46 protein-coding genes and 4 pseudogenes (1 of these 50 running past the window's edge) are annotated in these 57,671 nt (G+C 71.7%); 17 read left to right on the forward strand and 33 right to left on the reverse strand.

Annotation, left to right across the window (positions count from 1 at the left end; all coding sequences use genetic code 11):
- A partial coding sequence (locus KME80_RS22490; protein ID WP_219508057.1) for an AfsR/SARP family transcriptional regulator occupies nt 1-835 on the reverse strand: 835 nt, incomplete at its 3' end.
- Between the two features lie 64 nt (nt 836-899).
- Between KME80_RS22490 and KME80_RS22495 the strand changes: the two genes are divergently transcribed.
- Nucleotides 900-1,766: an NAD(P)-dependent oxidoreductase gene (locus tag KME80_RS22495; RefSeq protein WP_219508059.1), complete on the forward strand. Its 867-nt coding sequence runs from the start codon at nt 900-902 to the stop codon at nt 1,764-1,766.
- 26 nt (nt 1,767-1,792) lie between these two features.
- On the opposite strand, the gene KME80_RS22500 is transcribed toward KME80_RS22495, so the two are convergent.
- The 5 genes from KME80_RS22500 to KME80_RS22520 form a co-directional block, all read right to left on the reverse strand.
- Nucleotides 1,793-2,557: a glucose 1-dehydrogenase gene (locus KME80_RS22500; protein WP_219508060.1), complete on the reverse strand. Its 765-nt coding sequence runs from the start codon at nt 2,555-2,557 to the stop codon at nt 1,793-1,795.
- 83 nt (nt 2,558-2,640) lie between these two features.
- Nucleotides 2,641-3,495, reverse strand: a complete 855-nt coding sequence (locus KME80_RS22505) for a helix-turn-helix transcriptional regulator (protein WP_219508061.1) — start codon at nt 3,493-3,495, stop codon at nt 2,641-2,643.
- Between the two features lie 114 nt (nt 3,496-3,609).
- The gene (locus KME80_RS22510) at nt 3,610-5,187 is read right to left on the reverse strand and encodes a hydantoinase B/oxoprolinase family protein (protein ID WP_219508062.1); all 1,578 of its coding nucleotides are present in this window, start codon (nt 5,185-5,187) and stop codon (nt 3,610-3,612) included.
- Nucleotides 5,184-7,217 carry a hydantoinase/oxoprolinase family protein gene (locus KME80_RS22515; RefSeq protein ID WP_219508063.1) on the reverse strand — a complete coding sequence of 678 codons (2,034 nt, stop codon included), beginning with the start codon at nt 7,215-7,217 and terminating at the stop codon, nt 5,184-5,186. The genes KME80_RS22510 and KME80_RS22515 overlap by 4 nt, the downstream gene beginning before the upstream one ends.
- Nucleotides 7,218-7,287: 70 nt before the next feature.
- On the reverse strand, nt 7,288-8,400 hold the full coding sequence (locus tag KME80_RS22520; protein ID WP_219508064.1) for an epoxide hydrolase family protein: 1,113 nt from the start codon (nt 8,398-8,400) through the stop codon (nt 7,288-7,290).
- Between the two features lie 80 nt (nt 8,401-8,480).
- On the opposite strand from KME80_RS22520, the gene KME80_RS22525 reads away from it, so the two are divergent.
- Nucleotides 8,481-9,122 carry an IMPACT family protein gene (locus KME80_RS22525; protein ID WP_308125886.1) on the forward strand — a complete coding sequence of 214 codons (642 nt, stop codon included), beginning with the start codon at nt 8,481-8,483 and terminating at the stop codon, nt 9,120-9,122.
- Between the two features lie 173 nt (nt 9,123-9,295).
- Here KME80_RS22525 and KME80_RS53250 read toward each other — a convergent pair whose 3' ends face one another.
- From KME80_RS53250 to KME80_RS53260, 3 genes and pseudogenes are all read right to left on the reverse strand, one after another.
- Entirely contained in the window at nt 9,296-9,442 is a 147-nt protein-coding gene (locus tag KME80_RS53250) for a helix-turn-helix domain-containing protein (protein ID WP_372455380.1), read from the reverse strand.
- Between the two features lie 77 nt (nt 9,443-9,519).
- Nucleotides 9,520-9,888: pseudogene (locus KME80_RS53255) on the reverse strand (recombinase family protein); the annotation flags it as partial.
- A 258-nt stretch (nt 9,889-10,146) separates the two neighbouring features.
- Nucleotides 10,147-10,335, reverse strand: coding sequence for an aldo/keto reductase (locus KME80_RS53260; RefSeq protein ID WP_219508149.1), 189 nt, complete (start codon nt 10,333-10,335; stop codon nt 10,147-10,149).
- A 447-nt stretch (nt 10,336-10,782) separates the two neighbouring features.
- Between KME80_RS53260 and KME80_RS22540 the strand changes: the two genes are divergently transcribed.
- Entirely contained in the window at nt 10,783-15,315 is a 4,533-nt protein-coding gene (locus KME80_RS22540; protein WP_219508065.1) for an Ig-like domain-containing protein, read from the forward strand.
- Nucleotides 15,316-15,417: 102 nt separating this feature from the next.
- Nucleotides 15,418-16,026, forward strand: coding sequence for a hypothetical protein (locus tag KME80_RS22545; RefSeq protein WP_219508067.1), 609 nt, complete (start codon nt 15,418-15,420; stop codon nt 16,024-16,026).
- Between the two features lie 15 nt (nt 16,027-16,041).
- On the opposite strand, the gene KME80_RS22550 is transcribed toward KME80_RS22545, so the two are convergent.
- The 3 genes and pseudogenes from KME80_RS22550 to KME80_RS22570 form a co-directional block, all read right to left on the reverse strand.
- The gene (locus KME80_RS22550) at nt 16,042-16,617 is read right to left on the reverse strand and encodes a hypothetical protein (protein WP_219508069.1); all 576 of its coding nucleotides are present in this window, start codon (nt 16,615-16,617) and stop codon (nt 16,042-16,044) included.
- Between the two features lie 481 nt (nt 16,618-17,098).
- Nucleotides 17,099-18,883 (reverse strand): annotated as a pseudogene (locus KME80_RS53580) (DUF4158 domain-containing protein); the annotation flags it as partial.
- A gap of 136 nt (nt 18,884-19,019) precedes the next feature.
- Complete coding sequence (locus KME80_RS22570; RefSeq protein WP_219508074.1) at nt 19,020-20,252, reverse strand: isochorismate synthase; 1,233 nt, start codon at nt 20,250-20,252, stop codon at nt 19,020-19,022.
- A 194-nt stretch (nt 20,253-20,446) separates the two neighbouring features.
- Here KME80_RS22570 and KME80_RS22575 point away from each other — a divergent pair, with 194 nt between their 5' ends.
- Nucleotides 20,447-21,298 (forward strand): GDSL-type esterase/lipase family protein, encoded by an 852-nt coding sequence (locus KME80_RS22575; RefSeq protein WP_219508076.1) that lies wholly within the window; start codon nt 20,447-20,449, stop codon nt 21,296-21,298.
- Here the strand turns inward: KME80_RS22575 and KME80_RS22580 are convergent.
- Nucleotides 21,281-21,997, reverse strand: coding sequence for an HNH endonuclease family protein (locus KME80_RS22580; RefSeq protein WP_219508078.1), 717 nt, complete (start codon nt 21,995-21,997; stop codon nt 21,281-21,283). The genes KME80_RS22575 and KME80_RS22580 overlap by 18 nt on opposite strands.
- Nucleotides 21,998-22,080: 83 nt before the next feature.
- On the opposite strand from KME80_RS22580, the gene KME80_RS22585 reads away from it, so the two are divergent.
- Nucleotides 22,081-22,524, forward strand: coding sequence for a FluC/FEX family fluoride channel (locus KME80_RS22585; RefSeq protein ID WP_219508079.1), 444 nt, complete (start codon nt 22,081-22,083; stop codon nt 22,522-22,524).
- Complete coding sequence (crcB, locus tag KME80_RS22590) at nt 22,521-22,880, forward strand: fluoride efflux transporter CrcB (RefSeq protein ID WP_219508080.1); 360 nt, start codon at nt 22,521-22,523, stop codon at nt 22,878-22,880. Before KME80_RS22585 ends, crcB begins: the two co-directional genes overlap by 4 nt.
- 407 nt (nt 22,881-23,287) lie before the next feature.
- Here the strand turns inward: crcB and KME80_RS22595 are convergent, their stop codons facing one another.
- The 4 genes from KME80_RS22595 to KME80_RS22605 form a co-directional block, all read right to left on the reverse strand.
- Nucleotides 23,288-24,523 (reverse strand): glycosyltransferase family 4 protein, encoded by a 1,236-nt coding sequence (locus KME80_RS22595; protein WP_246645465.1) that lies wholly within the window; start codon nt 24,521-24,523, stop codon nt 23,288-23,290.
- 186 nt (nt 24,524-24,709) lie between these two features.
- Nucleotides 24,710-27,826, reverse strand: coding sequence for a S41 family peptidase (locus KME80_RS22600; RefSeq protein ID WP_219508082.1), 3,117 nt, complete (start codon nt 27,824-27,826; stop codon nt 24,710-24,712).
- Between the two features lie 62 nt (nt 27,827-27,888).
- Entirely contained in the window at nt 27,889-28,011 is a 123-nt protein-coding gene (locus KME80_RS51965) for a hypothetical protein (RefSeq protein ID WP_281427120.1), read from the reverse strand.
- Between the two features lie 128 nt (nt 28,012-28,139).
- The gene (locus KME80_RS22605; RefSeq protein ID WP_246645466.1) at nt 28,140-28,628 is read right to left on the reverse strand and encodes a MarR family winged helix-turn-helix transcriptional regulator; all 489 of its coding nucleotides are present in this window, start codon (nt 28,626-28,628) and stop codon (nt 28,140-28,142) included.
- A gap of 40 nt (nt 28,629-28,668) precedes the next feature.
- Between KME80_RS22605 and KME80_RS22610 the strand changes: the two genes are divergently transcribed.
- On the forward strand, nt 28,669-29,283 hold the full coding sequence (locus tag KME80_RS22610) for a mycothiol-dependent nitroreductase Rv2466c family protein (protein WP_219508084.1): 615 nt from the start codon (nt 28,669-28,671) through the stop codon (nt 29,281-29,283).
- Entirely contained in the window at nt 29,264-30,538 is a 1,275-nt protein-coding gene (locus KME80_RS22615) for an MFS transporter (RefSeq protein ID WP_219508085.1), read from the forward strand. The genes KME80_RS22610 and KME80_RS22615 overlap by 20 nt, the downstream gene beginning before the upstream one ends.
- Before the next feature lie 7 nt (nt 30,539-30,545).
- On the opposite strand, the gene KME80_RS22620 is transcribed toward KME80_RS22615, so the two are convergent.
- On the reverse strand, nt 30,546-31,028 hold the full coding sequence (locus KME80_RS22620; RefSeq protein ID WP_308125888.1) for an NUDIX hydrolase: 483 nt from the start codon (nt 31,026-31,028) through the stop codon (nt 30,546-30,548).
- A 38-nt stretch (nt 31,029-31,066) separates the two neighbouring features.
- Complete coding sequence (locus tag KME80_RS22625; protein ID WP_219508086.1) at nt 31,067-32,110, reverse strand: Rv2578c family radical SAM protein; 1,044 nt, start codon at nt 32,108-32,110, stop codon at nt 31,067-31,069.
- Between the two features lie 134 nt (nt 32,111-32,244).
- Here KME80_RS22625 and KME80_RS22630 point away from each other — a divergent pair, with 134 nt between their 5' ends.
- Nucleotides 32,245-32,604 (forward strand): DUF3040 domain-containing protein, encoded by a 360-nt coding sequence (locus KME80_RS22630; RefSeq protein ID WP_219508087.1) that lies wholly within the window; start codon nt 32,245-32,247, stop codon nt 32,602-32,604.
- Nucleotides 32,605-32,649: 45 nt separating this feature from the next.
- Here the strand turns inward: KME80_RS22630 and KME80_RS22635 are convergent, their stop codons facing one another.
- From KME80_RS22635 to KME80_RS22655, 5 genes are all read right to left on the reverse strand, one after another.
- Complete coding sequence (locus KME80_RS22635) at nt 32,650-33,117, reverse strand: OsmC family protein (RefSeq protein WP_219508088.1); 468 nt, start codon at nt 33,115-33,117, stop codon at nt 32,650-32,652.
- A 14-nt stretch (nt 33,118-33,131) separates the two neighbouring features.
- Nucleotides 33,132-33,776 (reverse strand): GntR family transcriptional regulator, encoded by a 645-nt coding sequence (locus KME80_RS22640; RefSeq protein WP_219508089.1) that lies wholly within the window; start codon nt 33,774-33,776, stop codon nt 33,132-33,134.
- Between the two features lie 16 nt (nt 33,777-33,792).
- The gene (locus KME80_RS22645; protein WP_219508090.1) at nt 33,793-34,581 is read right to left on the reverse strand and encodes a PP2C family protein-serine/threonine phosphatase; all 789 of its coding nucleotides are present in this window, start codon (nt 34,579-34,581) and stop codon (nt 33,793-33,795) included.
- Between the two features lie 120 nt (nt 34,582-34,701).
- On the reverse strand, nt 34,702-36,285 hold the full coding sequence (locus KME80_RS22650; RefSeq protein ID WP_308125889.1) for a penicillin-binding transpeptidase domain-containing protein: 1,584 nt from the start codon (nt 36,283-36,285) through the stop codon (nt 34,702-34,704).
- Nucleotides 36,286-36,315: 30 nt separating this feature from the next.
- Nucleotides 36,316-37,014 carry a lysophospholipid acyltransferase family protein gene (locus KME80_RS22655; RefSeq protein ID WP_308125890.1) on the reverse strand — a complete coding sequence of 233 codons (699 nt, stop codon included), beginning with the start codon at nt 37,012-37,014 and terminating at the stop codon, nt 36,316-36,318.
- A gap of 751 nt (nt 37,015-37,765) precedes the next feature.
- On the opposite strand from KME80_RS22655, the pseudogene KME80_RS22660 reads away from it, so the two are divergent.
- Nucleotides 37,766-38,537, forward strand: a pseudogene (locus KME80_RS22660) (transposase family protein).
- A gap of 396 nt (nt 38,538-38,933) precedes the next feature.
- On the opposite strand, the gene KME80_RS22665 reads toward KME80_RS22660, so the two are convergent.
- From KME80_RS22665 to KME80_RS22685, 5 genes are all read right to left on the reverse strand, one after another.
- Nucleotides 38,934-43,646 (reverse strand): LamG-like jellyroll fold domain-containing protein, encoded by a 4,713-nt coding sequence (locus KME80_RS22665; protein ID WP_219508092.1) that lies wholly within the window; start codon nt 43,644-43,646, stop codon nt 38,934-38,936.
- Between the two features lie 498 nt (nt 43,647-44,144).
- The gene (locus KME80_RS22670) at nt 44,145-44,450 is read right to left on the reverse strand and encodes a hypothetical protein (RefSeq protein WP_219508094.1); all 306 of its coding nucleotides are present in this window, start codon (nt 44,448-44,450) and stop codon (nt 44,145-44,147) included.
- Nucleotides 44,451-44,469: 19 nt separating this feature from the next.
- Nucleotides 44,470-45,066, reverse strand: coding sequence for an NUDIX hydrolase (locus KME80_RS22675; RefSeq protein WP_219508096.1), 597 nt, complete (start codon nt 45,064-45,066; stop codon nt 44,470-44,472).
- Between the two features lie 12 nt (nt 45,067-45,078).
- Nucleotides 45,079-45,300 carry a hypothetical protein gene (locus tag KME80_RS22680; RefSeq protein WP_219508098.1) on the reverse strand — a complete coding sequence of 74 codons (222 nt, stop codon included), beginning with the start codon at nt 45,298-45,300 and terminating at the stop codon, nt 45,079-45,081.
- Between the two features lie 29 nt (nt 45,301-45,329).
- Complete coding sequence (locus tag KME80_RS22685; RefSeq protein ID WP_219508100.1) at nt 45,330-47,309, reverse strand: HelD family protein; 1,980 nt, start codon at nt 47,307-47,309, stop codon at nt 45,330-45,332.
- A 64-nt stretch (nt 47,310-47,373) separates the two neighbouring features.
- On the opposite strand from KME80_RS22685, the gene KME80_RS22690 reads away from it, so the two are divergent.
- A complete protein-coding gene (locus KME80_RS22690) occupies nt 47,374-47,982 on the forward strand; it encodes a TetR/AcrR family transcriptional regulator (protein WP_219508102.1) in 609 nt (202 codons plus the stop codon).
- A 4-nt stretch (nt 47,983-47,986) separates the two neighbouring features.
- On the opposite strand, the gene KME80_RS50575 is transcribed toward KME80_RS22690, so the two are convergent.
- On the reverse strand, nt 47,987-49,135 hold the full coding sequence (locus KME80_RS50575; protein ID WP_246645467.1) for an NmrA family NAD(P)-binding protein: 1,149 nt from the start codon (nt 49,133-49,135) through the stop codon (nt 47,987-47,989).
- Between the two features lie 71 nt (nt 49,136-49,206).
- Between KME80_RS50575 and KME80_RS22705 the strand changes: the two genes are divergently transcribed.
- Nucleotides 49,207-50,181, forward strand: coding sequence for an AraC family transcriptional regulator (locus KME80_RS22705; RefSeq protein WP_219508104.1), 975 nt, complete (start codon nt 49,207-49,209; stop codon nt 50,179-50,181).
- On the opposite strand, the gene KME80_RS22710 is transcribed toward KME80_RS22705, so the two are convergent.
- Nucleotides 50,124-51,308 (reverse strand): cysteine desulfurase-like protein, encoded by a 1,185-nt coding sequence (locus tag KME80_RS22710; RefSeq protein WP_219508105.1) that lies wholly within the window; start codon nt 51,306-51,308, stop codon nt 50,124-50,126. The genes KME80_RS22705 and KME80_RS22710 overlap by 58 nt on opposite strands.
- Nucleotides 51,309-51,317: 9 nt before the next feature.
- Here KME80_RS22710 and KME80_RS22715 point away from each other — a divergent pair, with 9 nt between their 5' ends.
- The 4 genes from KME80_RS22715 to KME80_RS22730 are packed head-to-tail and all read left to right on the forward strand — an operon-like array spanning nt 51,318 to nt 55,968.
- On the forward strand, nt 51,318-52,373 hold the full coding sequence (locus tag KME80_RS22715; RefSeq protein WP_219508106.1) for a winged helix DNA-binding domain-containing protein: 1,056 nt from the start codon (nt 51,318-51,320) through the stop codon (nt 52,371-52,373).
- A gap of 1 nt (nt 52,374) precedes the next feature.
- Nucleotides 52,375-53,805: a WS/DGAT/MGAT family O-acyltransferase gene (locus KME80_RS22720; RefSeq protein ID WP_219508107.1), complete on the forward strand. Its 1,431-nt coding sequence runs from the start codon at nt 52,375-52,377 to the stop codon at nt 53,803-53,805.
- Between the two features lie 17 nt (nt 53,806-53,822).
- Complete coding sequence (locus KME80_RS22725) at nt 53,823-54,926, forward strand: winged helix DNA-binding domain-containing protein (RefSeq protein ID WP_219508109.1); 1,104 nt, start codon at nt 53,823-53,825, stop codon at nt 54,924-54,926.
- Between the two features lie 52 nt (nt 54,927-54,978).
- Nucleotides 54,979-55,968: a zinc-binding dehydrogenase gene (locus KME80_RS22730; RefSeq protein WP_219508111.1), complete on the forward strand. Its 990-nt coding sequence runs from the start codon at nt 54,979-54,981 to the stop codon at nt 55,966-55,968.
- Nucleotides 55,969-55,972: 4 nt separating this feature from the next.
- Here the strand turns inward: KME80_RS22730 and KME80_RS22735 are convergent.
- Nucleotides 55,973-56,965 (reverse strand): annotated as a pseudogene (locus KME80_RS22735) (RNA polymerase sigma factor); the annotation flags it as partial.
- A gap of 112 nt (nt 56,966-57,077) precedes the next feature.
- Nucleotides 57,078-57,671, reverse strand: partial view of a protein phosphatase 2C domain-containing protein gene (locus tag KME80_RS22740; RefSeq protein ID WP_219508114.1) — the 3' portion only. It continues 171 nt past the right edge of the window; only the last 594 of its 765 coding nucleotides appear in the window; its start codon lies beyond the right edge, outside the window; its stop codon occupies nt 57,078-57,080.

The raw sequence follows: 57,671 nt of genomic DNA on the forward strand, positions 1-57,671 counted from the left end.
GGTCCCCCCGGGCCCGCGCCCCCGTCCCGTCGGCGAAGCCGGCAGCGTCGGGAGCGTCGGGGTCGGGGGCGGGGGCGGGGGTGAGGGCGGGGTCCTGGCGGAGGATCGCCTCGTGGAGGCGGGCCAGGTCGGGGCCGGGGTCGAGGCCGAGGTCGTCGCGCAGGCGTTCGCGCAGCTCGGCGAGGCCGGCCAGGGCCTCGTCCTGGCGGCCCGCGAGGTACAGGGCGCGGACGTGCGCGTGCCGGAGCCGCTCGCGCAGCGGGTGGGCGGCGACGAGCCCGCCCAGCTCGGCCGCGACCGCGGCGTGCTCGCCGAGGTCGAGCCGGGCGACGGCGAGCTCCTCCATCGCGGCCAGCCGCTGCTCCTCCAGCCGCCGGGCCTCGGCGCGGGCGAACTCCTCGTCGGCGTGCTCGGCGAACGCGGCCGTGCCCCGCCACAGGCCGACGGCCTCACCCAGCAGCCGCGCCTTCGCGCGCGGGTCGCCGGTGATCCCGTACGCGCGGCGCAGCAGCGTCTCGAAGCGCCCGGCGTCGACGGCGTCGCCGTCGGCCCGCAGCAGGTACGCCGACGGCCGGGACTCGATCAGGTCGTGCCCGCCGGGCTCGGCGTCCTCCAGGACGCGCCGCAGCAGCGACACCTTGGACCGCAGCGTGCGCACGGCGCCGGCAGGGGGCGCGTCGCCCCACAGGACGTCGGCGAGCCGGTCCACGGAGACGGCGTGGCCCCGGTGGACCAGGAGCGCGGCCAGCAGGGTGCGGATCCTCGCCTCGGGGACGTGGACGGGCTCCCCGCCCGACGTCCGCACCTCCAGGGGGCCCAGCACTCCGAAACGCACGCCGCAACGTTACCCACAACCTTTCCGGAGACCGTCCGGAACCCCCCTCCCGCACAGTGGAGCCATGACGAACACACCTGATGAATCCGTTACTGTCATCGGCCTCGGCCTCATGGGCCAGGCCCTGGCCGCCGCCTTCCTCGCGGCGGGCCACCCGACCACCGTGTGGAACCGCACGCCCGGCAAGGCCGCCGGCCTGGTCGAGCGCGGGGCCGTGCTCGCGCCCTCCGTGGCGGACGCCGTGCGGGCGAGCTCCCTGGTGGTCGTCTGCCTCACCGACGCGGACGCGGTGCGCGACACGCTCGGCGCGCACCGGGCCGAGCTGGCCGGCCGGACGCTGGTCAACCTGACGTCCGGCACGTCCGGCGAGGCCCGCGAGCTGGCGGCGCTGACGGCCTCCTACGTGGACGGCGCGATCATGGCGGTCCCCGAGGTGATCGGCAGCCCGGAGGCGTTCCTGCTGTTCAGCGGCTCGCAGGAGGCGTTCGACAGGCATCGTGACAGCCTGGGGCGGCTCGGCACCGCGACGTTCTTCGGCACCGACCCGGGGCTGGCGTCGCTGTACGACGTGGCGCTGCTCGGCGTCATGTGGGGCACGCTGAACGCGTTCCTGCACGGCGCCGCGCTGCTGGGTGAGGCCAAGGTCGAGGCGTCGGCGTTCGCGCCGTTCGCCACGCAGTGGGTGGGCAGCGTGACGGGGTTCATCACCGCGTACGCCGCCCAGATCGACCGGGGCGCCTACCCGGCGGAGGACGCCACGCTGGAGACCCATCTGGCCACGATGAAGTACCTGGTCCGGGAGAGCGCGGCGGCGGGCGTGGACACCGAGTGGCCCGCCCGCATCCAGGCCCTGACCGAGCGGGCGATCGAGGGCGGCCACGCCGCCACCAGCTACGCCAGCCTCGTCGAGGTGTTCCGCGGCCGGGCCTGACCCCCGGGCCGATCCTGGGGCCCGCGCTACAGCCCGGAGGCCGTGGCGACGAGGCCGCCGTCGATGACGAGGTCCTGCCCGTTGACGTAGGACGCCTCGTCGGAGGCCAGGAAGGCGACGGCGGCCGCCACGTCCTCGGCGGTGCCGATCCGCCCCGCGGGCACCGCGGCGACCACCGCGGCCCGCGTCTCGGCGGTGACGTTGCCGTGGAACATCGGGGTCTCGATGTAGCCGGGGCTCACGGAGTTGACCCGGATGCCGCGCGGCGCCAGGTCGGCCGCGAGCGTGCGGGCCAGGTTGTGCGCCGCGGCCTTGGTCGCGGCGTAGAGGGAGCCGCCGGCCAGGCCGCGGTGCAGCGTCCACGACGCGTTGACGACGATCGCGGCCCCGTCGGTGAGCAGCGGGAGGCTCTTCTGGACGGTGAAGAACACGCCTTTGACGTTGATGCCGAAGATGTGGTCGAAGGCGGCCTCGGTGACGTCGCCGGGCGGCTGGAACGCGGCGATGCCGGCGTTGGCGAAGAGCACGTCCAGCCGCCCGTGCCGGTCCCGTACGGCGTCGGCGATCGTGTCGAGGTCGGCGGGGCTCGCGGCGTCGCCGCGCAGCGCCAGGACGCGGTCGCCGCCGCCGAGCTGCCGGGCGGCGGCGTCGAGCCGGGCCTGGTCGCGGCCGGTGATGACCACGTCGGCGCCCTCGTCGAGCAGCCTGCGCGCGGTGGCGAGTCCCATGCCGCTGCCGCCGCCGGTGATGAGCGCGATCTTGCCGGTGAACCTGGAGGTCTGCTGTGTCATGGGACCCAGCGTGCCGACCGGCGGGGCGGGCAGACAGTGCGCGGCTGTCCGGGGAGTGACACCACCACCCTGCGGCGGGACGGTCAGGCGTGGGCGGCGAGCCGGTCGCCCAGCAGCCGTTCGACCCGGCCGGCGGTCCCGGTGCCGGCGCGCGGGTTGTACAGCTCCAGATACCAGTGCGGCCGGTCGGTGACGGCCAGGGTGGTGGTGTCGAAGAACAGGTCGCCGGCCTCGGGGTGGCGCACCGCCTTGACCGTCTGGGGCGGGGAGCCGACCTCGTGGCGCGCCCACAGCTCGGCGAACTCGGGGCTGGCCGCGCTCAGCTCGCCGACCACCCGGTCGAACTCGGGGTCGTCGGTGAAGTGGGCCGTGGTGGCGCGGAAGGCGGCCACGACGGCCGGGGCGGCCGACTCCCACTGCACGTGCATGCCCCGGTAGCGGGCGTTGGTGAAGAACGAGACCAGGCAGTTGTGGTCGACGTCGTCGTAGCCGAACACCGTACGGGTCGCGTCGTTGATCGCGAGCAGGTTCCAGTAGCGATCGCGCAGGATCGCCGGGCGCGGCATCCACGCGTCGAGCAGGTGCCGCAGCTCCGGTGAGACCTCGGTGTCGCGCCCGCCGCCGGGCCGTGGCGGGTTGAGCCCGGCCAGCAGGTAGAGGTGGACGCGCTCGGGGTCGCTCAGCCGCAGCGCGCGGGCGATCGCGTCGAGCACCTCGGTGGAGACGTTGATGTCGCGGCCCTGCTCCAGCCAGGTGTACCAGGACACGCCGACCCCGGCGAGCACGGCGACCTCCTCGCGCCGCAGGCCCGGCGTGCGCCGCCGGCCCGCGCTCGCCATCCCGACGTCGCCGGGCGTGAGCCGGGCCCGGCGGGCGCGCAGGAAGTCGCTGAGCTGCTCGCGGCGGCGCCGCTTCGCGGCGGGGGTTTCGCGGGTCATGACGCCACTGTATTCACCGCCGTATTCACCACCGCATTCACCACCGCATTCACCGCCGCGGGCCGCGCCGCCGAGGGGAACCGGCCGGTACGGGCCGCGGCCCGGGCGGGGTGGTCAGCCCTGGGCGGGGCCGTAGCCGCCTCCGCCGCCGGACTCGCAGCGCAGCACGTCACCGGCCCTGACGGGGACGGCGTTGGCCTTGAGCATGGCGCGCTCGCCGGGGGTGCCCGGGTTGAGCGTGACGCGCGGGGGAGCGCCGTCCTCGCCGCCCGCCAGCCCCCAGGCGGGCGTCACGGAACGCTCGAACCACAGCGAGAGGGAGGTGTCGCCGCAGAACTCGTACTCGCGCACCACGCCGTCGCCGCCCCGCCAGCGCCCGGCGCCGCCGGTGCCGGGACGGATCTCGTACCGGGTGACGCGGACGGGGAAGAGCGTCTCCAGGACCTCGATCGGCATGTCGCGCAGCGACCCGTTGACGTTGTTGATCAGCGCGGTCTCGCCGTCGCCGCCCTCCCAGGCGCCCCAGCCGCCGACGGTGGCCTCCTGGGAGACGTACAGCTTGCCGGTGCGCGGGTCGGTCCCGGTGAACTGGACGATCATGGAGTCGCCGTAGGAGGCGGCGGCGGCCTTGTCCGGCAGCACCGGGGCGAGCGCCTTGACGACCAGGTCGATGAGCAGCCCGAGGTGGGAGTAGTAGTACTGGCAGGCGGCGGGCGACTCGGCGGCCAGCATCGAGCCGGGCCGGGTCTCGACGGTGAGCGGCCGGAAGGAGCCGCCGTTGAGCGGCACGTCGCCGGAGACGAGCAGCTTGTAGCCGACGCGGACGGCGGCGACGGCCTGGGCGGCGCCGCAGTTGACCGGGCCGGTGGCCTGGTCGGCGCAGTCGGTGAGGTCCACGGCGATCGACTCGCCGGACACCGTCACCCGGACGGTCACGGGCAGCGGCGTGCCGAGGTCGATGCCGTCGTTGTCGAGGAACCCGGACGCCTCGTAGCGGCCGTCGGGGATGGCGGCGATGGCGGCGCGTTCCAGCCGCTCGGTCTGGGCGAAGATCTCGTCGCGGGCGGCCATGACGGTGTCGAGGCCCCACCGGGTGACGATCTCGCGCAGCCGCCGCTGCCCGGTCATCGCGCAGCTCACCTGGGCGCGCAGGTCGCCGAGCGTGGCGTGCGGGAAGCGTACGTTGCGGCCGATGACCTCGTGCAGGTCGCGGCAGGGCTGCCCGCCCTCGTACACCTTGACCGGGCCAAGCCGCAGCCCCTCCTGGAAGATGGAGGTGGAGTCCATCGACCCGCCGGGGTCCTTGGAGCCGACGTCGAGCCAGTGGGCGCGGGAGGCGGCGAACCCGGCCAGCTCCCCGTCGGCGAAGATCGGGCCGTAGACGGTGACGTCGTTGAGGTGGGTGCCGCCGATGTAGGAGTCGTTGAGCACCCACACGTCGCCCTCGCGCCACACGTCGCGGCCGTACCGGCGCTCGGTCTCGCGGGTGCACACCTCCAGGTTGCCCAGGAAGATCGGCAGGCCTGACGACTGGCCGAGCACGTGGTGGTCGCGGTCGAGCAGGGCGACGGCGCAGTCCTTGGCCTCGTAGATGACGGGGGTGTAGGAGCTGCGGATTAGGGTGGTGTTCATGTCCTCCGCGGCCTGCAGCAGGGCGCAGCGGATGATCTCCGTGGTGATGGGGTCGATCACTGGTGGGCCTCCACCTTCACGATGAGGAATCCGTTGTCGTCGACGCTCGCCAGGCAGCCGGGCGGGACGACCGTGGTGGCGGTCTCCTCGACCACGATCGCGGGCCCGGCGAAGGAGCCGGACAGCCCGGCGCGGCGCAGCACCGGGGTGGCGTGCACCTCGCCGTCGAAGATCACGTCCCGGACGGCGGGCTCGGCCGGCGCGGGGGGTCCGGCGACGGCGGCGTCGGTGCGGGGGAAGGAGCCGAAGCCGGTGCTGCGCAGCATGACGAACTCGACGGGCGCCTCGGGGGTGGCGTGGCCGTAGCGGCTGGTGTGCGCCTCGGCGTAACGCGCCGCGATCGCGGCGAGGAAGCCGGGGCGGGCGGGCTCGGCGGCGTCGAGCAGCGGGATGGTGAGCGTGTAGTCCTGGCCCTCGTAGCGCATGTCGACGGCGTGCTCGACGCGGCGGCGGTCGGCGGGGACGCCCTGGGCGGTGAGCGCGTCCAACGCCTCCGCCTCCAATGAGGCGAAATTCTGGGACATGTCGGGGCCGTCGAGCGTGTCCTGCGGCCGGAAGTACGGCCGCGTCAGGTCCCGCCGCACGTCCGCCTCCAGCATCCCCCACGCCGAGAACGCGCCGGGGAAGCGCGGGATGACGACCTCGCCGATGCCCAGCTCGCGGGCGATGAACACCGCGTGCATGGCCCCCGCCCCGCCGAAGGCGACCAGCGAGAACTCGCGCGGCTCCACCCCGTGCTCCACCGTGAGCGTCCGGATCGCCTGCGCCATCTTGGCGTTGGCCACGTCGCAGATGCCCTCGGCCAGCCGCAGCGGGTCCAGGTCCAGCTCGCCGGCCAGCTCCGCGACCGCCGCCCCGGCGGCCTCGGCGTCCAGCGTCATGAGCCCCCCGGCGAACCAGGCCGGATCCACCCGGCCCAGCGCCACGTTCGCGTCGGTGACGGTCGCCCGGGTGCCGCCCCGGCCGTAGCAGGCGGGTCCGGGCACCGCACCGGCCGACTCGGGGCCGACCCGCAGCGCCCCGGCCTCGGCGTAGGCCAGCGAGCCGCCGCCCGCGCCGATGGTGTGCAGGTTGACGATCGGCATGAGCACCGGGAAGCCCTCGATGCGCGCCTCGGAGCTGACGTCGGGCCGGCCGTCCACGACCAGCGACACGTCGAACGAGGTGCCGCCCATGTCCACGCAGATGACGTTGCGCCGCCCGCCCAGCAGCCGGGCCGCCGCCACGCCGCCCATCGTGCCGCCGACCGGCCCCGACAGCAGCGTCTGCAGCGGCCGGCGCATCGCGTAGGAGGCGTTGACCAGCCCGCCGGACGACTGCATGACGTGCACCGGCACGGTCAGGCCGCGCCCGGCGAAGCGCCGCTCGATGTCGGCCAGGTAGCGGCGCACCACCGGCCCGGTGTAGGCCTCCAGCACGGCCGAGGAGGTCCGCTCGTACTCGCGCCACTCGCGCGCGACCTCGTGCGAGAGCACCACGAGCACGTCCTCGCCGAGCTCCTCGGCCAGGATCTCGCCCGCCCTGATCTCGTGCGCCGGATCGGCGTAGGAGAACAGCAGGCACACGGCCACCGCGTCGAAGCCCTCCTCGCGGGCCCGCCGCCCGGCCCGCCGCACCGCCTCCTCGTCCAGGGGTACGAGCTCCGCGCCGCGCCAGTCGAGCCGCCCGCCCGCCTCCATGACGTCGCCGGGCGGCACCAGCGGGGTGGGCTTGCGGTAGCGCAGGTCGAACATGCGGTCGCGGTTGCCCCGGGCGATCCGGTAGACGTCGCCGCCGCCCTCGCTCGCCAGCAGCAGCACCCGGGCGCCCTTGCGCTCCAGCAGCGCGTTGAGGCCCTGGGTGGTGCCGTGCACGAAGAACGAGATGGCCGACGGGTCGTCCACGACCCGGCCCAGCGCGGCGAAGACGCCCTCGGCCAGGTCGCCCGGCGTGGTGGGCGCCTTCGACGCGGTGACGGCCCCGGTCCGCTCGTCGTAGCAGACGACGTCGGTGAAGGTGCCGCCGATGTCCATGGCGACGCGATAGCTCATGGACCGACCGTATGCCGACCCCCGCCGCCCGGCCTGTGCGGGGTGCACAGGCCGGGCGAGTGAGCAGTGCTCAGCGCAGCGACTGGAAGAACGCCCGCACGTCGGCGGTGAACTCCTCCGGCCGCTCCAGGGCGGCGAACGTGCCGCCGCGCTCGTGCTCCACCCAGCCGACGATGTTGTTGTCACGCTCGGCGAAGCGGCGGATCGGCCGCAGCACGTCCTTGGGGAACACCGAGATCGAGGTGGGCACGGTGGCGGGCTTGAGCTCCCACTCCACGCTGGTGTCCTGCTCGGTGTCGGGCGTCTCGACGAACGAGCGCGCCGCCGACCCGGCCGTGTTGGTCAGCCAGTAGATCGTCGTGGTCGTGAGCAGCCGGTCGGGGTCGATGCCGCCGTCGCTCCACTCGTGGTAGACGCTCGCGAACCACGACAGCAGCGCCACGGGGGAGTCGGCCATGCCGTAGGCGAACGTCTGCGGGCGGGCCGACTGGATGAGCTTGTAACCGTACTGCTCGGTCAGGTAGCTCTCGCGGAAGGCCAGCCGCTCCCGCTCGACCTCGGTGAGCCCGTCGAGCTCGCCCGGGGCGCCGATCGGGAAGCAGATGATCCCGTTGCCGTGCATGCCGATCACCCGCTCAGGGGCCAGCACGCCGACCTCGCGGGAGATCCAGGTGCCCCAGTCGCCGCCCTGGACGCCGAACCGGTCGTAGCCGAGCCGGGTCATCAGCTCCAGCCACGCCCCGGCGATGCGGGTGGAGCCCCAGCCCATCTCGGTCGTGGGACCCGACAGCCCGTAGCCGGGCAGGGACGGGATCACCAGGTGGAAGTCGCGGCTGAGCGGCTCGATGACGTCAAGGTACTCCACCGGCGAGCTGGGCCAGCCGTGGGTGATCAGCAGCGGCGTGGCGCCGGGGTCGGCCGAGCGCACGTGCAGGAAGTGGATCCGCTGGCCGTCGATCTCGGTGACGTACTGGTCGTGCCGGTTGATCTCGGCCTCGGCGGCCCGCCAGTCGTAGCCGTCGCGCCAGCGGGCGGCGAGTTCCTTGACGTGGGCGAGCGGCGCGCCCAGGCGCCAGCCGGCACCGGGGACCTCGTCGGGCCAGCGCACCCGGTCGAGCCGCGCGCGCAGGTCGTCGAGCTCGGCCTGGGCGGTGTCGAGGCGGAAGGGCCGGACGTCGTTCAAGCGTTCTCCTCAATTGTTCGGTACGCTGTACCGTACAGCATACGGTTCGCGGCGCGCAAGCCGCTCGCTAGATTTGTCCGGTGCCGTACCTCACCCTGAAGACCCGCGTCGAGCACGAGACCGAAGCGCGCCGCTCGCGGTTCGTCTGCGCGATGGCGCCGGTCGCGACGGTCGAGGAAGCCGCCGCGTTCATCGCCGAACGGCGCGCCCTGCACGCCTCGGCCACCCACAACTGCACCGCCTACGCGGTCGGCGGCGCGCAGAAGGGCGACGACGACGGCGAGCCCGGCGGCACCGCGGGCACGCCGATGGTGCAGGCCCTGACCGGGCGCGGCTTCGACCACGTGGTCGCCGTCGTGACCCGCTACTTCGGCGGCATCCTGCTCGGCGCGGGCGGCCTCGTGCGCGCCTACGGCTCCGCCGTGACCGAGACGCTCGACCACGCCGAGGCCGAGCACGCGGTGGCGCGCATGGTGCCGGCCCGGCTGATGAGCGTGTCGGTCGCGCACGACCAGGCCGGGCGCGTCGAGAACGACCTGCGCGCCTCACGCCACCCGGTCCGCGACGTCTCCTACGGCTCCCGCGTCGAGTTCGCCGTGGCCGTCGGGGAGGACGAGGTGGCGGGCTTCACCGACTGGGTGGCCACGCTGACGGCCGGCCGCGCCCGGGTCACCCCCGGCACGGCCATCCACGTGCCGGACCGCACGGGACAGACCGGCTGACAGAACAGAACAGCTACGGGGGTGAGGAACCGCCGGACAGTCGTTGGCGGTGAGAAGGATCTTGATCGCAGTAGCGTTTACGAGCCGTCGGATCCCGCTCGATGACCCGCACGCCCTGGCCCTGGCCAAGACCTCTCCAGCAGCTCGCCCACGAAGGAACCCGCTGCCTGCAACTACCTGGAGTCGTCATCAACGCCGGACTCCGCGAGGGTCTTGTGGACGACGCCGACGGAGACTTTGACTCCGGCGGCGATGGTACGGATGGATTCGCCGCGCTGGCGCCGGGCGAGAATGGCGGCGCGTTTGTCGTCGTCGACCACAGGACGGCGGCCGCCGACCGGCCACCTTTGCGGGCGGCTTCCAGTCCGTTGGTCTTGCGCGTGATGTCGAGGCGGCGGACTTCGGCCAGGGCGAGGGCCAGGTCGAGGATGAGGGAGCGTTCGATGTGCTCGCCGGCTGCGATGCCCTCCAGCACCTTGACGCCGACACCGCGCTGGAGCAGGTCGTTGAGGACGATCAGCCCTTCCAGGAGGTTGCGGCCGAGGCGGTCGGCCTCCTGGACGGTCAGCAGGTCGCCGTCGCGGAGGTGGGGCAGCGCGCTCAGGAGCGCGGGCCGGTCGTCGGTGGCGAGTTTGTCGCTGATCTTCTCCTCGAAGACCTTCAGGCAGATGGGGTCGAGGGCGTCGTGCTGCCGCGGGGTGTTCTGCCTGTCGGTGCTGACCCGGACCAGGCCGATGAGCGCCATGGGGGAGCGCCCACCGTTCATCAAACGTGCCGTGCGAGGTAGCTGAACACTATTGGAAAATGAACGGCAAGATAAACGCTTTGGCGGTTCTGACGGCTCACCTGGCCGCGCTCAGGCGAGCGTTCATCTAACGGTCGTTAGGTGAACGCTCGGGGATCTTCTCATCATGGGAAGCGCCGCCGAGCGGGGTCCGAGTTCGCCGCCATTGCCGCCATTGCTGCAGCTTCAGTCGCCACTCGCTGGTTGGACCCCGGGGCCCGGGCCGCTGCCCACTGGTCGTCAGTTCAGGCGTCCGCCCAGCCCGCCATTGGGAGCGATGGCGGCCAGGTCCTCTGCGGTCAGGGCGAGGTCGGCGGCGGCGATGTTCTCCGCGACGCGGTCGGTGTTGCGCGATCCGGGGATCGGGACGATGTAGGGCTTCTGCGCCAGCAGCCAGGCCAGCCCGAGCTGGGACAGGGTGGCCGGCAGCGGCGATCAGTTGAACCTGTTGTCCACCGAGCGGTGGACAACAGGGGCGAACGGGTCTCGCCGGGCGGGTGGAAGGGGCGGGGGAGACCACCCTGCCCGACCGCAGATCACAGAGAACGCGGCCAAGCGACCCGCACGTCAAGTCAGCGGAAAGCCCAGCGGAACGTGTCTTTCCCGACGCAAAACAAATATTTACACAACCCGGTTACTCATGTGATGATCACGTCGTTTGTGTATCTGTCCTGCGAAAGGATGCGAGTGACCGGACGACCTGCTTTCCGCTTATCCATCCGGATACGCCGCCGCGTCGCTCTATTAGGCGCACTGCTGCTACCCATTTCGCTTGTAGCCACTCCTGCGGATGCCCAGAATTCCATGCCATCCCGCGCTACCACTATTCAGCCGCATAACGCCGGTTCTCCAGCGAATACCCCCAATCCCGTTCAGGTGGACAAGGCGCTGGAGGCTGCTAAGACGAAGGCCGTCAAGACCGGCGAGCGCGTAGCTGTTCCCTCGCGCGAGACCGAGACGATGAAGGTATGGGCGAATCCCGATGGTAAGACCCTGCAGGCCGAGCTCAGCATCTCTCCGGTCCAACTGGAGATGGCCGGCAAGGACGGTAGGAAGTCCTGGCAGCCGATAGACACCTCGATTGTGGCCAAAGCCGATGGCACCCTCGCGGCCCAACTGGTCAAGACTCCTCTGACCTTCGGCGGCGAGGGTGCCGACACCCTGGTCACCGCCCATGACAAGGACGGCCCCGTTTCGATCGGCTGGGGCCGCAAGCTTCCCAAGCCGACCGTGGACGGGAACAAGATCACCTATCGGGACGCGGTGGCGAAGGGTGCCGACCTGGTGCTCACCGCGCTCGCGGATGGCTTCGCCCAAGACGTGGTGCTGCGCACCCGCCCTCAAGGACAGATCAAGGTCACCTTGCCCGTCACCCTGCCCAAGGGACGCGCGTTCGGCAAGACCGCGGACGGCCGGCCGCAACTCTTGTCGGCACAGGGCACGCCGGAGAGCCCGCCCTTGACGGCGCAGGCGATCGACGCCAAGGCTGCGGAGGCGCCGGAGCAGGGCAGAGTCGGCAAGGTGGACGTCTCGGTGTCCACGGATGCCGCGGGCCGGTCCTCACTGGTGCTGGTGCCCGACGCCGGCTTCCTGTCGGATCCCTCGGTGGTCTACCCCGTCGTCGTGCCGATGAATGATGAATGGGTCGGCGCGGGTGACTCCTCGGACACCTTCGTCTCCAGCGTGCAATATCCCAGTTCGGCGACACTGTCCACATGGCTTCGGGCGGGCCGCTCGGCCGACGGGGAGCTGTGGCGCACGTACCTCCGTTATGTGGTCAACGGAACCGATCTGGATCACGCCACCATCCTCAACGCGGATCTGCGGTTGTGGAATTACCATGCCAGCGGCTGCGGCACCACGGTGGGGGTGGGAATCGTCGCGCGGCGGCTCACCTCGGCGTATGACTACTCCACCTTGACCTGGGCCAACCAGCCCTCCAGCACCGGAACGGACGCGGTGGTCGCCACCGGTGGCTACAGTGCCACGCTGGCAGGCTGTTCGGGTAGCGGTGAGCTGTACCACTCGATCGAGCACATCGTGCAGGACTGGGCGGATGGGACTGCGGACCACGGGCTCATGATCCGCGCCGCCACAGAGGGCGCCGCCGGAGCCAACTGGCGCCAATACCGCTCCGACCAGTACACCGGCGGTGACGGACGAGGCCCCGTTCTGTTCGTCCAGTACGAGCCCGCCCCACGCGCGTCGATCGTCTATTCCACGCTCGAGGAGCAGACGGCGAATCCCACTTATGAGCAGGCCGTCGCCCTTCAGGACTACCAGCCCGAGGAGATCGAGGCGGTGCCGGTCGGCGATCAGTTCACCGCCCTCCTGGAGAAGTCACGCAACTCGGGAGACGCCGTCGAGGCGTACCCCGTGGGCACTGACAAACTCGACACCAGCGGAGCGGAAGGGGATCCGGAAAAGGTCGGCGACGATGCCCCTCCGACCGTCACGTCGGTGACACCATCGCCCGGCGCCGTCGGCGTGCCCGTGGACACGGCGCTGTCGGTGACCTTCTCCGAGAAGGTGACCGGGGGAACCGTCACTCTCAAGGAACCCGGCGGAACCGAAGTCCCCGGGACCACCCAGGCGGATGACACCGGGACGAAGGTCATCTTCACCCCCGCCACCCCACTGGCCGCCAGCGTTCAGTACACCGCCACCGTGTCGGGCGCTGAGGACGTCTGGGAGAACGTGGCCGGTGACTACTCGTGGACGTTCACCACGGTCTCGGACTGTCCGCCGAACCCAAGTCCCGATACCACCGCGCCGTCGATCCGCTCGCACAGCCCAGCGGCCGACGCGGCGGACGTGGGCACGGACAGCGCGGTTCTGGTGACGTTCTGCGAGCCTGTCCAGAACGCGGTCCTGACTCTGAAGGACGCCGCGGGAACGGCCGTACAGGGCACCGTGTCGCTCGACCAAGCAGGCACCACGGTCACGTTCACCCCAGCGGGTCCGCTCGCGGCCGACATCCGTCACACCGCCGAGATCAGCGGCGCCTCCGACGCCGCGGGCAACGTCATCACCGCCCACTCCTGGTCCTTCACCACGGCCACCGCCGTCCCTCCGGACACGACGCCGCCCTCCGTGACGGAGACGGCGCCGCCGAACGGTGCCGTTGACGTGGCACTCGGCACGGACCTGCGCGTCTTCTACAGCGAGTCGGTGCTCGGCCCGCAGATCTCGCTCTCTGAAAGCGGGGGTGCGAATGTCGCGGGAACCGTCTCGACGCCCGAAGATGACGTGGCCGTTTTCACCCCGTCCGCTCCGCTGAAGGCAGGGACGACCTACACGGCGACCGCCAGCGCCGCCACGGATCTCGCCGGCAACACGCAGAGCGCGCATTCGTGGTCGTTCACCACGATCGCGGCGGCGGCCCAGCCGGTGAACCCCAACCCGTACTTCGAGTCGGAGATCGACCCCTGGTACACCTACTACGAAGAGGACGAACTTACCAGGTCGACCGAACGGGCGCACGAGGGGAACGCCTCGGCCAAGTTCGCTCCTCTGGAAGGCACCTGGGGAGCCGCCGCGCAAACGTTCGAGATCTCTGAGAGCACCGACTACGGACTGTCCGGCTGGTTCTACCCGGCCGCCACATCCCTTGACGGGTTCAACTTCGGCATCGAGTGGTACGACACGGGCTTTGAGCTCCTGTCGGCCGACCAATTCCCCATAGGCGACCACATCGGGCAGTGGCAACAGGTCTCCGGCCTGGTCAGCGCGCCGGCAGGGGCCGCTTACGCCGCCATCTATGTGGACGGATCAGCCACCATCTACTTCGACGAGGTGACCCTGATCCCAGCGAACGCCCTGGCTGCGGCCCGCGGCAACGGCACAGCGGAGAAGGACAGAGGGCAAGGCCGCCCTTCGTCCCTGTACGTGCCAGAGGGCCAGACCCGCCACAAGCCCAAGGCTGTAGCGGTCACCGGCACCGGGCCTGGTAAGGCGGCGGTGGCCGCCGAGACGCCCTTCAACTACGAGCACATCTCCATGGAGGACTGCCTTGAAGTGGCGCGACAGGCCGGCATCGATCCGGGCCTAGGGCGTGGCAATGTCGCGCATCTCGTGGTCAGACCGTACAGCGCCTGCTGGAGCCGCTACATCAACGTGATCGACTACATCTTCGCCAGGAAGGTCGGCAAGTGGATCGCGAGCGCCGGCAAGAAGGACTCCGTCCGCCTGCAGTACCAGGCGACCTGGGTGATGCACACTTATCTGGGCAACGCCACGGGTGACGGAGTCGTCAACGGCGGCACAAGCGGTCTCCAGCCACAGCAGATCAAGATGTGGACGAAGATCAGCAATGTCAAGACATACAACATGCTCGGCAACGTCACCACGGGAGACGACGACGAGCTGCTGAAACTGGAGGTCAAGCCGACCGCCGACAGCGGCTCCACCTGTCGGATGACGTCCGGTTCCAGTCGCCAGGCGAGCCTCACCGGCTGGAAGGCGGATGGCGACGACGAGTTCCTCTTCACCGTGCAGGACACCGATGGCGACAAGGCCGACAAGTGCACGCTGCGCCCGACCATGGTCGATGTGGACGACCAATGGACGTACAGGCCGATGTACCTGTGGAGCCAGGTCGCCTACGACCAGAAGGGGCAGATTCTCGGCAAGACTACTGGCGGCGGTGACCCCAGCGGCAACGATCCCAACGAGAAGCCCTACACCCCGCATGTCCGCTGCGACTGGTACCGCGTGAGCAACGCGGATCCCGAAGGGGAAGGCACGGCCGCGGTCGCGGCAGCCGCTACGACCGGCGTGCACACCGGCGCCTGCATCCTGCCCCTCGCGAAGCGGATCTTCATCATGTCGAAGAGCAAGGATGCAAGTTACCTCCAGGTCATCCAGCACATCGAGAAGGCGCTGAAGCAGGACGGCAGCACCACCGACAACAAACTCACGGTTCCGCCACTGCGTAACAACGAAGCCCAGAACCCTCCGGTCAAGGGTGTTCTCGGTTCAGAGAAGACCAAGGTCATCCCCGGGAACTGGGCGGCGCCTTTCGGTACCGACCCTGACGTCGTGGAAGCAGGGGATCCTCTCGTCAGGGGCCCGGCAGGCGAGACCCAGAAGAAGAACCGGCCCGTATTCCTCAGGTCTTTCACGGTCAACGGGACCAGCTACTCCAACTACTGCAGGTACTACTTCCCCGAGAGGTTCGTGGATCCCCTGAAGAAGGCACTGGACCCGAACGGTGAGATCCAGTGTGACGAATACCCCTTCGCCTCTACCTTGCAAGGCGCGTTCTACGCCAAGGGGAACTACTCCCTCCTCGCTGTCGGGAAGGCCCATAACACCGGAAGGGGGAGTCATGGAGCCGCGCTGGGCAGCTTCTACACCCGCAACCGGGTGATCTCCAAGACCCCGTTCTGGGTCTGGATAGTCCCCTGATCTCCGTGTGACAAGATCGGGATGATCGTCTGATAGGCATTCGGGGTGGCGGCCAGTCCGGCCCCACTCCGAAGTGCTGTCCACTCACAGAGGAAGGGCCGGATGGCTGACATCAGGCACATCACGCCGGAACACGATCAACATGAGCTGCTGGCGGCGCATGGGTTCGCCGACGCTTTCTGGGCTCTGTGGGTGGAACGGAGCAACCTTGAGGAGATCGCCGACCTGCTTCGGCTCGATCCCCGGACACGGCGTGACGCGACCCTGGGAGAGGAGGCGCGATCGATGACCGACCCATCCGTTCCGCTGGACGAGAAGAACAGCCTGTGGCTGGGCCGGCACGACTCCGGCTGGTCGGTCGTGGTCAGCCCCTTGGGGGTGCGCGCGGCGCTCCTGCCACTCAGCGCCGACGATCGACAAACGCTTGAGGTCAGCTGGCTTCAGGAGATCGACGGCCTCTATCCGCTGTACTTCCATGCCAAGGGAGGGGAGGTTTCAGAGGAGATCGAGCCCTTCTGGAATGGGCGGCTGCAGGCGGGCTCTGTTTTCGAGCGATACGTTCATGGATTGGCGCGGAACTATGGCGATGATGAAAGCGATGGTCCGCTGGCCAACGCTTTTCTCACCATCGTGGGGCGTATGACGGGCCGCTTCATCGACGAGGAGTGGTTTCACAGCCCTGGCCGGGTCTATGACCATCCGTCGATTTGAGGTCGCATCGACCCCCTACGGGTGGGCGCCCGGCCTGCCGACGACCCTGGCCGTCAGGTGCGCGGTCCACGCCACCGGGATGCCCGCCCTGACCGTGTGCGTCGCGCCGCCGGGAAGGGCGAAGGTCCGATCGGCGGCCGTCTCGCCGTACGTCCCCAGGAACCGGTGGTCCTGCGCGCTCACGATGATCTCGGAGCGCTCATGCGCACCCGTGTAGACGAACGCGACGCCGTGCCGCCCCGCCGCGTCGATCGCGTCCTGCTGGACCGCGACCCCCTCGATCAGAGGCAGCGCCCGGAACAACGCGGCCAGCACATCGGCGATCAGCGGCTGGCCGCTCAGCGACGCGGAGATCGTCAGGAAGATCCGCTCCTGTCGCGTCACATGGACCTCGTCGAACTCCGAGGCGGGGCCGCGTCGATCCTGGCGATCATCTGCTCGGGGGTGGACCGGCGCGGCGGCCAGGTCCGCGCTCGTGATGCCGGGACCGGCCGGATGGATGACGAGCCTGGCCCGTCCGTCGTCCAGCGCGGTCTGCTTGCCGTCCAGGCTGTGCCAGGTCTCGAGGGTGATCCGCTGGTCGCGATCCACCTCGGGCTCCGGCTCCTGGCGGAGCGGCGCGATCGTGTTCTTGACGTAGAGCCACTGGCCGGTGATGGCGGGATCCTGTACGGGTCGGTCTCGGCGCTCCTCACCGCCTTGTCGCCGAGATCCCGTACACCGGCGACCGGGATCACGGCGGGTTGTTCGCCGCCACGTACCACGAGAGAGCTCACGCTGACGGCCAGCGCGACCGCCGCCGGCCAGCGCCAGCCGCCAGGCCAGACGCAGCCGCCACCGCGCCGGGGCCGGCGGCGGGGCGGCCGGTTCGCGCATGGCCTGCTGCAGCGTGCCGCGGGCCGCCTCCTTGGCCGCGTCGGTGATCGCCGGGTGGCCTTCATGAACTGTCCGAACTCATCCGTCATGCGTCCTCTCTCGTCTGATAGCCGGTGCCGAGGGCCGCGCGCGCCTGCTTGCGGGCGCGGTGCAGGCGTGAGCGCACGGTCCCGATCGGGATGCCGAGCGCCTCGGTGTACAGGGAATCGCGGGGCGTGCCCGACACCACCATCTGCCCGATCCCCGCCACCTGGTCATTTACTGCGTTAAGCCAGGTCGGATCCCTTTTGTAACCGTAATACTTAGGCGAGGGACCGGCGTTGATCGTCTTGACCGGGACGACGAACCGCAGCCCGTCCACCGACGCCAACAAGCCGCAGCCCCACGCCGCGACGATCGGCACCTTGCCCTGGTGCTCGATCAGGATCGCGTTGGCCGCGGCGTGCGTCTCGGCGCGCACGTAGTTCTGATCCACGTGCGAGAGCCGGCCACGGGTCAGCGCCTCATCCCCAGCCTTGAGCACCGGCGTCAGCCCGACGTTGCACGCCTCGCTGATCAGCAGTGCCACCAGCGATCTTGGCAGGTCGTTCATTCGGGTGGAGATGTCGGCCAGGTGCACGTAGGCGTCCAGGAACCCGGTCCAGGCGTGCACCTCCAGCAGCAGTTCCGGCAGGTCGATGCGGGGCGGCATGGCCTGGGGACTCGCCCAGCAGCCGCAGGAACGGGCGCACGGTGTGGTACTTCTCCACCAGCGCGGCGCGTATCGCCGCCTCGGTCGCGCCGTCCCCCTCGGGGACCAGGTCCTCCACCACGTCCAGCGCGGCGCGGACCTGTTCCTTACTGGTGCCGGCGATCTCGGCCACCGCGGTCCACATCGCTGCCACATCGAGGTCGGCACCCTCGTGGTCGATCAGGTCGAGCTGATCGATCAGGACGCGGCCGGCCTTGGCCACCTGCTTGGAGGCCCGCTCCAGCCGGGGTAGCATTCGCAGGCGTTCGTCGGCGGATTTGCGGCGGGCCGGGCTGATCAGCCTGGTGGCCATCAGCAGTGCGAACAGATCGAGGGCGTCGTCGATCGCCTGGGCCTCCAGGCTCCGGGTGACCGCCAGCGGCGTCGCTGTCCGGCGCGGCTCGACCAGCCGGTCCAAGGCCGGTGCCTTGCTGCCCGCCCCGTACTTGGACAGGGTCTTCATCCGCCGCACCGGAACCTTCGACACCGCAACCCGGTCCAGCCCGAAGGCGGCCAGGTTGTCCACCCGCTGCAGCGCCCGCACCATCTCCGTCCCTGACGTGCGCTTGGGCGCCTGCCGCAGCTTCTCCAACTCTGAGATGCGCGATCCCTCCGGGACCACCAGCAGGTCCGACAACGCGGCCGGCAGGCCCGCATCAGCGCGGCGCACCTGCTTGGCCACCACGGTGTACATGCGGATGTCGGCCCGTTCCCGCACGCTGCCCACCAGCCGTTCCAGCACGGTCACCCCCGGCAGCAGCACCCGATGCCGCCGCAGCCACGCCACCGACTGCTCGAACAGTGCTACCGGCCCCTCGGCGTGCGTCCACCCCGGCCGTGCAGGAAGGTCCGGAACTGGCGCATCAGCTGCCGCTCGTCCCAGCTGCTGGTGTCATCGAAGGTGTGGTAACCGTAGGTGTCCCGGATCATCCACGCGTGCTCGTGCGTCGTCTTGGGCCGCTCGGCGTACTTCTTGACCTGTGACGCGTCACCGATCCCCAGTTGCTGGGCCAGGTAGTCCACGACCGGCCAGGGCACCGCCAGCGGATCCTCCAGGAACAACCCCTTGTACCGCACGGTCCCGATCTGGACGGCGACGCCCAGTCGGTGAGAATCGGCCCTCGACTGCGCGATCACATTCCGGTCGAAGCTGTCGTGGAAGAAGAACTTCTCCAGGTCTGACAGCGACGGCACCTCGACGAGCGAGGCGCAGGCAACCCGCTGCTCGGCAGACAGAAATCCCGCAGGCATAGCCCGCACGGGAGGGCCATATCAGTCGCGATCAACTCATAGTGATTGACGCCTTACAAGTGAGGATCTTTCGGTCCTAAGTGTGTCTTGATCCTTCTCAGCGCCAACGGCTGTCCGCCGGTTCCTCGACCCCGAGCTAGCCCTCCAGCGCGTACTGCATGACGCGGAACTTGGCCTGTGCCTCCGCCAGCTCGGCCGCCGGGTCGGAGTCGCCCATGATGCCGCCGCCCGCGAACAGCCTGGCCTGGCGGCCCTCCACGATGCCCGAGCGCAGCGCGATGCCCCACTCGCCGTCGCCGTGGGCGTCGATCCAGCCCACCGGGCCCGCGTAACCGGCCCGGTCCATGCCCTCGAGCTCGCGGATCACCCGGATAGCGGTGCGCGTCGGGGTGCCGCCGACCGCCGCCGTCGGATGCATCGCGGCGACCACGTCGAGCACCGACGCCCCGTCGGCCAGCCGCCCGCTCACGTGGCTGGCCAGGTGCTGCACGTTCGGCAGCACCATCAGCTCCGGCTCGTCGGGCGTGCGCAGCGACGAGCACAGCGGCGCCAGCGTCTGGCGGACGGAGGCGATCGCGCACTCGTGCTCGTGCCGGTCCTTGGCCGAGGCCAGCAGCGCCCTGCCGCGCGCCAGGTCGTCGGCCGGGCCGGTGCCGCGCGGCGTCGTGCCTGCCAGCACCAGCGACTCGATCTCCTGCCCGGTGCGCCGGATCAGCAGCTCCGGCGTCGCCCCGACCAGCCCCGCGACCGAGAACGTGTAGCACTCCGGGTAGCGGCGGGCCAGCCGGATCAGCAGCAGCCGCACGTCGATCGGGTGCTCGGCGGTCGCCAGCAGGTCGCGGGCCAGCACCACCTTCTCCAGCTCGCCGTCGCGGATGCGCCGCGCCGCCCGCGCCACCACGTGCTCCCATTCGGGCGCGGTCAGGCTGCCGTCGCCGTAGCTGATGCGGCCCGGGTCGGCCAGCGGCGTGAAAGTCTCCAGCGGCGGGTCCTCGCCGATCGTCGTCAGCCACGCCTGCCCGCCCTTGCGGGCCAGGACCGCCTGCGGCACGACCAGCGTGGAGCCCGGCGCGTCCTCGTCGAAGGTGAAGGTGCCGAAGGCCACCGGGCCGCTGCCCGGCGTCCGCACCGCGTCGTCGACGGTGGCGCCGGCGAAGACGGCCGACAGCCAGCGGCGCGCCCAGGTGAACCGGCCGGGGCCGGGCGGCACCTCGGCACGGGCGGCCTCGCCCCAGCCGACGAGCCCTTCGCCGTGCCTCACCCAGGCGTACGGGGCGGTCCTGGGGAGGGACGCCAGCAGGTTACCGGGGTCGCGGACAGGGGTGGTGCGAACCGGTAGCGGGCGGGTTGTTCCGAGCGCGACACTCACTCGACACACTCTATGCGGGAACTGAACACGTTCGACTCGGACCCCCGTGAATGCGTCGTTACGGCCACAACCCGCAAAGAGGGGCACCCAGAGCCGGCGTCGCACGTCAAGCCGCGATATGAACTCGGTCCCGACACGGCAGTCCTCACCCCGACGCCGGGACGGGCCCGTGACCTGCTCTCTACCTTGGCCGCATGATCGGTCGCCTGGGGCCCGCCGTGGCCGCCCTCGCCGTCCTGGCCGCCTCCGGCCCCGTGCACGCCGCCGCCGCGGCGGAGCCGGCGCCCCACGTGATGGCGGCGCTCGGCGACTCCATCTCGTCGGGCTTCAACAGCTGCGGCTGGTACGTCTCCTGCGCCTCCCGGTCCTGGTCGGCCGGCGACCACGCCGCCGTCGACAGCCACTACACCCGGCTGCTGCGCCTCGGCCCCGGTCTCAAGGGGCACAACCGCAACTTCGCCGTGCCCGGCTCGACCAGCGCCGACCTGATGGGCCAGGTGCGCCAGGCGATCGAGGCCAAGGCCGACTACGTCACCGTGCTCATCGGCGCCCAGGACGCCTGCAAGCGCACCGAGCGGGAGATGACCTCCGTCTCCGTCTACCGAAGCCGCATCGACGCCGCCCTGGCCGCGCTGCGAGCCGGCGTGCCGCAGGCGCGGGTGTTCCTCGCGAGCATCCCCGACCTGCGCAGGCTCTGGCAGGTCGGCAAGGACAACCCGCTGGCGCGCACGTTCTGGACCGTCGGGCGGATCTGCCAGACGATGCTGGCCCGCCCCGCCTCCGCCAAGAAGGCCGACGCCGACCGGCGGGCCCGCGTGCGCGAGCGCGTCATCGCCTACAACCGCGAGGCCGCGCGGGCGTGCGCGCTGATGGGACCCTCGTGCCGGACCGACGGCGGCGCGGTCTTCTCCTACCCGTTCACGATCGGCCACCTGAGCAAGTGGGACTACTTCCACCCGAACGCCGCCGGCCAGCGGGCGCTGGCCGAGCGCACGTTCACACGCGGCTTCGACTGGCTGGACCCGGCGTCAACGACACTGCCGTAGCATCGCGGTCTTGTCGGCCCGCGTCACCGGCAGGTCGTACTTGACGGCCACCTGCGCGAACCGTGTCACGTACGCGCAGCGCACCTGCCGCCGGGGCGGCAGCCAGCTCGCCGGGCCGGAGGCGTCCTTGGCCTCGTTCGCGCTGCCCTTGACCGGCAGCAGGTTGAGCGGGTCCTGGGCGAAGGCCACCCGCTTGCCCATCGGCCAGTGCCGCGCGCCCATCCGCCAGCCGTAGGCGAGCGGGACCACATGGTCCACCTGCACCTCGTCGGCGTCGCGCTTGCTCCAGTCGATGCGCTGGCCGGTGTAGGGGTCGACGAGGTCCATGGCGACGACCTCGCAGTCGGAGCCCGCGCGGTAGCGGATATTGTGGCCGTCGCGGGCCAGCAGGTCGTCGCGGGTGCGGCAGCCGTTGCGCGCGTAGGGGACACCGGAGGCGGTGTCGGCCCAGTTGCCGCCGTAACGGGTGCGGCGGTAGCCGGAGCTGGAGCCGCGCGCCGCGACGCGGACCCGCTCGATCACGCGCCGGGCGGCCGCCCTGTCCTCGGCGGAGGTGATCGGCGCCAGGCCGGGCCGGGTGCCGCTGACGTTGCCCAGCGGGCTCGTGGCGGTCGCCGGCGGGGCCGACCCGGCGCCGTTGACGGCCGCGGCGACGAGAATGGCCCCTGCGAGGATGGCGACGGCGTCCTTCGTGCTCAAGCACGCCTCCGTGGTGATCGGCTTCTCTAGAGAGGTTCCCGGGCCCGGCTGATCTGACACGGTGACCGTTCAGGGAGGAATGTGTGGCCGAACGGCCGATTGATCCGGATGTGGACCTGCGGGTGCCCGGCCAGCGCGCCGAGGTGGGCTGGGCGGTGCTCGCCGCCATCGCCGCCGGAGGCGCGCTCGGCGCCCTCGCCCGCCACGGCGCGCAGACCCTGCTCCCCGCCGCGCCCGGCGCCTTCCCGTGGGCGACGTTCCTGGTGAACGTCTCGGGCTGCGCGCTGATCGGCGTCCTCATGGTGACCATCACCGAGGTACGCCGCGCGCACCGGCTGGTCCGGCCGTTCCTCGGCGTCGGGGTGCTCGGCGGCTTCACCACGTTCTCCACCTACGTCGTGGAGGCGCGCCGGGTCGTCGCCGACGGCGCCCCGCTGGTCGGCGTCCTCTACCTGGCGGGCACCCTGGCCGCCGCCCTCGCGGCGGTGTGGGCCGGGATGCGCCTGACCCGGTGGGCGGCCTCGTGACGGTCCTGCTCGTCGTGCTCGGCGCCGCCGTCGGGGCGCCGCTGCGCTACCTCGCCGACCGGGCCGTCCAGTCCCGCCACGGCGGCACGTTCCCCTGGGGGACGCTCGCCGTCAACGTCGCCGGATCCGCCGTGCTCGGCTTCCTCACCGCCCTGCCCGCCGGCCCCGCCTGGACCGCGTTCGCCGCCACCGGCTTCTGCGGGGCACTCACCACGTACTCCACGCTCGGGTACGAGACCGTGCGGCTGGCCGAGGAGGGCGCGAGCCGCAAGGCCGCCGCCAACGTGCTGGCCAGTGTCGCCGCCGGTCTCCTGGCCGCCGCCGGCGGAGCGGCCCTGGCCCACGCCGTGCTGTAGGCCCGCGCCCGGCGTGGCCGGGCACGACGCTCGCCACGATCCCCGTCGTGCCCGGCCCGACCAGGGCGCACTTCCCCTGCCACGGCGGTGATCCGTGACAGGGGGCGACCGGGCGCGGGGCCCCCGTGCCCGCGCCCACGCCCTTTAGAGCACGCCGCCCCGCTTTTGATACGGGGGCTTTTCTAACGGATGTGTATCGACGGGGTTCCTGCCGTCCCGGTCAACGCGACCACCCGCGCCATCATCGCCGCCCTCGTCCGGGGCGGGCGCGTCCGCCGGGCCTTCCTCGGCCTGATCACCTCGCCCGCCCCGCTGCCGGAGCCGCTGCGCCGGAGCACCGGGCAGGACAGCGCGCTGCGGGTGGTCGAGGTGATCCCCGGCTCACCGGCGCGCCGAGCCGGTGGAGCTCACCGGTTCCGGGCTTTGAGCGCGGCCCGTTCGCGGCGCGCCAGCAGGTCGTCCAGCAGCGCGTCCCACTGCTGCCCGACCGCGTCGATGTCGTAGGCCCGGACCGTCTCCAGCCCGCCGGCGGCCAGGCGGCGGCGCAGCGGCTCGTCCTCGATCACCCGGTTGATGGCGGCGGCCAGGTTGGCGTTGGTGCGCGGCTTGACCATGACCGCGTCGACCTCGTCGGTCAGCATCTCCTTCGGCCCGTGCGGGCTGTTGAAGCTGACGATCGCCAGGCCCTTGGTCATCGCCTCCAGGAGCGTCATCGAGAAGCCCTCGTGCCGCGAGCTCATCACGTAGATCGACGCCTTCTCCAGCTCCGCGCCGACGTCGGCGGTGGGGCCGGGCAGCACGACCTTGCCCTCCAGCCCCGCCTCGGCGATCTGCTCGCGCAGCTTGGGCTCCTGCGGGCCGGCGCCCAGGATGCGCAGCTGCCAGTCGGGATGCGCCTCGGCCACCTGCTCCCAGGCGGTGATGAGCCGGTGGAAGCCCTTGATGCGGGTCATCCGGCCGATCGCGATCGCCACCTTGGCGTCCAGCTTGGCCAGGTCGCCGGCCATCGGCGGCACGCCGTTCGGGATGCGGGCGAGCTTGGGGCCCTTGGGCAGGGCCTCGCGGTAGTCGCGCTGGTCGGCCTTGGTCAGCGAGACGAGCGCGTCCAGTCGCCGGTAGCGCCACTTGATGAGCTTCTGCACCGATTCGGGCTGGGTGCGCAGCGCCACGTGCTCCTGGCCGATCGTGATCACGCTGGGCAGCGCGAGCTGGGCGACGGCCAGGTTCAGGCCCGGCCGGGTGGCCATCAGCACGCCGCTGTCGAGGGAGCGGATGAAGCGCGCGAGCTTGAGGTCGGTCCACAGGTTGAAGCGGTGATAGGCGCTCTCCTCCTCGGGGATGAGCTTGCTGGGCCGCTTCGACAGCAGCGTGCGCACCGGGTCGGGCCCGGGGTTCAGCCGGTCGTCCAGATACGTTAAACGCACCCGCGGGTCGATGGGGAAGAACGGCTCCTCGGCCTCGCGCAGGATGCTGACGATCTCCACCTCGTGCCGTTCGGCCAGGTAGCCCGCCAGGTTGAACACGGTCTTGATGGTGCCGCCCATCCCGTTGGCGTGCAGCAGGAGGATCCTGATGCGCCGGGTGGACGGCGGTGGCGCATGCCGTGCCTTGCGCTGGTTGTAGCCCCGATACAGGCGGGCCATCGCCGATTTGCCTTTACGCGCCAGTCCGCGCACCTGTAGAACCCCCGATCAGCCGACAATACGGTCAAACGCGAGGCCGGCGGCGAGAGCGGATCTCACCACCGGCAGCGTGTCGAGCGAGTGGTCTGCACCGTCCATCCCCGTGGCGCTATCCACTTCTATGATCTTTAGACGCCATAGGGGGTATTAAGGTTGCATCCGCGGTCTATGCGATGGATCAGGAGTGTGCACCGGCCCCTTCTCCAGCAGGTCGAGCGCCACTTCGATCGCCTTCTCCAGCTGCCGGTCCACGCCCGCCGCGTAGTCCTGCGGGGTGATGTCCACCTCGATGTCCGGGTCGGTGCCGTAGTTCTCCACCTGCCAGCCCACGTCGTCGAAGGCGAAGGAGAACTCCGGCTGCGTCGTCACCGTCCCGTCGGCCAGCGTGTGCCGCGGCCAGATGCCGATCACCCCGCCCCACGTCCGCTTGCCCACCAGCGGGCCGAGCCCGAGCAGCTTGAAGGTGTGGCTGAAGATGTCGCCGTCGGAGCCCGCCCACTCGTTCGTGATCGCCACCAGCGGGCCGCGCGGCGACTCCGGCGGGTACGGCTCGGGGTCGCCCCAGCGCGGGTAGTCGTAGCCCAGGCGGCGCCGGGCCAGCTTCTCCAGCAGCAGCGCCGACACGTTCCCGCCGCCGTTGAAGCGCACGTCCACGATCAGCGCGTGCCGGTCGTACTCGGCCAGGAACCCCCGGTGGAACTCGGCGAACCCGGCCCGCCCCATGTCCGGCACGTGCAGGTAGCCGATCCGGCCGCCGGAACGCTGGTGGCAGCGCGCCCGGTTGAGGTTCACCCAGTCGCGGTAGCGGGCCGGCCGCTCGTCGGCGATCGCCCGCACCGTCACCGCGAACACCCGCTCGCCGCGCCGCAGCGTCAGCTCCACCTCCTCCCCGGCCTGGTTCACCAGCCGCTCGTTCGGGGTGGCCGCCGCGCCGATCGGCGCCCCGTTGATCGCCAGCACCGCGTCGCCGGGCCGCACGTCCAGGCCGAGCCGGTTCAGCGGCGAGGTCGCGCGCGGGTCCCACGGGTCGCCGGTGACGATCGCGCGGATGTGGTAGACGCCGTCATGGTGCTCCCAGTCGACGCCCAGCTTGCCCTGGCTGTAGTCGGGTCCGGGCCGGTACTCGCCGCCGCTCTCGTAGGCGTGGCTGGTGGCCAGCTCGCCGTGCAGCTCCCACAGCAGGTCGGAGAACTCGCCCCGGGTCGTCACCCGCTCCACCAGCGGCCGGTAGCGGTCGTACACGGCCGGCCAGTCGACGCCCGCCATGTCCTCGGTCCAGAAGTGCTCGCGCTGCAGCCGCCACGCCTCGCGGAACATCTGCCGCCACTCCGCCTCCGGGCACACCGACACCCTGATCCGCGACAGGTCGATCCAGCCGCTCTCGCGCCCCGGCGTGTCGTCGTCGCCCGGCTGCTCGCCCGCCTTCACCACCCGCAGCCGCTCGCCCGTCGTGCGGTAGAGCAGCGTGCGGTGGTCGCGGCCCAGCTCGAAGTCCGCCACCCCCTCGGCGAACGTCTCGGCCTCTCCCTTGGCGAAGTCGTACAGCAGCAGCGTGCTGTCGCCCTGGAGCGGGCCGGCGAGCACGAGCGCCTTGCCCTTGAGCCCGGCCACCCGCTCGTAGCGGCCCTCCGGCAGCGGGAACGCGGTGACGCGCCGCGCCAGCCCGTCCTCGTCGACCCGCACCGGCTCCGGCTCGGCGTCCTCGTCGTCCTTGGCGTGCAGCGGCCTCGGCTCCGGCACGAACGGGTCGGCCGCGTCCGCGCGCAGCGCCACCGCGTACGGGCGGGTGCCCAGCGGGAAGCACAGGTCGAACTGGAGCTGGTCGTAGGCGGGGGAGAAGACCCGCTGGCCGATGAAGTACAGGTAGCGGCCCTCGGGGTCGAAGCTCGGCCGCGAGTCGCGCAGCAGCGGCTCGGTGGCCGTCACCGTGCGGGCCGTGCCGGGGTGGTACAGCTTGATCGCGGTGGTCTGCGCGTTGAGCGGCCCGGCGTACGCGAGCCACTCGCCGTCGTGCGACCACGCCGGATCCTCGGGCGCGCCGTGCGGGTTGGCCTCCACCAGCACGGTACGGCCCGCCGCCAGGTCCACCAGGTACAGCTCGTGCCGGTGGTTGGTGACGGCCACCCGGTCATGGGCCGGGTCGGGAGCCAGCGCGGTGATCCGCCCCAGCCGCGCCACCGGCCGCGCGCCCCCGCCGCCCGTCCGGTCGCTGCCGTGCAGGACGACCAGCTCCTCCTCGTCGCCGTCACCGCTGGCCGCGGCGATCAGGCGGCTGCCGTCGTTCAGCCAGGTGAGGAACCGGTAGCGGACCCCGTCCGGCTCCCCGTATTGCCGCACCGGCCCCTCCCAGCCCGCCATCCCGTACGCCTTGCCGCGCGCGGTGACGGCCAGCGCGCTGCCGTCGGGGCTGAGCGTGGCGTGGTCGAGGTAGTCGGCGGCGTCGACGAAGCGGCGGTTGCGCTGCGTGCGCGTGCTGGCCAGCGACACCCGCAGCCGGCGCGGCTCCTCGCCCGGGTCCAGCAGGTACAGGTCGGCGCCCGCGTGGTAGACGAGCCGGTGCCCGTCGCTCGACAGGTTGCGCGCGTAGTAGCCGTCGTGGTGGGTGTGCTTGCGCAGGTCGTCGCCGCCGGGCGTGCACGAGTAGACGTTGCCGACGCCCTCGTGGTCGGACAGGAAGCACACCCGCTCGCCGCTCCAGCAGGGCGAGGCCAGGTTGCCCGGCAGCCGGATGAGCCGCCGGAACTCGCCGTCGCCCTCGCGGTCGATCCACAGGTCGCCCACCGTGCCGCCCCGGTAGCGCTTCCACCGCGCCGGATCGGCCGTGTTCCGGCCCAGCACGATCATGCCGCCCGGTCCGTGGGCGATCGAGTTCGCCGGACCGTACGGCAGCCTCTCCGGCACCCCGCCCGGCTCCACCCGGTGCAGCCACTTGCGCCCCTCGAACGGCTGCCCCTGGTCGCTGGCGTACAGGATGCGCCCCTCGGGATCCCACCCGGTCACCGTGCAGCGCGCCCCGTGGAACGTCACCCGCCGCGCCGCCCCGCCGCCGGTCGGCAGCACGTACACCTCCTCGGGCCCCTCCTCCCGCCCCACGAACGCGACCTGGTCGCCGCGCGGCGAGATGCGCGGATACCCGGCCTCGGCCACGCCCGCCGTCAGCCGGAACGCCCGGCCGCCCTCGGCCGACACCATCCACAGGTCGTCCTCGGCGGCGAACACCACGACGTCCCGCAGCACCGCGGGGAAGCGCAGATATCCGGACATGAGGCCCTCCCCAACAGCCGATCAGGCAGCCGGAACCCCGGCTGCCTGATCACGTCACCGCGTCACGCCTCTTCGGGGCGCGTGGTGGCTTCCTTCTTCGTCTCCTTGGCCTGGCGATTCGCCTTGATCGCCTGCTTCTTGCCCTTGCCGGACTTCGCGCTGGGTTTCTTCTTCGTGTCAGCCATGGTGTTTCCCCCCTGTACGGACAGGAGCGCCGGATTGGCGCAACCAATGGCGTTACTACCCATCTATCGCCATAATCCGACATACCACTATTTCGACACCCTTTCAGGCGGCTATCGCCCACCGGCGATCAGTCCAGGGTGGCGGCGAGCCGTTCGAGGAGGGCGGCGAGCCGGTCGCGCTCGTCCGGGGTGAGCCCGGCCAGGAGCCTGCGCTGGTTGTCCAGGTGGGCGGCCATGAGCTCGCCGGTCAGCGCCACGCCCTCGGCGGTGAGCGTGATCAGCCGGCCGCGCGAGTCGCCCTCGGCCACGCTCCGGCTGACCAGGCCGCGCGCCTCCAGCCGGTCGACCCGCTTGGTGATCGCGCCGGTGGTGACCAGAACCGTGCGGCTGAGCTCGCCCGCCGACAGCGTGTAGGGCGCGCCGGCGCGCCGGAGTGCGGCGAGCACGTCGAAGTCGCCGTTGCCCAGCCCGGCGGCGGCGAAAGGCGGCCGCAGCCGCTGGTCGAGCGCGTCGGTGAGCCGGAAGAGGCGGCCGATGACGAGCATCGGGGCGGTGTCGAGGTCCGGCCGTTCGCGTTTCCACTGCTCGACCATGGCGGCGATGGCGTCTGGCTGCATGGCTTCCATTATAGCTTCCGTGGAAGATAAAGTGTCTTCCATGGAAGATTCTTCGGCCGTCGTGCCCGTCGTCTGCTACTTCGACCCCGCCTGCCCCTTCGCCTGGGTCACCTCCCGCTGGCTCCTGGAGGTCGAACGCCTCCGGCCGATCGACCTGACCTTCCGGATCATGAGCCTGTCCGTGCTCAACGAGCACCGCGAGCTCGAACCCTGGTACCGGGAGTTCAACGACCGCGCCTGGGGGCCCGCCCGCGTGTGCGCCGCCGCCGAGGCCGGGCACGGCACCGCGATCCTGCGCGACCTCTACACCGCGCTCGGCGAGCGCATCCACCGCGCGGGCGACAAGGACTACCCCGCGGTCATCGCCGCCGCCCTCGACGAGCTGGGCCTGCCCGCGTCGCTGGCCGGCGCCGCCACCGGCGACCGGTTCGACGCCGCCCTGCGCGCCAGTCACCAGGCCGCCCAGGACGCCGTCGGCGAGGAGGCCGGCACGCCCGTCGTCACCGTGGACGGCGCCGCGTTCTTCGGCCCCGTCCTCACCGCCGCCCCCACGGGCGAGACGGCCGCCCGGCTGTTCGACGCCGTACGGACCCTGGCCGGCCTGCGCGCCTTCGCCGAGCTCAAGCGGGGACGCGGTGCGCTCGACCTCGCCTGACCGCGCCGCGCCGCGCAGGCTCATCGCCGCGAGCCTGGCCGGGTCGATCGGCGACGGCATCTACGTGCCGCTCACCCTGCTGTTCATCCACTCGCTCACCGGCCTGTCACTGACCGCGATCGGCGCCGGGCTGACCGCCGCCGGGCTGTGCGCGCTGGCGTTCATGCCGGTCGTGGGCGTCCTCATCGACCGGGCCGGCGCCCGGCGCGTGGTGATCGGCGCGCTGGTCCTGCGGGCCGCCGGGTTCGCCGCCTACCCGTTCATCGGCGGCTACCCGGCGTTCCTGGCGGTCGCGCTGGTCGTCGCCGTCGGCATGTGGGCCTCCTCGCCCGGCCAGCACGCGCTCATCGGCGAGCTCGCCGAAGGCGCCGAACGCGACCGGCTGCTCGCCTGGGACCGCAGCCTGCGCAACGGCGGCATGGGCTTCGGCAGCCTGGCCGCGGCGGGGCTGCTCGCCGTCGACGGCGACGCCGGGTACACCGCCGCCACCGTCGCCCTGGCCGCCGTCTTCGCCGTCGCCGCGGTGCTGGTCACCCGCATCCCGGCCGCCCGCCGGGGCGTCAGGCGTCCCGAGGAGGCGGGGGAGGGCTACCGCCGCGTCCTCGCCGACCGGCCCTACCTGCTGCTCACCGCCGCGAACTTCCTCATCGCCTTCGGCTACACCGCCCAGGCCATCGCCCTGCCGATCTTCCTCACCCGCGACGCCGGCCTCCCGGGCGCGCTGGCCGGGGTCGTGTTCGCGGTCAACACCGCGCTCGTCGCGCTGCTCGGCGTCCCGGCCGCCCGCCTGGCCCTGCGCGGCCGGCGCACCCGGGGAGCCGCGCTCGGCGCGCTCGTCTTCGCGATCTCCTTCGCCGCCTTCGCCGTCCTCCCGCAGGTCGCGGCCGGCACGTACGCGATCGTCGCCGTGCTGGCGGTCGCGGCCGTCTACACCGCCGGGGAGCTCGTCCACTCCGCGCCCGCGCAGAGCCTGTCGGTCCAGGCCGCCCCCGCGCACCTGCGCGGCCGGTACCTGTCGGTCTACCAACTCTCCTGGTCGCTGTGCCGGACCGTCGCGCCCCTGCTGCTCGGGTTCCTGCTGGAGGCCGGCCCGTGGCTGCTGTGGGCCGTGCTCGCGGTGACGGTCCTGTCCGGCGCGGCCATCCTCCTGTACGCCGAACGCGGCCTCCCGGCCCACGCCGTCAGCCCTCGTGACGCCCTCGACCCGGACCCCCGCCCGGACCCCCGCCCGGCTCCCGAACAGGTCCCGGCCTGACAGCCGGTCAGTGCTGGACCAGCCCGCCGACCGGGACGGGGGCGACGTGGCCGGTCGGCGGCACGGTCAGGGCCAGCGCGAGGCCCACGTCGACCAGCGACGACCGGCGCAGACCGGCGACGTCGGCCACCGGGGTCCAGACCGACTCGGCGATCTCGCCGCCGGGCTCGGGCCGCAGCCGCCCGCCCGTGATCCGGACCCGGTAGAAGACGCCGACGTTGTGGTGCTCGACGCCCGCGCGGGCCTCGGCGGCGGGGATCACCCGGGAGTCCACGCCCAGCAGCCGCTCGGCCACCGCGTCGCAGCCGGTCTCCTCGGCGACCTCGCGGATCACCGCGTCGAACGGGTCCTCCCCGTGCTCGACCCGCCCGCCGGGCAGCGTCCACGCGGACCCGCCCTCGGGCGGCACGTGCCGGGCGAGCAGCACCCGCCCGTCCTCGACACACACGGCGTACGCCGCCAACCGGAAGCTGATGCCCCCCACCTCCACGCACTGATCTTCGCCGGGAACGGCCTGATCCTAAGGGCTCACAGGAGCGTCAGCTGCTCAGGGGCGGCCTGCGGGGCGGCCCCGCCTGGGGCCGGGCGGGGCGGGAGGCGGCGGGCCGTGGCCGGGGTGGCGCGGCCCACGCCGTGACGCTCGGCCAGGGCCCTGACCTGGGCCGTGACGCGCTCCTGGTAGGACCTGGGCGCGTAGGCGCCCCTGCCGTAGAGCTCCAGGTAACGCGGGACGAGCCGAGGGTGCTCGCGCGACAGCCAGGCCAGCCACCACTCGCGCGCCCCCGGCCGCAGGTGCAGCACGATGGGCGCGATGTGGGTCGCGCCCGCCTCGGCGATCTCCCGGACCGTGCGGTCGAGCTGGGCGGGGGAGTCGGTGAGGTAGGGCAGGATCGGCGCCATCAGCACGCCGGTCGCGATGCCGTTGTCGTTGAGCGTGGCGCACGTCTCCAGGCGGCGCCGGGGCGAGGGGGTGCCGGGCTCGACCGCGCGCCACACGTCGGCGTCGACGAACCCCACCGACAGGTTGGCTCCCACCTCGGCGCGCTCGGCGGCCTCGGTGAGCAGGTCGAGGTCGCGCAGGATCAGCGTGCCCTTGGTCAGCACCGAGAACGGGTTGGCCGCGTCGCGCAGCGCCGACAGGATGCCGCGCATGAGCCGGTAGCGGCCCTCGGCGCGCTGGTAGCAGTCGACGTTGGTGCCCATCGCCACGTGCTGCCCCCGCCAGCGCGGCGAGGCCAGCTCCCTGCGGGCCAGCTCGGCCGCGTTGACCTTGACCACGATCTTCGAGTCGAAGTCGGCGCCCGCGTCGAGGTCGAGGTATTCGTGGGTCTTGCGGGCGAAGCAGTAGACGCACCGGTGGCCGCAGCCCCGGTAGGGGTTGATCGTGAACTCGAACGGCACCCGGCTCGCCGCCGGGACCCGGTTGATGATCGAACGGGCCTGGATCTCGTAAAAGGTCATCCCCCGGAATCCGGGCGTGTCGAACGTGCGGGTGACCGCGCCGCGGGCGAACAGCGGCGCGGCCGGATCGTCCCGGCCGGAGTCGGCCAGGCGCAGGTTGTCCCAGCGCATGCCATGATTAGAACAAAGGTTCGACGGTGATCGCAAATGGAAAGAGGTCGCAATTACCTGGTCAGGGCGGGGCTAATGATCTTCATGGTTGGGCAGGAAACCCCGCACAGAGCTTGCGTTCCGGAGGTGCACCCATGGCCTGGTCGCAGGACGAGGAGCGGATGCTGGCCCAGATCGAGCAGCACCTCGTCGAGGACGATCCGCGACTCGTGGCACGGCTCGAGTCGTTCAACGAGCGGGTGCGTCGCAGCGAGGAGAGGTCCGGACGGACACCGGGGGCGCGCCGCAGGCCCCGCAGGTCGACCGTCATCATCCTGGTCAGCTGGCTGCTCATCGCCACGCTGGTCACCACGCTCCTGATCATGGTGCTGCGGCACGAGGCCGCCGGCGCGCTGGCGATGAGCGGCTCCGCGAGCCGTCCCGCCCCTGTACCCGTGCCCGCCCAGGCCGCGCCGCCCGCCGCCGAAGCGCTCACGCTCACCGCCCGCCGCTGACCCGCGCCGCCGGACCCGGCCCGCCTGCGGTCCGCTCGTACGCTCTCAGCCCACCTCGACCGTCGGCTCGTGGTGCACCGGGAAGTTGACCGAGCTCGCGATGAAGCACGCCTTCTGCGCGTCCTCGTGCAGCCGGACGGCGGCCTCCACCATGTCGGGCGAGGCCACGGTGACGTGCGGGCGCAGCGTCGCCTCGGTGAAGTGCCCGCCGGTCGCGGTCTGCGTCATGGTGCCGGTGGCGTGGTCGGCGTACGCGGTGACGACGACGCCCGCGACGGCGCACACGTGCAGGTAGGACAGCAGGTGGCACTGGGAGAGCGCGCCGAGCAGGAGCTGCTCGGGGTTCCAGCGGGCGGGGTCGCCGCGGAAGGCCGGGTCCGAGCTGCCCGCGATGGGCGCCGGGCCGTCGGCGGTGAGCTCGTGCGCGCGGTCGTAGTCGCGGTAGCCGCTGGTGCCCGTCCCCCGGTTGCCGGTCCAGGTGACGGTGGTGGCGTAGGTGTGCAGGTGGGACATGGGTGCTCCTCGTGTCAGTGATCGGTGGGCGGGTCGCCGGCGCTGGCGCGGGTGTCGAGGACGTGCAGGCGGGCGACGCGGCCGGCCTCCTCGGCGTCGCCGCGCCGGATCGCCGCGAGCAGGTCGTCGTGCTGCGCGCTGACGTGCGCGTGGCGGGCCGGGGGCGCCAGCGAACGCAGGGTGGAGACGTGGATCTGGTCCCACACCCGGTCCAGCGTGTCGAGGGCGATGGCGTTGCCGGCCAGCTCGGCGACGCGGCGGTGGAAGCGCCGGTTGAGCGTGACCGCCTCCGCCAGGCGCCCGGCGCCGGTGGCCTCGGCGGTGGTGGCGGCCAGGTCGTCCAGGGCCGCCAGGTCGGCGGGGGCGATGCGGCCCTCGCGCTGCCTGCGGGCGGCGGTCTCGGCGGTCAGCGCCTCCAGCGCGGCCCGTACCTGATAGGCGTCCTCCAGGGCGGCCGGGTCGAGGGCGACCACGACCACGCCCCGGCCGGTGGGCCGCACCAGCCCGTGGGCCGCGAGCGCGCGCAGCGCCTCGCGGACGGGGGTGCGCGACATCTGGAGGGCGGCCGCGGCGTCCAGCTCCGTCAGGCGGGCGCCCGGCGGGTAGGTGCCGTCGAGGATCAGCTCGCGCAGCCGGCGATGTGCCACGTCGTTCTGCATGGCACCTGACCCTAAGCTATTGCATGCATTGCATGCAAACGACGGTGACGTTGTCCCGCCCGCCCTCGGCGAGCGCGTGACGGACCAGCCGGCGCGCGTCCTCCAGCGGGCCGCCGCCCGGCCCCAGCGCCTCCCGCAGCGACGCCGCGTCCGGCAGATATCGCCACAGCCCGTCCGTGCACAGCAGGAGGCGGCCCGGCCCGCGCGGCCGGTAGCCGCGCACGCGCGGCACGGGCTCGCCCGCGTCGGCGCCCAGCCAGGCGGTGATCACCTCGTCGCCGTCCACGTCGTCCTCGGTCAGCGCCATCGCCGTGCCCTCGTCGGGCAGCCAGTACGCCCTGCTGTCGCCCACCCACGCGCACCACACGCCCTGCGGCCCGGCGATCCCCGCCACGTACGTGCAGGCCGGGGCGGCCCGGACGGACGACGCCAGCGCCGCCACCGCGCGCCCGGCGCGGACCGCGGAGGCCGCCAGCGCCTCCTCCGGCAGCAGCGGCACGGCCAGCAGGGAGGCCAGCGCCGCGACGCCCGTCTCGGCGGCGACCCGGGCGGCCCGCTCCGCTCTCGGCGACATCGACACCCCGTCGCACACCACCCCCGCCGTCCACGGGCCCGGCGTGGCCAGCGCCATCGCGTCGGCGTTCACCTCACGCCGCAGGCCGCGGTCGCTCACCCCGGCCGCGCCCGGACCGGCGGTGATCTCCAGGTGCGCGCGGAAGGCCGGCTGCGCGGCGCCGCAGTGCCAGCAGTGCCCGTCGGGGGCCACCGTGCCGCCGCACCGGACGCACTCCGTGATCTCCGTCATGCCGCCAGGATTCCACCGGAGATCCACCGGGCGCGCGGCGCCCGTACGGGACGCGGACGGGCGTCCGGGGGCGTCCTGCGCGGACCGCCTACCGGGTCACCCGCCCCGGAGGGCGCGCGGTCACACGGACGGGAGGGCGCGCAGGAAGTCGGCGGCGATCGGGGCCGCGACCTTGCCGCCGCCTCCGCCGCCCTCGACCACCACCGCGAACGCCACGTCCTCGGTGAAGCCGATGAACCAGGCGTGCGAGTCGAGCTTCGGCCCGCTGCCGTACTCGGCGGTGCCCGTCTTGCCGCGGGTGCCCGACGGCAGCCCGGCCGACTTCGCGGTGCCCTTGGTGACGACGGCCGCCATCATGCCGTGCAGCGCCTCGGTGACGCCGCCGGGCAGCTTGCGGGCCTCGGCCTTCTGCTTCAGCTCGGGGACCAGCGTCGGCGGGCGCCAGGTGCCGTCGGCGATCGCGGCGGCCACCGACGCCATCGACAGCGGGCTGGCCGTGATCCGGCCCTGGCCGAACGACTCGGCGGCCAGCTCCGCATCGGACTCGGCGCGGGGGAAGCTCGCCTTCGTGGCCGGCACGCCGATCGACAGCGGCTGGTTGAAGCCCACCAGCTCGGCGGTCTGGAGCAGCTTGTCCGCCCCCAGCCGCTCCTCGGCCAGCGGCGCGAACGTCGTGTTGCACGAGTGGGCGAAGGAGTCGGAGAACGACAGCGACCCGAACTCCGCCTTCTCCGAGTTGCGGATCCGCAGCCCGCCGACGGTCACGTACTTGGGGCACGTCACGGTGTCGCGCGGCGACAGCCCGTCGGCGAGCAGCCCGATGGCGGTGACGGCCTTGAACGTCGAGCCGGGCGCGTAGCGGCCGTCGAGCGCCCGGTTGAAGCCGCCGCGGTTGTTGACCACGGCCAGGATCTCGCCCGAGCCGGGCTCGATCGCCACCATCGAGGCGGGCTTGTCCACGTCCTTGACGGCGGTGACGGCGGCGGCCTGCACGCCGGGGTCGAGCGTGGTGCGCAGCGGCTCGCCGTCGGTGCCGTCGATCTTCTCCAGGGTCTTGCCGCCCGCCTGGATCTCGGTCGTCGGCGTGCCGGCCAGCCGCTCCTGGAACGCCTGCTGGAGCCCGCCCCGGCCGACCGCCTGGCCCACCTTGTAGGCGGAGCCGAGCTTGGCCACGTCCTTCTTGGTCGCCTTGTCCAGGTAGCCGACGAGCTGCTGGACCGAGCCGCCCACGTCGCCGCCGTCGATGCGGCCGCCGCCCGCGTCGGTGATCGCCGCGCGCTCCGGCCACGACGTCTTGAGCGCGAACGTCGCGCCCGGCGTCAGCTGCGGGTGCAGGGCGGCGGGCGTCCAGTCGACCTTCCAGTGGCGGTCGGCGACCTTCAGCGCGAGCTCGCCCTCGTACGCCCACTCCCCGGCGTTCTTCAGCCGGTGGGTGGCGGTGTAGGGGACGGTGGCGCGGCCGTCGCGCTCGCGCGGGGCGCCCACCTGGATCGTCGAGGACTCCACGCCGAGCCCCTGCCGGAACTGGTCGTAGACGCCGAGCTCCCGCGGCGCCGCCAGCTCGGCGCTCATCCGGGCCCGGTCGCCCGCCTGCCACGCCGCGGCGAAGCGCTGCGCGGTCTCGGCGGGCGTGCCGCGGGTGTGCAGCAGGTAGTAGGCGCCCCCGCCGGCGGCTCCCAGCGCCAGCACGGTGGCGCCGGACACGATCGCGATGGTGCGGCCACGCGCCACGGGTCAGCCCCCTCCGGTTCCGATGGCCGCCTTGTGGCTGGCCGCGTAGGTCGGCACGTACTCCTGGCCGGACAGCTCCTGGATGGCCGCCATGATCTCGTCGGTGACGCGGCGGCGGTCCTGGGCCCTGGTGTGGTCGCCGGTGAACGTCATCGGCGCGCCGATCGCGATGCCGATCCTGGCCGGGCGCGGCACCTTGGCGCCGAGCGGCAGCACCTTCTCGGTGCCGCTGAGCGCCACGGGCAGCACCGGCGCGCCCGTCTTCAGCGCCAGCCACGCCACGCCGATCTTCCCCCGGTAGAGGCGGCCGTCGGGGGAGCGGGTGCCCTCCGGATGGATGCCGAACAGCTCGCCGCGCTCCAGCAGCGCCGCGGCGGCGTCGAGCATGTCCTGGGCCGCGTGCGCGCTCTCCCGGTCGGTCGGCAGGCTCCCGCCGAGCCGCATGAACCAGCCGGCGACCGGGTTGCCGGAGAAATACTCGTTCTTGGCCGCGAACGTGACGTGCCGGGGCAGCAGCGCGGGCAGCAGGAACGAGTCGAGCACCGAGAGATGGTTGGCGGCCAGGATCGCCGGTCCGCTCCGCGGCACGTGCGCGGCGCCCGAGATGTACGGACGGCACATCGCGTGAGCGAGGGGCGCGGCGGCGAACTTGACCACTTGATATAGCAACGGGCTCTCCTGGACGATCGTCGGCTCGGCCACCCACCATAAGGCAGGCGCCCCGTCCGGGGACGGGGCGCCTGGGAAGCTGTTAAGGCCGATGTGGCGGTCGCCTCCTCGGCGAGGTGCACAACACGGCTCCAGCCGAACGGTATTCCGTGAAGGCGGTAATTTGCGGCCCGGGGGACACAGACCACATCGGCCTTTCGATGCTAACGGACATTCGGCGGCCCGTATTCCACCGGGCCCAAAGAGCGGGTCATCTTCTGGTCCGCAGCGACCGGCCGGCGCCAAGGACGCCCAGCTCACAGACCCTCACCCGACTCCCGCGAATCCTCTGAAATCGTCACGGAGGCTCAGAGCCTCGGGTCACGCTCGGGAGGTCTGCGATCAGATGCTGGTTGCCATCGATCGCCGCTGCGGAAGCGGAGTGGGAACCGATGGGCTAGATGTTCAAGCGACGCCTCGCTGGCCTCGTGAGCTCACGAGCGGACGGCCCGGCGCTAAATTGCGTTGCTGCCCTGCACCACTTCGCCTGCAACCAGATCTGGTGCGAACCCGTCGCGTTGCCCGGCGAACTCTTGGCCTGAATTCCGATGCTGGCCCTGCCCGGCATCGCTGCTCACAGCTACGAGTCCAAGCGTCTGCGCCTGCGACTGTCCACCGTGGCGGGAAGACTAAGGCTTTTCCAACCTGATCGCCAGCAGGGGCGGCGCCTGGACCGGTTGCATGAGAAGAGGCCCCCGGGAAGACAGCACTCGACCAAGATCCGATGCCCCAACCGGGAGCCTCGTTGCTGTCTTATCGTGCCTCGATTCCGCTGTCCAACCACACCCTGATCCGGCTGGCCAAGCTTATCCGCACCCCAGGGGGCCGAACGAGGCTGCCGGTCGCGGCGGTTAGCTCCGGCCCAGCAGGCGCTACTGGTCCTGGCCACCTGCTCAATGGCGACACCCACGCGCGCCTGATCGACGGCTTCGCCATCGGCACCACCACCGCCTGGCGCTACGTCCGCGAAACTGTGGAACTTGTGGGCGTCCTGGCCGACGACGTACACGCCGCCACCGCACGAGCCGCCCGGTTGGCCTACGCCATCCTGGATGGCACACTCATCCCCATCGATCGCCTCGCCGACGAACGGCTGTACTACAGAGGCAAACAAAACAGCACGGGACGAACGTGCGGCTGCCGGCCGATCCAGCGCGCCGACTGGTGTGGGCCTCGCCAGCGATTCCGGGCGCCGTCCACGACATCACCGCCGCACGGAAGGCCGGCCTGATCGATGCCCTGACCAGCGCCGGCGTCAAGACCTTCGCCGACAAGGGGTAGCAAGGCGCGGGCGGCACCATCCGTGCATCGTTCATGCAGCATCGCCACCGTCGATGGCTGTCACGCAGGCAGCGAGAGGTCAACCGCTCCCATGCCCGCATCTGTGCCATAGGCGAGCGCCCGTTGCAACCTTGAAGGCCTGGAAGGTACTGACCAAGCTGCGCTGCTGCCCGCACCGCGCGACCACACTCGTGCAGGCGATCCTCGTGCTGCAGCTCATCGAAGAAGGCCGTTAACAGGATGAAAAGGCTGACTGGCCCGCACTGGTCGGCGCGTGCGTCTGCCCATCGTCGTCCGATGGCCCAGGGCCCGTGACATCCTGACCGCCCTGACCCGCCTGCAAGCCCTCTCAGCCCCGGTCTGACCAGATGCAAGCTATCCCTGCGACCGAGAATGGAAACATCCGCGGGCCCATGGAACCCCGCCCACCCGACGCGACAGCTGGGCCAGCGTGCTGACCGCAGCACAGAACTCGACCTTGAGCCGGACCACTCAGCCCCCCACGCCTCGATCACGAAGATCGAGGCGTGGAGGGCGAGTTTGTGTCTTGCGTCGTGATGCTCGACGGAGCGATTCGCCTGGCATCACGATCAGACGTTTGAATAGGTAGCGATGTTCTCGCTCATTTTGTGTTAATCATTTGACCATGGCGGTTCTGTTGCATCTCGTGTACATCCGTTCACGCATTGAACGAGTACGCCGGCCGAGTCCTTAGCGCGTCTGTAGTCGCACGTGAGAGAGAGGCTAAGGTTATCCCACTTCGGTGGTGGAACGATTCCCTTCTTGAAAGTTATGTTTCCTATCACCTCGCGATGGTATTGCTTTAAGTTGCAGACAGATATGTCCAGGCTTACGCAGCGCCCTTCTACGCGTGCTCTCTGTCGGGCGATTTTCGGGTTATTGACGAAGTCTGTTGGTGCATACTTGAATTTGCTGCACTGCTCACGCTCCGTCTTGGACCAGTTGACTTGTGCGGCTACTTGGAGAGAGCCTCCTACTTTCGCCGGCTCTGCACTGCCGCTCGCAGTAAGTCCAGCTGAGTGGCTGTACTGGGTTTCTGCCAGGCCGAAGCAAGTGATGTCTTCCACTTTCATGCTCGCGTGCGTGCGGAGAGTCTTTCCCCAATCCGAGTTGAATTTCTCTCCTTGGATTGGGAACAGACTCATGTACGCCGTGTGCCTTGTTGCGCTCCACCTATGTGGGTAGCCGCCGCTGCCGGGCTGGTCGTAATAGTCGTCTGCGGTCTCCCAGTCGGCGCCCATTTCGAGCTTTACCCACCAAAATTTCGAGACCATTGCATGTTTGCAGCTGTGTTCGCCGCTGAAGCGGTTGCCGTTGCGAGTGCATTCACTGGGATACGAGCTTGTGCTGCCTTCCTCCTTGCAGTAGTTAGGCCACTCTCCGGTGGTGGCCCGGGTAACTCCTTGCGGCGGCAATGAACCGCAAATCACGGTCGGATCGTAGAAGTCTGTCGTATCCAGATTGAAATCGATTGGCACTTGTATGATTGACATGCCTCCGCAACGGTCAAACACATGAACCGCGAGAGTATACGCACTTCCTTCTACCTGATCGGCCTCTATTCGCGTTTGTGAGCGGGGCTGAGAACTTCTTGCGGATGTTGACCAGGATCGGTCCACGTTTGCCATGACACCGACTTGTCCATCTGAGAGTCGCTGAACCACCACGTCTCTAAGGGCGAGCGCCGAGTTAGTGCGCGATGCGCCGTCTGCCTCCGTGACCGCCCGCTCCCGAATGAGTGACGCGTTCGTCAGTGACAGGCTGGCGGCAAGCGGACTGCTTGCCCTCCCGCTGCTAGTTCCCCAAATGTCTTCGGACGTGCCCTCAAGGACTTGGTCCTGAGCCCGATAGTACGCCATGACACGGTCGATGTACTCCTGAGCTCCCGATTCAGCGGCAGCCGTGGATTGGGGCTGGTTCCACTCTAGAACGCATGGGTTGGGTGCGTCTTCGGCTGGAGGCGGGGGGATGGGCAATGGTGTTACTGTGGCTGCTTCCCATGCGCTGACGCCGTAATGAGTCTTTGCGCGCACCCGCACTGTGTAAGTTTGGCCGTTCGTCAAATTAGTGATTGCTGCGTATGGGTCAGTGACGTCGAAGGTCTTCACCACAGTGCCCGCAGCATCGCTCACTTCCACGTCGTATGCATCGAGCATGGCAAGGCTGCCTGTTCGCTCCGGAAGGCCCCAACTAGCCACCGCGCCCGTGTCGCCGGCTTGAGTGACCAGGTTTAGGACCCCGCTGGGCGGCCCCGGATGAATGTATCTCAACGCCAGTGTGGGCTGCTGGGCAGCGCTGTCTTCTCCGAAGGAGACAACCTCAGCCATATCTGAGGTTAGAAGCAGCCACTGGTATTCACTGCCTGCGATGTCCGCCTGGGCATTGTCCAATGAGAGAGAGTACGGCGTTGAGGCAGGCTCCACGTCGGCCTCCAGTCCCGGTCCCGTACTCTCGCTCGTTACCGGGCTCTTCAGTGGTGCCGCCTTGATGATTCCGTCTGCAGGGCATAGGCCGGTGGCGCAAGTCGGCGTGCCGAGACGAAGTATGCCTTCGGACACCGCGGCCCCATCTGGAAGTTCGTCTAGCCTGAATCCGATGGCAGCGACGGTCTTGCCGATAGCATTGCCGCCAACTCGAATGGACGTGTCGTCGACCACCATGCAGGGCCTGCCATCACAAGCTGCCGGAGCAGTCTTGACGCTCTTAATTATGAAATTGTCTTTATTTAGCGTCAGGTGTCGGATGTCCTCTTCTGGCGGGGGCGGAGGCGTGCCTGGAGTTGCGAAAGACGCCGGCGAAGTTTTGGAGGTGCAGATCTCTCCTTCCCCGTTCTCGCCGCTTGCGCAGGCAGCCATCTGCCAGGTGTAAGTCGTGCCCATCTGTACTAAATCAGGAGGCAACTGAAAAGAAGCCCGCTGGCCACCGTCGAGAGTTCGTGTTCCGATCGGCACAGAGCCTACAGGCGCACCCGTGTTGTCATACAGGTAGTACTTAGCCGTCACCGGGCCGCCAGAGGGCCTGTTGACCATTCCTGACAGGATCGGCTGTGTCGGGTCGGCCATTCCGGTCTCGGTGTCCGTGGGCAGCAGCGGTGAGTCGGTGGTGATCCGGTAGTACGGGCTTTCGTTGCAGGACGGCGGGTTGATCCCGTTCAGGCATGCCCGGACCGAGATCTTGAAGCTGTCCACGTTGCTCACGTCGTAGGTTACCGAGGCGGCCTGGCCCGACGGGAGGTTGGCGTTGGTTGGCGGGGTGAGCGAGGTCATCCAGCTGAGCTCGGTCTCGCTCAGCGTCCGGTCGTAGACGCGTACCTCGTCGAAGTTGGCCTTGGTCGAGCTGCCGCTCGCGCCTCCGTACAGGTTCGACCCGTTGAGATTGAACGCGCCCGTGGACGCCCACGGGGTGCCGGCGAAGGCGTCTTCACCCGAGGGGGCGCCGTTGACGTACAGCCGCATCTTCTTGGAGTCCGCGTCGAAGGTGCCCGCCAGGTGCGTCCACACGCCGGACTGGGCCGCCGGGGTAGAAGTGACAGTCGTGGCTGCCGAGGCGCTGTCGTCGTGGTGCATGCGCATGTACCACTTCTTGGTGAGGTAGTCGAAGCCCACCTCGACGGCGCTGTTCCGGGTCCCGTTCTGGTTGAGCAACGCGACGCTGTTGGCGAGCGTGTCGAGCTTCACCCAGCCGGCAAGGGAGAAATCCTTGTCCGTGGTCAGCGCCGGCGCTTCGGCGGATGCCAAGGCGGACTTGGTCGGGCCTCCGTTGAGGAGGATGGCCTTGCCCTGCTTGCCGGCGACCTCTGAATACGTGCCGGAGGTGAAGATGAGGTCGTGGCCTCGGCCACTCGAATCGAGGCCGCCGGTGCCCTCGTTGAAGCTCCACTCGCCTGTCGCCCCGGCCCCGGTGGTCCAGGAGGGTAGCGGCGCGGTCGACTCGATTACCGACAGGTAGTAGTCGAGGTTACGGCCGTCTACCGAACGTGACGAATAACCCACCTTGACAGACTTGTCCCGTACGATGGCGTGCTCGCCGTCGAGGCTGTCCACCGATTCGGCGGTGACGGTGGGAATTTCCGGGGGCAGGAAGTACTGGACGATCAGCTTGGGCGGGGTGGCGCCCGTGCCGGTCATCTCCGCGGAGTGGAACTCCGCCCAGTAGGAGTCCCAACTGTTCACCAGGTCCTCGGAGGTGCCGCGCAGTTCGATGCCGTCGTTGGCGGCTCCGCCGGCCCAGCGCTTGACCCAGTTGGTGACCGGCCAGCTCATCGTCTGCGTGGCGGCCGACGAGCACAGCGAGCCGGTCGGCTCCAGGGTGTTGGCCGGCTTGTTCGACCAGGTCATCCGGCCCGGGGTCCAGCTGTGCTGAACACGGCCGGCGTAGATCATGCCCTGGGCACTGCCGACGCCTGGCACGTGGCAAGCCAGGTGGCGGGACTTGAACAGCTGCATGGCGGCCGAGTGGATCGGCTTGCCCTTGAAGGTGCTGACGTCGAACTTCAGGTACGAGCGGAAGTAGTCGAACCCGTCGGTGCCGTTGCACGAGGCTCGCTGGCCGCCGATCTTCAGGACCGTGGATCCGGGCTGGTCACCGTAACCGCACAGGGAGCTCAGCAGCGTGTCGGTCTTCACGGTGAGGGTCGACGTGGGGTCGACCACCACCGGGAAGGTGGTCGCCGGGTCGGCGAGCCACGCGGGGTCCGGCTTGAGGACCAGCACGCTCTGGCCGTCCTCCTCGATCACCTGGGTCGGGATCGTCGCACGCCGCTGGACGCCGCCGGGCTTCTGCTGGACCTGGTCGCTGTTGTCCCACATCACAGGTTCGGGGGCCTCGGCGACGACCTTGCCCTTGGCGTCGCTCAGGCGCAGGCCGCCCTGCTTCTTCTCGGCGAAGGTCAGCCCGCGGGTCTCGACCGGGATGCGGAACTCGACCGGCCCCTTCGGACGCTCACGCAGGACCACGTCGTGGCGGAATCCCGTGGGGAGAGCCGTCACGACCAGGTCGGCTTTGGGACCCGCCGCGTCACGGTACTCGGCGACGTTGCCGGTGATAGTCGGCTTGGGCAGCGGGGTCGGCCAGGTGAGAGCGAACTTCTGGCCTTTGTCACGCTCCATCGAGGCGAACGGCGCGGCACCGCCGAGTGAGAACGTGACGTTCGCCTTGGCCACCTTGGGCTTGAGGACGCCGTCCTGCTCGACCAACTGGGTGTCCAGCCAGGCCCACGAGCCGTCGCCCTGCTTGAGCTGGGTGGGGCCGGCGTACGACTCGGTCGACAGGTGGCCGTCCGGATAGGCCCAGGTCCGGGAAGCTTCCGTGTAAACCGCTTCCACGGCGACCGGTTTGCCTGACTTGCGAGCCTCCGCGACCGCGGCGCGCAACGGAGCGTCGGGATCTTCGGGACGCGGGAAGGCCGTGCTCGTTGGAGCGCTCCCAGCCGTGGCCGCAGGCTCCGGCTCAGCCGCTGCCGGCCCTGTGGCTCCGGCCACGAGCAGTGATGTGGCCATCGTGAGCGCTGTCGCGGCGGCAAGGCGGCGGTCAGGAGGCCGCACCGCTCTCCTGAAGCTGACTAACTTGTTCACTGACACCCTCAGTCTGATGTGGGTCGAAATATCGAACAATCTTTACCGTTAGTCAAGATCAACTAGCAATATGAGATAAATCACCATAAATTGCATATAAGGGGGCGGTAACGCTGGCATGGTGCCAAGCGATTCTCTATCCCTGTTTCGGCATATTGGTAACGTTTTGTTTGCCTGTGACGCCAGTGAGTGAGAAAAAGAAAAGGGCTGCCCGGAATTAGGGTTACTCGGTAGACGGACAGTCCGCTCTCAGGTGCGGAGGGTGCTGGCGTCCTCGCCGGCCGCGTAGTTGCCCCTGGAGCGCGTGAGGTCGTCGCTCTGCCTGCCCATCGCGTCGGAGAGCAGGTCCAGCGCCGTCCCGATGGCCGCCATCCGCTCGCCCCTGGCCTGCCAGTAGGCGTCGCCGTACTCGTCGGCGCCGAGCGCGACCCGGACGGCCTTCGTGACGGGCTCGTAGCGGACGGCCACGTCCCGCACGGCCTCCTCCATGTCGCCCACGCCCCTGGCCAGGCCGCGCAGGTGGTTCTTGCCGTAAGCCATGCCCTCGAGCGTCATGACGGGCAGGATAGCGAGATCAGGTGCGGGTCCAGTGGGGCTGGGCGACGTCGAGGACGCGGGTCTCCCGGCCGCGCAGCGCCACCTCGGCGAACTGCCACAGGATGGCCCCGGTCGGCGCGTGCACGACGATCGACGGCCCGAGCGGCATCTGCAGCAGCCCGTCGCGCCAGCGCGGCACGCCCGGTGCGAGTAAGCGCTCCAGCGGCACGGCGTGCGCGGAGGCGACCTCGCGCGGGTCGGCGACCGGCTGCTGCGCGCCGCCGAACGCCACCACCGGCGTGATCACGAACCCGGAGTCGGTGACGAAGTCGTCGAGCAGCCCGGCCACCTCCACCCCGGTCACCGCCGTCTCCTCGGCCAGTTCGCGCAGCGCCGCCTCCACCGGCCGCTCGCCGTCGTCGAGCCGGCCGCCCGGCAGCGCCCACTGGCCGGGGTTGCGCCCGTGCGGGGCCCGCCTGATGAGGATCGTGTACGGCTCGCGCGCGGAGTCCTCCAGCACGCACACGGTCACGGCGGCGCGGCGGATGCCCGCGGCGGGCGGCACCTCCCGCCTGGGGAAGCGGCCGAGCCGGGCGGTGATCAGCTCACGCAGGGCGTCGATCGGGGGCAGCACACCGGCAGGATCTCACGCCGGCAGCAGCAGGTAGCCGAGAACCATGCCGGCGGCCGTCGCGACGGCGGCCGTGACCGCCGCCCACCTGCCGAGCCGCTCGCCCCGGCTGTGCCCCACCAGGCCCAGCACGATCCCGGCCGGGCCGAACAGGATCGGGACGAACACCAGCGCGACCGCCGCGCACCCGAACCCGGCGATCGACAGAACCTGCGTGGTCCGCAGCGGGTCGTCCATGGCCGCTCCTCGGAGGGACGGGACCCTCATCACACACCCGGGGCGCGGGCGCTGTCGAGCGGCCGGGGGAGCGGCAGGGCGTGCACGACGTCCAGCCGCGACACCGCCCGGGTCAGCGCCACGTACAGCAGGTTGAGCCCGCGCGGCCCGCTCGCGGCGATGGCGGCGGGCTCGCACACGACCACGTGGTCGTACTCCAGCCCCTTGGCCGTGGACGCGGCCACCACGGCGAGCCGGCCGCCGACGTCGAGCCCGCCGTCCCACAGCGCCGCCGTGACCTTCTCGGCGGCGTCGTCGGCGGCGATCACGCCGATCGAGCCCTCGAACTCCAGCGCCTCCCGCGCCGCCGCCGTCACGCCGCTCTCCAGCGGGTCGGCGCGGATCAGCCGCAGCCTGCCGTCGGAGCGGTGCGAGCGGGTGACGGGCACGTCGGCGTCGAGCGCGGGCAGCAGCCGGTTGGCCAGCTCGACGACCGTGGCGGGCACCCGGTAGCCGGTGGTCAGCTCGACGATCCGGCCGTCCGGCTTGCCCAGGAGCTCCAGGTGCCGGGCCCAGGAGCGGGCCGCCCACGGGGTGGTGCCCTGCGCCAGGTCGCCGAGCACGGTGAGCGAGCCGTGCTCGCTGCGCCGGGCGACGGCCCGGCACTGCATCGGGGACAGATCCTGCGCCTCGTCCACGATGACGTGGCCGTAGCCGCGCGGCCGTTCCAGCAGCCCGGCCAGCTCGTCGAGCAGCACCAGGTCGGCCTCCGTCCAGCGGGCGCCGCGGTGGCCGCGCGGCGGGCGCTCCCAGGTGACGGCCGCCCGTTCGGCGTCCGTCAGCGCGGTGGCGGGGGAGCGGCCGCTCAGCACCTCGAACAGCACCTCCTCCGGCCGCACGGCCGGCCACACCGCGTCAAGGAACGGCGTCACCGCCCGCCCGGCCTTACGGGTCCAGGCGGCGGTGGCGCTGAGCCCGCGCGCCTCGGCCTGCCGCCGCACCAGCTCCACCACGCGGGCGCGGACCCGCTCGCGGCCCGTCAGGTACGGCAGCGCGTCGCGGCGGGTGTCGTCCACGATCCGCCGCAGCTCGGCCTCGCCGACCCGCCAGGTGGCCGAGCCGTCGGGCACCGCCAGCGGCTCGACCGGCTTGCGTACGCGCGCGTACAGGGCCTCGCGCAGCACCTCGGCCATCCGGGCGTCGTGCTTGACCAGCGCGGCGGCCGGGCTGTCGGCGGCCCGCACCGGGGCGGAGGCGAGCAGCCGCTCCAGCGTGGTCTGCTCGACGTCCATCTCGCCGAGCGCGGGCAGCACGGCGGAGATGTAGCCGAGGAAGGCCCGGTTGGGGCCGAGCACGAGCACGCCGCCGCGTTCCAGCCGCTGGCGGTGCGCGTACAGCAGGAACGCGGCCCGGTGCAGGCCGACGGCGGTCTTGCCGGTGCCGGGCGCGCCCTGCACGCAGATCGACTCGGACAGGGCGGCCCTGACCAGGTCGTCCTGCTCGGGCTGGATGGTGGCGACGATGTCGCGCATGGGGCCGACGCGCGGCCGTTCGATCTCGGCGGCCAGGATGCGGCTGTCGCGTTGCTCCTCGCCCCGGTCGAGCCGCTCGTCCTCGTAGGAGGTGAGCGTGGTGCCGGACCAGCCGAACCGGCGGCGCACGGCCACGCCCTGCGGGTCGCGGGCGCTCGCCCGGTAGAAGGCGCGCGAGACCGGCGCCCGCCAGTCGACGACGACCGGCGGGCCGCCGTGCTCGCCGCTGATGTGCCGCCTGCCGAGGTGGTAGCTGCGGCCGGGATGGTCGGCCGAGCCCGGCCCGAAGTCGAGCCGGCCGAAGAACGGCGGCCCGTCCGGCTCCTCGCCGAGCTGCTTGGCCAGGCTCTTCAGGTGGCGGCCGAGCCGTTCGGCGCTGTACCGGTCCCCGGCGACGGTCTCGCCGACGACGACGTTCTCGCGGGCGGCGTCGAGCATCCTGCGCAGCCCGGCGGCGCAGCGCTCGATGTGCCTGCGCTCCTCGTCGAGTGTGGTCATGGCACCTCCTGGCGTTAACTCGGTTAATAGATTAACCAGGTTAACACTTTGGTAGGGTGGGCCCATGACGGGACTGCGGGAGCTGCAGCGGCAGCGGGTGCGTGAGGCCATCTCCTCGGCGGCCATCCGGCTCTTCCTGGCGCGCGGCTTCGACGAGGTGCCGGTCACCGAGATCGCGGCGGCGGCGCAGGTGTCCAAGCCGACGCTGTTCAAGTACTTCCCGACCAAGGAGGACCTGGTCCTGCACCGCATCGCCGACCACCGGGGCGAGCCGGCCCGCGTGGTGCGCGGGCGGGGGCCGGGCGAGTCGCCGGTCGCGGCCCTGCGCCGCCACTTCCTCGACGGCCTGGCCCGCCACGACCCCGTCACCGGACTGAACGACCATCCGGAGGTGATGGGCTTCCACCGGATGGTGTTCGGCACGCCGAGCCTGGGCGCGCGCGTGTCCACGTACGTCGAGCACGACGAGCGGACGCTGGCCGAGGCGCTGACGGGGCCGTACGACGAGCTGACCGCGAGCCTGCTGGCCGCGCAGGCGCTCGCCGTCCAGCGGGTGCTGGCCCGCCGCAACTGGCGGGCGCTGGCCGACGGCGTGCCGCTGGCCGAGCTGGAGCCGGAGGCCGTACGCGCCGCCGGGGTGGCGTTCGGCCTGCTGGAGCCCGGCCCCGCCTGAGAGGTCAGCCGATCCAGGTCTCGTGCAGGTGCGCCCAGCGCAGGGCACCGCCCTCGCGGCGCAGCACCGCCGTCGCCCGGCGGCCCCGCCCGCGCTGCCACTCCTCGTAGGCGGCCACCACCAGCGGCCCGGACCCCGCCACCACGCGGGCGTCGCGGATCTCCACGCGCAGCCCCGGGTCCGCCCCGCGCGCCGCCGCCACCTCCGCCAGCACCCGCTCCCGCGACAGCGCCTGGCCGTCGGGCGTGACCAGCGTGAAGTCCGGCGCGTGCGCCTCCGCGAACGCCTCGAACCCGCCCGTCCCGGCCAGCCAGCGTTCGATCACCCGGTGATGCCGGACGATCTCCGCGCCGACCATCCAGTCACGCGGCGGCGTCAGCGCCAGCCCGTGCCAGGGATCGGCCGCGAACAGCCCGGCCGGGCGGGCCGCGCCGATCCAGCGGTAGGTGGCCGCCACCTCACGGGCGACCTCGGCGCCGAGCGCCCCGGCCAGCCCGGCGGCGAACGCGTCCACGTCCAGCTCCTCGTAGCGGGCCCCGGCGGCGGCGGCCAGCTCGGCCCCCGTCACCGCCTCCGGGCCGCCCGCGTCGACCACGCCCGCCAGGCCGTCCCGCGTCAGCGCCGCCACCGTGATCGCGCCCAGGTCCGCATGGCTCAGCCACGCCACCGGCAGGTCGCCCGGCAGCGGGTAACGCAGCACCCCGTCCTCCAGCACGCCCGGCATGAGCAGGTTGTCCAGGTAGAGCGCCGGTCGCAGCACCACGACCGGCAGCCCGGACGCCAGCATCGCCCGCGCCGCCTCCCGCCGCGTGTCGAACGCGGCCACCCCCGTCTCGGCGTCCGGCAGCCGGTTGCCCGTGGCGAACACCAGCCGCCGCACCCCGGCCGCCCGTGCCCCCTCGATCACGTTGCGGGTGTACGCGCGCACCAGGTCCGGCTCGTACACCAGCGGCAGCGTCACCGACGCGTGCGTGACGCCGTCGAAGGCCGCCTTCACCCGCGCCGCGTCCCCCAGCTCGCCCGCGAACGCCTCCACCCCCTCCGGGACCCGCTCCGTGCGGGCGAAGCCGCGCACGGCGTGCCCCTCCGCGACCAGCCTGCGCGCCACCGCGCCCCCCTGCGCGCCCGTGGCGCCGAACACCAGGAATCTCATGGGTCCAGCCTCGCGCCGATCCCCTATACGCTCGATAAAGCGACCTCCACCGCTGTTTAAGGATCGTCCGGATGGATCTGCTGAGCGAGCTTCTGGCACCCCTGCGCCTGCGGGCCGTCTTCCACAGCCGCTGGACCGTGCGCGCCCCCTGGGGCGTGGCCGGCCCGGCGGAGCGGTGCGCGCTGATCCACTACGTCCAGGACGGCGGCTGCGCCGTGGAGCTGCCCGGGCTGCCCGCGCCGGTCCGGCTCGCCGCCGGGGACCTGGCCGTGTTCCCGCACGGCGCCGCCCACCGCCTCGCCGACGCGCCCGGCCGCCCGGCCGTCCCGCTGGAGAGCCTGCTGCCCGCCCGCGACCCCGGCGCGACCGGCGCCGTCCGCATCGACGGGGACGGCCCGGCCACCACCATGCTCTGCGCCGGCCTGCACTACGACGAGCCCGCCCCGCCGCTCTACCGGGCGCTGCCGCCCGTGCTCGTGCTCGGCCGGGCCGCCGTCGCCCGGCAGCCGCTGCTCGCGGGCACGCTGGCCGGGCTGGCGCGGGAGTGGGACGGCGACGAGCCGGGGCTCCCCCTGGTGGCCGTGCGCGCCTTCGAGCTCGCCTTCGTCCTGGCCCTGCGCGCCGCCCTGGCCGAGCCCGAACCCGGCCCGGAAGGCACATCGGGGGGTGCGCCCGTTCTGCGGGCGCTGCGCCACCCGGCCGTCGGGGCCGCGCTGCTGGCCGTGCAGACCCGCTACGCCGAGCCGTGGACCGTCGAGACACTGGCCGCCGAGGCCGGGCTGTCCCGCTCGGCCTTCGCCGCGACCTTCCGCGAGCTCGTCGGCGAGACGCCCATGCGCCACCTGACCGCCCGCCGCATGCACGAGGCCGCCAGGCTGCTCACCGCCACCCGGCTCCCGCACGCCGCCGTCGCCCACCGCGTCGGCTACGGCTCCACGGTGGGCTTCCACCTGGCGTTCAAGCAGTGGTACGGCACGACGCCCGGCGGCTACCGCAGCTCGGCCACCCCTTCCAGCAGCCGGTCCACGTCCGGGCGGTCGTTGTAGTGGACCAGCCCGACCCGCACCGCGCCGCTCTCGCGGATGCCGAGCACGCCGGTCAGCTCCCAGGCGTAGTTGTGCCCGTTCCACACGTTCACGCCGCGCGCCGCCAGATGCTCGGCCACCTGGCGCGGGGTGCGCCCGGCGACGGTGAAGTAGGCGGTGGCCGTCCGCCGGGCCGGCTTGCCGTACAGGGTGACGTGCGGCATCGTCTCCAGGCCCGCCAGCAGCACCGCGAACAGCTCCATCTCGTGCGCCTCCGCCGCGGCCAGCGAGGCGGTCAGCCGCTCGCGCCGCGTCCCCGTGCCCGGCACCAGGCCGGCCAGGTGGTCCACGGCGGCGCTCACCCCGGCCAGGTCCGCGAACGGCGCCGTGCCGCGCTCGAACCGGTCCGGCACCGTGTCCGGCGCGGGGGCCAGCTTGTCCGGCCGGATCGTCTCCAGCAGCGCCGGATCGGCGACCACCGCGCCGACGTGCGGCCCCGACCACTTGTAGGCGCTGGTCGCGTAGAAGTCGGCGCCGAGCGCCCGCATGTCGACCGGCCCGTGCGCGGTGGCGTGCACGCCGTCGACGTACGTGAGCGCGCCCGCCTCGTGCGCCAGCGCGCTGATCGCGGCCACGTCGGGCCGGGTGCCGAGCACGTTGCCCGCCGCCGTCACCGCCACCAGCCGGGTGCGCGGCCCGATGAGCCGGGCGTACTGCTCCACCGGCAGCTCGCCGGTCACCGGATCGACCTCCGCCCACCGGACGGTCGCGCCGGTCGTCGTCCACGGCCGCACGTTCGCGTCGTGGTCCAGCCGCGACAGCACGACCTCGTCGCCGGGGCCCCACCCGCGTGACAGCGCGCCGGCCAGCCGATAGGTGAGCGTCGTCATGTTGGGCCCCAGGATCACCCCGTCCGGGTGCCCGCCGACCAGGTCGGCCACGGCCTGGCGGCAGGCCGCCACGATCGCCTCGGAGCGGCGGGCGGCGGGGAACGCCCCGCCCGCGTTGCCGAGGCCGCCTCGGTAGGCCCCGGCGATGGCGTCGATCACCGGCTGAGGGACCTGCGTGCCGGCGGCGCCGTCCAGATACGCGTGGCCGTCGGCGAGAGCGGGGTAGGCGGCTCGTACAGCTTCGATGGGGAAAGGCATGATGTGTTCATGCTCAGCCTGCGCGACCTCAACCGGGCCACCCTGGCCCGCCAGCACCTCCTGCGACGCCACGAGGGCAGCGCGGCCGACGTCGTGCACCGCCTGGCCGGTCTCCAGGCGCAGGAGCCGCGCCCGCCGTACCTGGGCGTGTGGACCCGGCTCGCCGGGTTCGGCCGCGACGAGCTGCACCGCGACCTGCACGCCGGCACGCTCGTCCGCGCGACGCTGCACCGCGCCACGCTGCACCTGGTGACCGCCGGCGACTACGCCGCGTTCCGGCCGCTGCTGCACCCGGTGCTGGCCGCCGCCGCCCGCCGCTTCGAGGGCGTCGACGCCGACGCCGTGGTGGCCGCCGCCGCGCGGCTGCTCGCCGAGGGGCCGCACACGTTCAACGAGCTGCGGCCGAAGCTGCTCAAGGAGTTCCCCGAGGCGGACCAGCGGCACCTCGGCTACGCGGTGCGCATGCTGATGCCGCTGGTCATGGTGCCGACGCAGGACCGGTGGAGCTTCCCGCGCGACCCCGCCTTCGCCCCGGCCGGCGTCACCCTCGACCCGGCGCCCTCGGCGGAGGCGTTCGCCGAGCGCTACCTGGCCGCCTTCGGCCCCGCCACCGCCGCCGACCTCCAGGCGTGGTCCGGGCTGGGCGGCCTGGCCTCCGTCCTGGACGGCATGCGCGACCGGCTGGAGGTGCTGACCGGCGAGGACGGCAGGGTCCTGTACGACCTGCCGGACGCGCCCCGGCCGGGCGGCGACGTCCCCGCCCCGGTGCGGTTCCTGCCCGACTTCGACACGCTCGTCCTCGGCCACGCCGACCGCAGGCGCATCGTCGCCGACGAGCACCGGGGCCTGGTCACGACCAAGAACCTGCGGGTACGCGCCACGTACCTGATCGACGGGTTCGCCGCCGGGACGTGGCAGATCAAGCGCTCGGGCAAGAAGGCCAGGCTGATCGTCACCCCGTTCGCGCCGCACCGGCCGGACATCCTGGAGGAGGAGGCGACGGCGCTGCTGGCCTTCGCCGAACCCGACGCCACGCAGCGCACGCTCGAAGTCGCGGAGGACTGACATGGCCCAGCTGACCGCCCTCGACGCGGGATTCCTCCACTTCGAGACCGAGACCAACGTCGCCAACATCGCCGGCCTGGCCGTGCTCGACGGCCCTCTCGACCGCGCGAGCCTGCAGTCCCTGCTGGAGGCCCGGCTGCCGCACGTGCCCGCGCTGCGCCGCAAGCTCGCCCGCGTCCCGTTCGACCTGGACCACCCGTACTGGGTGCGCGAGGACGACCTCGACCTCGACTACCACGTGCGCGAGATCGGCCTGCCGCCGCCCGGCGACGACCGGCAGCTCGCCGAGCAGGTGTCGCGGCTGCACCCGCGCCGCCTGGACCGCAGCCGGCCGCTGTGGGAGATCTACCTCATCCACGGCCTGGCCGGCGGCCGCACCGGCCTCTACACGAAGATCCACCACGCGGCCGTCGACGGGATCGGCGGCGCCGACGTGCTGGCCGCGCTGCTCGACCTCGGCCCCGAGCCCGCGCCGCCGCCCTCGGGCGAGCCGGAGCCCGACGCGCCGCTGCCGCCCCGCGCCGAGATGCTGGCGCGGGGCCTGGCCAGGATGGCCCGCAACCCGGCGCAGGCGGTGCGGTTCGCCGCCCGGGCGGTGCCGCACCTGGACGAGATCCCCGTCCTGTCGTGGCTGCCCGGCAGCAGCGTCGCCGCCCGGCTGGCCCGCAAGGCGGCCGGCACCGGGCAGGCGCCGGAGCTGCCCGTGCTGCCCGCGCCGCGCACCCCGTTCAGCGGCCCGGTCTCCCGGCACCGCCGCTTCTCGTTCGTCTCGCTGCCGCTGGAGGAGGTCAAGGCGGTGCGCAAGGCGTTCGGCGTCACGGTCAACGACGTGGTGATGGCCGTGTGCGCGGGCGCGCTGCGCCGCTGGCTGGCCGCGCACGGCGGCGTCCCGCGCCAGCCGCTGATCGCCGGCATCCCGCTCTCGCTGCGCGCCGCCGGCGACGAGGCCCCCGGCAACCAGGTCGCGATCATGACCGCGCCGCTCGGCGTGCACCTGGAGGACCCCGCCGCCCGGCTGGCCCAGGTGCGGCAGGCGATGCGGCGGATCAAGGACCGGTTCTCGCTGTCGCCGGCCCGCTGGCTGCGCGAGTTCAGCGAGTCGATGCCCGCCGCCCTCATGGGGCTGGCCGCCCGCTCGGCGTTCGAGCTCGTCGGCCAGACCGCGCCGCCCATCAACGTCGGCGTCTCCAACGTGCCGGGGCCGCAGTTCCCGCTGTACGTGTGCGGGGCGCGGCTGCTCAGTCTCTACCCGGTCTCGGTGATCACCGACGTGAGCGGCGGCATCAACATCACCGCGTTCTCCTACGACGGCTCGCTCGACATCGGCGTCATCACAGACCGCGACATGGTGCCCGACGCCTGGGAGCTGGCCGCCGACCTCCGCGCCGCCCTCGACGAGCTCCTCAACGCGGAACCTCCCTTGCCGCGATAGTCCCTACCGTGGGCGTCATGACGCCGAACAGCCGCGTACTCGACCGTCGCACGCTCAACCGCACGACGCTCGACCGCCAGCTCCTGCTCGCCCGCTCGACCATGACGCCCGCGCAGGCCGTCGAACGGCTGGTCGCCCTCCAGGGGCAGGACGTCAACCCGCCCTACTACGGCCTCTGGTCGCGGCTGTCGTCCTTCACCCAGGACGACCTCACCTCCCTGCTCCACAGCAGGCAGGTCGTGCGCGGGTCGCTGCTGCGCGCCACCCAGCACCTGACGCTGGCCGGCGACTACGTGTGGCTGCGCCCGCTCCTGCAGCCGCGCCTGTCACGCGGCCTGCGGGGCGCCTTCGGCGGCGCGCTGCGCGACGTCGACCTCGACGAGCTCGCCCGCCTGGCCCGTGCCCACCTGACCCGGGCCCACCTGAAGGGGCGCACCCTCACCCGCACCCAGGTGCGCGACCTGCTCGCCGAACGCTGGCCCGGCGTCGACCGGCTCGCGCTCAACTGGACCGTCCAGGCCGTCCTCCCCGTGATCCACACCCCGCCCAGCGGCGAGTGGAACCGGGGCGGCGCCGTCCCGTTCACGCTCGCCGAGGAGTGGCTCGGCCGCCCCCTCGACACCGCGCCCCCGGTGGAACGCCTGGTCACCCGCTACCTGGCCGCCTTCGGCCCGGCGGGCGTCATGGACGTGCAGGCGTGGTCCGGGCTGACCCGGCTGCGCCCGGTGATCGAGGCGATGGACCTGCGCGCCTACCGCGACGAGGACGGGCGCGTCCTGTACGACCTGCCGGACGCGCCGCTGGCCGACCCTGAGACACCCGCGCCCGTACGGTTCCTGCCGTACTTCGACAACCTGATCGTCGCCTACGCCGACCGGTCCCGGCTCATGACCGCCGAGCGGCGCAAGGCCGTCTGCGTGGGCGCGGTCATCCACCCGACGTTCCTGGTCGACGGCGTCGTCGCGGGCATGTGGGACCTCAAGGACGACACTCTGACCTTGCGCCCTTTCCGGCCGCTGCCCGGCCCGGTCATGGAGGAGCTGACCGCCGAGGGGGAGCGGCTGCTGGCCTTCGCCGGTGAGAAGGACGCGGCGATCGCGCTTGACCTCATCCAAAGTTGAGGTTGGAGGCTGGGTCCACCGAAACGGACACCGACTCCGAGGAGTGATCCCTGTGCGTGCGATCCAGGCGCGTGAATTCGGCGGACCCGACGTGCTCGCCGCCACCGAGCTGCCCGACCCCGTCGCCGGCCCCGGCCAGGTCGTCATCGGGCTGGCCGCCGCCGACGTCATCTACCTCGACACCCTGCTGCGCCGAGGCTGGGGCGTCGAGATGTTCCCCAGGACGCCCCCGTACGTGCCCGGCACCGGCGGCGCGGGCACCGTCCTGTCCACCGGCGAAGGCGTGGACCCGGGCTGGACCGGCCGGCGCGTCGTCGCCAGCCTCGGCAGCGGCTACGCCGAGCAGGTCGTCGCCGGCGTCGAGGAGCTTACCGAGCTGCCCGGGAACGTGAGCTTCGAGCAGGCGGCCGCCGTCCTGCACGACGGCGTCACCGCGCTCATGCTCACCCGGCTGGGACCCCCGGAGAAGGACGAGTGGGTGCTGGTGACCGCCGCCGCCGGAGGCGCCGGATCGACGCTCGTGCAGCTCGCCCGCGACGCCGGAGCCCGCGTCGTCGCCGCCGCCCGGGGCGAGCGCAAGCTCGGCCTCGCCCGCGAGCTGGGCGCCGAGCACGCCGTCGACTACAGCGAGGAAGGCTGGCAGGAGCGCGTCCGCGACCTGACCGGCGGCGGCGCCCGGCTCGTCTTCGACGGCGCGGGCGGCGGGCTCGGCCGCGCGGCTTTCGAGGCCGTCGCCGACGGCGGCCGGTTCGTCAGCTACGGCACCGCCGACGGCGGGTTCACCGAGGTCGACGCCGAGGAGGCCGCGCGCCGCCGCGTGGACGCGGTCAACGCCCTCGCGTCGGGGCCGCCCGACCCGGCGGACTCCAGGGCGTGGCTCGCCGAGGCGCTCGACCTGGTCGCCCGGGGCCGCCTGCGCCCGGTCATCGGCGCCACCTTCCCGCTGGAGCGGGCCCGCGACGCCCACGTCTCGCTGGAGGAGCGCCGCACGATCGGCAAGTCGCTCCTGCTCGTCGGCCCGGACCGGCCGGCGGCCCGGTAGCGGCTCAGCCCAGGTAGTCGCGCAGCGCCATCGCCCGTGACGGGTGACGCAGCTTGGACATCGTCTTGGCCTCGATCTGGCGGATGCGCTCGCGCGTCACCCCGTAGATGCGCCCGATCTCGTCCAGCGTCATCGGCTTGCCGTCGACCAGCCCGTAACGCATCGAGATCACCCCCGCCTCCCGCTCCGACAGTTCGTCGAGCAGGGCGCGCAACTGCTGCTGGAGCAGCGTGAAGGAGACGGCGTCGGCGGGGGAGACCGCCTCGGTGTCCTCGATGAGGTCGCCGAACTCGCTGTCGCCCTCCTCGCCCAGCGGCGTGTGCAGCGAGATCGGCTCGCGGCCGTAGCCCTGCACCTCGACGACCCGCGCCGGGTCGAGCTCGGTCTCGGCCGCGATCTCCTCGGGGGTGGGCTCGCGGCCCAGGTCGATCTGCAGGCGCCGCTGGGCCCGCGCCACCTTGTTGATCAGCTCGACCATGTGCACCGGGATGCGGATCGTCCGCGCCTGGTCGGCCATCGCCCGGGTGATCGCCTGCTTGATCCACCAGGTGGCGTAGGTGGAGAACTTGTAGCCCAGGCGGTAGTCGAACTTCTCGATCGTGCGGATCAGCCCCAGGTTGCCTTCCTGGATCAGGTCGAGGAACAGCATGCCGCGGCCCGTATAGCGCTTGGCGATCGACACCACGAGCCGCAGGTTGGCCTCCAGCATGCGGCGCTTGGCCCGCTCGCCGTCGTCGGCGATCCACTCCAGGTCGGCCCGCAGCTCGCGGTCGAGGCCGGGCTCGGTGTCGAGGCGCTCCCTGGCGAACAGCCCGGCCTCGATCCGCTTGGCCAGCTCGATCTCCTGATCGGCGGTCAGGAGGGGCACCCGCCCGATCTCCTTCAGGTATGTCTTGACGGAATCGGCGCTGACGGACACGCCGTCAGCGGGGGTTTCGTCCAGTTCGAGAGCCTCTGCTGTTTGGGTCAAGACAATCTCCTCGCTCGGGTCGGACGGGATCGGGCGTCACAGGGGCGGGCCATCGACCTCCAAAGCGCGTCTTCCCCTTCAAGCTACCCAACGCCTACGACAGGTTGTGACCGCCGTCTCAGAGTCGGCCCAGGCCGGCTCACAGGACAGCACTCACGGACATCCAGGCCGCCGTCGCGTCGTCGTGGCGCTTGCCGCTGACCGGGCCGCGCTCGCGCTCCAGGCGGCGCACCTCGGCGATCAGCGCCTCCGGCTCCCGCGCCCCCTCGACCAGGTCCGCCCAGGCGCGCCCGTACCAGTCGGCCAGCCGCGTGACGCCGTCGGTGAACAGGGCGACCCCGCTCAGCCCGGCGGCCTCGACCGTGCCGGTCAGCGCCCGCGCGGCGGCCGACGGGCAGGTGCTCGCCACCCAGAAGCCGCCCGGCCGGTTGCGCAGCGACGACACGAGCTCCACCGAGTACGGCCGCCCGCCCGGCAGGCGGTCGAGCCGGTCGTCGCGCACCATCGTCACGCCGCCGTCGCGCCCCCGCAACCCGATCGCCGAGTCGCACAGCACCAGGTAGTCGAGCCGGTCGCCGCGCAGCCGGGCCAGCGCGGCCGTGGCCGACGGCGAATCGGGGTTCGACAGGTCGCAGGTGCCCGCGTGCCGCGCCATCACGTCCGCGATCGCCCCGGCCAGCACGTCCGCCAGCGGCTCGCCGCCGTCCATCCGCGCCGCCACCCCGGTGGCCAG

This window comes from Nonomuraea ceibae (assembly GCF_019396325.1).
Taxonomy (GTDB): Bacteria; Actinomycetota; Actinomycetes; order Streptosporangiales; family Streptosporangiaceae; genus Nonomuraea; species Nonomuraea ceibae.

Bases quoted from the DNA above. Each gene is read 5' to 3' on its own strand.
- KME80_RS22645 (WP_219508090.1), bottom strand. From the start codon at position 34,581: ATGACGGAGATCACGGAGTGCGTCCGGTGCGGCGGCACGGTGGCCCCC.
- KME80_RS22725 (WP_219508109.1), top strand. From the start codon at position 53,823: ATGACGCCGAACAGCCGCGTACTCGACCGTCGCACGCTCAACCGCACG.
- KME80_RS22610 (WP_219508084.1), top strand. From the start codon at position 28,669: ATGGAAGATTCTTCGGCCGTCGTGCCCGTCGTCTGCTACTTCGACCCC.
- KME80_RS22640 (WP_219508089.1), bottom strand. From the start codon at position 33,776: ATGCAGAACGACGTGGCACATCGCCGGCTGCGCGAGCTGATCCTCGAC.
- KME80_RS22630 (WP_219508087.1), top strand. From the start codon at position 32,245: ATGGCCTGGTCGCAGGACGAGGAGCGGATGCTGGCCCAGATCGAGCAG.
- KME80_RS22710 (WP_219508105.1), bottom strand. From the start codon at position 51,308: ATGCCTTTCCCCATCGAAGCTGTACGAGCCGCCTACCCCGCTCTCGCC.
- KME80_RS22625 (WP_219508086.1), bottom strand. From the start codon at position 32,110: ATGCGCTGGGACAACCTGCGCCTGGCCGACTCCGGCCGGGACGATCCG.
- KME80_RS22685 (WP_219508100.1), bottom strand. From the start codon at position 47,309: ATGACCACACTCGACGAGGAGCGCAGGCACATCGAGCGCTGCGCCGCC.
- KME80_RS22720 (WP_219508107.1), top strand. From the start codon at position 52,375: ATGGCCCAGCTGACCGCCCTCGACGCGGGATTCCTCCACTTCGAGACC.
- KME80_RS22545 (WP_219508067.1), top strand. From the start codon at position 15,418: ATGGCTGACATCAGGCACATCACGCCGGAACACGATCAACATGAGCTG.
- KME80_RS22705 (WP_219508104.1), top strand. From the start codon at position 49,207: ATGGATCTGCTGAGCGAGCTTCTGGCACCCCTGCGCCTGCGGGCCGTC.
- KME80_RS22495 (WP_219508059.1), top strand. From the start codon at position 900: ATGACGAACACACCTGATGAATCCGTTACTGTCATCGGCCTCGGCCTC.
- KME80_RS22600 (WP_219508082.1), bottom strand. From the start codon at position 27,826: ATGTCCGGATATCTGCGCTTCCCCGCGGTGCTGCGGGACGTCGTGGTG.
- KME80_RS22715 (WP_219508106.1), top strand. From the start codon at position 51,318: ATGCTCAGCCTGCGCGACCTCAACCGGGCCACCCTGGCCCGCCAGCAC.
- KME80_RS22635 (WP_219508088.1), bottom strand. From the start codon at position 33,117: ATGTCCCACCTGCACACCTACGCCACCACCGTCACCTGGACCGGCAAC.
- KME80_RS22515 (WP_219508063.1), bottom strand. From the start codon at position 7,217: ATGAGCTATCGCGTCGCCATGGACATCGGCGGCACCTTCACCGACGTC.
- KME80_RS51965 (WP_281427120.1), bottom strand. From the start codon at position 28,011: ATGGCTGACACGAAGAAGAAACCCAGCGCGAAGTCCGGCAAGGGCAAG.
- KME80_RS22575 (WP_219508076.1), top strand. From the start codon at position 20,447: ATGATCGGTCGCCTGGGGCCCGCCGTGGCCGCCCTCGCCGTCCTGGCC.
- KME80_RS22680 (WP_219508098.1), bottom strand. From the start codon at position 45,300: ATGGACGACCCGCTGCGGACCACGCAGGTTCTGTCGATCGCCGGGTTC.
- KME80_RS22500 (WP_219508060.1), bottom strand. From the start codon at position 2,557: ATGACACAGCAGACCTCCAGGTTCACCGGCAAGATCGCGCTCATCACC.
- KME80_RS50575 (WP_246645467.1), bottom strand. From the start codon at position 49,135: ATGAGATTCCTGGTGTTCGGCGCCACGGGCGCGCAGGGGGGCGCGGTG.
- KME80_RS22595 (WP_246645465.1), bottom strand. From the start codon at position 24,523: ATGGCCCGCCTGTATCGGGGCTACAACCAGCGCAAGGCACGGCATGCG.
- KME80_RS22505 (WP_219508061.1), bottom strand. From the start codon at position 3,495: ATGACCCGCGAAACCCCCGCCGCGAAGCGGCGCCGCCGCGAGCAGCTC.
- KME80_RS22605 (WP_246645466.1), bottom strand. From the start codon at position 28,628: ATGCAGCCAGACGCCATCGCCGCCATGGTCGAGCAGTGGAAACGCGAA.
- KME80_RS22690 (WP_219508102.1), top strand. From the start codon at position 47,374: ATGACGGGACTGCGGGAGCTGCAGCGGCAGCGGGTGCGTGAGGCCATC.
- KME80_RS22670 (WP_219508094.1), bottom strand. From the start codon at position 44,450: ATGACGCTCGAGGGCATGGCTTACGGCAAGAACCACCTGCGCGGCCTG.